Consider the following 56,523-nt stretch of genomic DNA (forward strand, 5'->3'; position numbering starts at 1 on the left):
GCCGGCCTGCCGGTCTCCACCGAGCCGCCGACCCCGGCGCCCGGCGACGTCACCGTCGCGCCCGGCGCGCTGCCCGTCCTCGACGCGGCCGCGGCCGCCCGGCTCGCCGCCGCCGACACCGGCACGCTGCTCGACGTCCGGGCGGCACCCCGCTACCGCGGCGAGACCGAGCCGATCGACCCGGTCGCCGGGCACCTGCCGGGCGCGGTGAACCTGCCCGCGCCGGAGTACGTCACCGACGGCCGCTTCCCCGCCGCCGAGGTGCTGCGCGAGCGGTTCGCCGCCGCCGGCGTCGCGCCGGCCGCGCCGGTCGGGGCGTACTGCGGCTCCGGGGTGACCGCCGCGCAGGCCGTGCTCGCCCTGCACCTGGCCGGCCGGCCGGACGCCGCGCTCTACGTCGGATCGTGGAGCGAGTGGGTGGCCGACCCGCGCCGCCCGGTGGCCACCGGCGAGACACCGGGCGGCTGAACCGCCGGTCAGCTGGGCGGCGGCCGGGTCGCGTGCGACGATGGCCGCATGTCCGACGACACGGTGGTGGTGTGGGACGAGTCCCTGCTGACCTACGACCTGGGTGACCATCCGCTCAACCCGGTCCGGGTGGAGCTGACCATGGCGCTCGCCCGCGAGCTGGGGGTCCTGCAACGCCCCGGGGTCCGGCTGGTCAAGCCGGAGCCGGCCGACGACGCGACGCTGATCCGGGTGCACCACCCCGGCTACCTGGCGGCCGTCCGGGCCGCGCCGCGCGACCCGCTCTTCGCCGGGTACGGCCTGGGCACCTCGGACAATCCCGTCTTCGACGGCATGCACGAGTCCAGCGCGCTGATCGCCGGGGCGAGCGTGGCCGCCGCCGAGGCGGTGTGGCGGGGCGAGGCCCGGCGGGCGGTCAACGTGGCCGGCGGCCTGCACCACGCGATGCCGGACCGGGCCGCCGGGTTCTGCGTCTACAACGACCCGGCGGTGGCCATCGCCCGCCTGCTCGACCTCGGCGCCGAGCGGATCGCGTACGTGGACGTCGACGTGCACCACGGCGACGGTGTGCAGCAGGTCTTCTGGAACGACCCGCGGGTGCTCACGGTCAGCCTGCACGAGACCCCGCTGGCGCTCTTCCCGGGCACCGGGTTCCCGGACGAGACGGGCGGGCCGGGCGCCGAGGGGACCGCCGTGAACGTGCCCCTGCCCCCCGGCGTCGGCGACCCGGGCTGGCAGCGCGCCTTCCACGCGATCGTGCCGTCGGTGCTGCGGGCGTTCCGGCCGCAGCTGCTGGTCACCCAGTGCGGGGCCGACGGGCACCGGCTCGACCCGCTGGCCGACCTGCACCTGTCGGTGGACGGGCAGCGGGCCACGTACCGCGCGCTGCGGGCGCTGGCCGACGAGCTGTGCGACGGCCGCTGGGTGGCCACCGGCGGGGGCGGGTACGCGCTGGTCGAGGTGGTGCCCCGGGCCTGGACGCACCTGCTGGCCGTGGCCACCGGCGACCCGGTCGACCCGGCCACGCTGACCCCGCCCGCCTGGCGTGAGCTGGCGCAGCGGCGGCTGCCCGGCCGGGAGGTCCCGCTGCGGATGACCGACGACGTCGACCCGGCGTACGAGCCGTGGCAGCCGACCGGCGAGCCGAACGCGGTGGACCGGGCCATCGCGGCCACCCGCAAGTCGGTCTTCCCGCTGCTCGGGCTCGACCCGCACGATCCACGCGACTGAGCCGGCGGTGGGGGAGGACCGACCGGTGACCATCGTCGACCAACCGGTGGACGTGTTGCTCAGTGACGGCACGACGGTCCAGCTGCGACCGATCCGCCCCGACGACGCCCCGGCCATCGTGGCCATGCACTCGCGTTTCTCGGAGCGCACCCGCTACCTGCGCTACTTCTCGCCGTACCCGCGCATTCCGGAACGGGACCTGCGCCGGTTCGTGCAGGTCGACCACCGCGACCGGGAGGCGTTCGTGGTGCTGGCCGGCGACCGGATCGTCGCCGTCGGCCGGTACGAGCGGCTCGGCCCGCAGTCGCCGGAGGCCGAGGTGGCCTTCGTGGTGGAGGACGCCTACCAGGGCCGGGGTATCGGCTCGGTGCTGCTGGAGCACCTGGCCGACGCGGCCCGCCGGTACGGCATCGTGCACTTCGTCGCGGAGGTGCTCCCGGCCAACGGGGCGATGCTGCGGGTCTTCGCCGACTTCGGCTACCAGGTCCAGCGCCAGTACGCCGACGGTGTGGTGCACCTGAGCTTCCCGATCGCCCCCACCGAGGCCACCCTGGAGGTGCAGCGCGGCCGGGAGCACCGCACCGAGGCGCGTTCGATCGCCCGGCTGCTCGCCCCGCGCGCCATCGTCGTGTACGGGGCCAGCGCCACCGGCCAGGGCGTCGGCGCGGCGGTCCTGGGTCACCTGCGGGACAGCGGCTTCACCGGGTCGATCGTGCCGGTGCACCCGACCGCCCCGGTGGTGGCCGGGCTGCCCGCGTACCCGTCGGCGGCGGCCGCCGGGATCGCCGTCGACCTGGCCGTGGTGGCGGTGGCACCGGAGGCGGTGACCGAGGTGGTGGCCGACGCGGCGACGGCCGGCGCGCACGGCCTGGTGGTCATCTCGGCCGGCTTCGCCGAGTCGGGCCCGGAGGGGGCGGCCGCCCAGCGTGCGCTGGTCCGGGCCGCGCACCGGGCCGGCATGCGGGTGGTCGGCCCGAACTGCCTCGGCGTCGCCAACACCGACCCGGCGGTACGCCTCAACGCGACCCTCGCCCCGGTGCTGCCGGCCCCCGGCCGGGTGGGGGTGTTCAGCCAGTCCGGCGCGTTCGGGGTGGCCCTGCTGGCCGAGGCGTCCCGGCGCGGGCTCGGCCTGTCCAGCTTCGTCTCGGCCGGCAACCGGGCCGACGTCTCCGGCAACGACCTGCTCCAGTACTGGCAGGACGACCCCGGCACCGACGTCATCACGCTCTACCTGGAGACCTTCGGCAACCCGCGCAAGTTCGCCCGGCTGGCCCGGCGGATCGGCCGGAGCAAGCCGGTGGTGGCGTTGGCGTCGCTGGCCCGGCCGGTGGGGGTGGGCGAGGGCCCGGCCCTGGACGCCGCCGCGGTCAGCGCGCTCTTCGCGCAGTCCGGCGTGATCCGGGTGGACACCGTCGCCGAGCTGCTCGACGTCGGGGTGCTGCTGGCCGGTCAGCCGTTGCCGGCGGGCCGCCGGGTCGCCGTGGTGGGCAACTCCTCGGCGCTGACCGGGCTGGCCGCCACCGCCTGCGCCGCCAACGAGCTGACCGTGGCGGTCGGGTACCCGCGCGACGTCGGCCCGCGCGCCGGCGCCGCGGAGTTCGCCGCCGCGCTCGCCGGGGCGGCCAATGACGACGAGGTGGACGCGGTGGTGGCGGTGTTCGCGCCGCCGCTGCCCGGCCAGCTGACCGACTCCGAGGGCGACTTCACCGCCGCGCTGCCCGACGCGGCGACCGCGGGCAAGCCGGTGGTGGCGACGTTCCTGGCCGGGCGGGTGCCGGCGGGCGTGCCCGCGTACCCGAGCGTGGAGGAGGCGGTGCGGGCGCTGGGCCGGGTCGCCACGTACGCCGACTGGCTGCGCCGCCCGCCGGGTGGGCTGCCCGCGCTGGACCGGGTCGACGCGGCGGCCGGGCAGGCGGCGTTGCGCGCCGACGGCGGCGACGTGGCGGCGCTGCTGCGGGCGTACGGGATCGACGTGGTGGCGTCGGTGCCGGCGGGCTCGGCCGACGAGGCGGTGGCCGCCGCGCAGCGGCTCGGCTGGCCGGTGGCGGTCAAGGCCGCCGCCCCGGGCCTGCGGCACCGCCTCGACCTGGGCGCGGTCCGCCTCGACCTGGCCGACCCGCCCGCCCTGCGCCGCGCGTACGCCGAGATGGCCCCGGTGTTCGGCGCGGACTTCCTGGTCCAGCCGATGGTCCCGCCCGGGGTGGCCTGCGTGGTGGAGGTGCGGGAGGATCCGGCGTTCGGGCCGGTGGTCGGGTTCGGGCTGGGCGGTGTGGCCACCGAGCTGCTCGGCGATCGGGCCTGGCGGGCGGTGCCGCTGACCGACCGGGACGCCGCCGAGCTGGTCGACGAGCCGCGGGCGGCGCCGCTGCTGCGCGGGCACCGGGGCGCCGCGCCGGTGGACCGGGCGGCCCTGGCCGACCTGCTGGTACGGGTCGGCCGGCTCGCCGACGAGCAGCCCCGGGTGCGCGCGCTGACGTTGAACCCGGTGCTGGCCCGCCCGAACGGCCTCGCCGTCCTGCACGCCACCCTCAACACCGGTGTCGAGGCGTCCCGCCCCGACACCGGCCCCCGCCGCCTGTAAGGCGGGGCCCCCGCTCAACGCTTTCTGCATAGGCGGGGCCCCGCTTACCACCCGCCCCGCGGAACGGGCCGACGGGCGTCAGGGCCGGCTGGAGATCTGCTGGACCGCCCAGCCGTTGCCGTCCGGGTCGGTGAAGAAGACGAAGCCGACGTTGTCCAGCGGGTGCGGCACCGGGCGCGGATTCTGGCCGACCACCTGGATCTCGCTGACCGTCACGCCCCGTTCGACCAGTTCGGCGCGGGCCTTCTCCAGGTCGGGCACCACCAGTTGCAGCCCCTTGAGCGAGCCGGGCGGCATCTCCGGCACCGCACCCCGGCCGATCACCACGGAGCAGCCGGAGCCCGGCGGGGTGAGCTGCACGATGCGTACGTCGTCGCCGATGCGGGTGTCGTGGTCGACGGCGAAGCCGAGCCGGTCGGCGTAGAACTCCTTGGCCCGGTCCACGTCGGAGACCGGCACCACCACCACTTCCAGGGTCCAGTTCACGGGCTTCCTCCTATGTCGTCGGTGTGGCGAGCAGCTCGGCGAGCCGCGTGAAGCTTTCCGAGACGCCGCGGGCCATCGGGTACCGCAGCACCCGGTCGCGCCCCTGCGCCGTGGCGTACCGCAGGGTGGTGGTCACCGTGGTCTGCCCGACCAGCTCGGTGAAGTCGTGGCTGACCAGCGTCTCGCCCGGGTACGACTGGTCGTCGAAGACCTCCGTGCAGACCAGCCGCCGCGGCGGGTCGACCTCGCGGTAGACGCCGCCCTGGCCCATCCGGGCGCCGTCCGGCCCCGCCGACACGAACCGCCAGCGCCCGCCCACCCGCAGGTCCACCTGGCAGTCGACCAGTTGCCAGCCGCGCGCGCCGTACCAGCGCGGCAGCAGGTCGGGGCGGGTGAACGCGGCGAAGACCAGGTGCGCGGGGGCGTCGAAGATCCGGCTGAGCACGATCTCCCGGTCGCCGGGGGTGTGCACCACGAGTGGGTCGTCCCGGCCGGTCACCCGGTCGTCCCGTCGCCGGTGCGCTGGAGGTCGTCGAGCAGTGCGTCGAGGCGCTGGTAGCTCTCCGCCCAGTAGTCGCGGTAGTCGACCAGCCAGGCCAGCGCGTCGCGCAGCGGCCGGGCCTCCAGCCGGCACGGCCGGCGCGGGCCGTGCCGGCGGCGGCTGACCAGGCCCGCGTCCTCGAGCACGCGCAGGTGCTTGGAGACGGCGGGCTGGCTGATGGGGAAGGGCGCCGCCAGTTCGGTCACCGTCGCCTCGCCGGCCGCCAGCCGGGCGAGGATGGCCCGCCGGGTCGGATCGGCCAGCGCCGCGAAGGTCGCGTCCAGCGCCTCGGTGCCCACCATTCATAACCTCCTGGTTTCATAACCAGTTGGTTCCTATCGTGCCGCGCTGTCGTGGTCAAGGCCGACATGGCGTGGGGCCCCGGCGAATCGCCGGGGCCCCGCACGCGAACCACCCCTTTAACAGGCGTACGCCTCCAGGCGCTGCGCGTGCTCCGGGGTGCGCAGCTTGAGCAGCGTCCCCTTCTCGATCTGCCGGATCCGCTCCCGGGACAGGCCGAACTCCTTGCCCACCTCGTCCAGGGTGCGCTGGCGGCCGTCGTCGAGCCCGAACCGGAGCCGGATCACCGCCTGCTCCCGCTGGGACAGGGTGGCCAGCACGATCCGTACCTCGTTGCGCAGCTCGCCGCCGTCCCCCGCCTCCTGCCGCGGGTCCGCCGCGGCGACGAAGTCACCGAGTGCGCTCTCGCCGTCCTCGCCGACCGCCTGGTCCAGGCTGACCGGCTCCCGGTCGTACGAGATCAGCTCGATGACCTGGAACTCGGGCACCTCCAGCGCCTTGGCCACCTCGGCGACGGTGGGCTCCCGGCCCAGCGTGACCGCCAGGTCGCGGCGGGCCCGCACCATCCGGTTGACCTGCTCGACCATGTGCACCGGGATGCGGATGGTGCGGGCCTGGTCGGCCATGGCGCGGGTGATGGCCTGGCGGATCCACCAGGTGGCGTAGGTGGAGAACTTGTAGCCCTTGGTGTAGTCGAACTTCTCCACCGCGCGGATCAGGCCCAGGTTGCCCTCCTGGATCAGGTCCAGGAAGGCCATGCCCCGGCCGGTGTACCGCTTCGCGATGCTGACCACCAGCCGCAGGTTCGCCTCCAGCAGGTGGTTCTTGGCGGCCCGGCCCTCGGCGGCGATCAGTTCCAGGTCGGCGCCCAGTTGGGCGGAGACCGGGGTGCAGGTGCTCAGCTTCTCCTCGGCGAAGAGGCCGGCCTCGATCCGCTTGCTCAGCTCCACCTCCTGGGCGGCGGTGAGCAGCTTGGTGCGGCCGATTCCGTTCAGGTACGCGCGGACCAGGTCGGTGGAGACGCCGCGCTCGTCAATGGCGTCCAGATCGGTCAGGGCCTCGGTTGCGGTGTGGCCGTCGACGGCGACGCTCGGGCCCGACTGGTGCTCGATCATCTGCAGGACCATCTCAGTTTCTCCCCGTGTCCACGTTCGGTGGCGCTCACCGGGTCCGCGTCGCGTGCCGACGTGGGTGCGCCCGATGAGAACAGCTTCCCGTGCCGGGCGTGAGACGGGAGTGAGGCGATCGGGGAACCGACAGCAATCCGGGCGGAAAAGCGGGAGAAGTCTCGCCCGCCGTGGTTACGGTGCCAGCGGTGGGCCCGCCGATCGGCGTACCGCTAGGCGACGGAGGACGTGGTGGTGTTCAAGCGGCTCAGGCAGGCGATGGGGGTGGGTGGCCCGTCGGTCGAGACCGTGCTGGCCGACCCGAGCTGCCGGCCGGGCGGCCAGTTGGCGGGCCGGGTGCGGGTGACCGGCGGGGATCATCCGGTCGACGTGTCGTACCTGGCGCTGGGTCTGGTCACCCGGGTCGAGGTGGAGAGCTCCGAGGCCGAGTACGACACCGACCAGGAGTTCGGCCGCCAGCAGGTGACCGGGCCGTTCCGGCTGGCGCCGGGGCAGCGCCACGACGTGCCGTTCCGCTTCGCCGTGCCGTGGGAGACGCCGCTGACCGAGATGTACGGGCGGCACCTGCCCGGCATGACCATGGGGCTGCGTACCGAGCTGGAGGTGGCCCGCGCCGTCGACCAGGGCGACCTGGACCCGGTGGCGGTGCATCCGCTGCCGGCGCAGGAGCTGCTGCTGGACGCGCTGCTGCGGCTGGGCTTCCGGCTCGCCGGGGCCGACGTCGAGCGGGGCCACCTCTACGGCGTACGGCAGGGCCTGCCGTTCTACCAGGAGATCGAGTTCCACCCGGCGCCGCGGTACGCCCGCACGCTGAACCAGCTGGAGGTCACCTTCGTCACGGATCCGCAGCAGGTGCAGGTGGTGCTGGAGATCGACAAGCGTGGCGGTCTCTTCACCGAGGGCCGGGACACCTTCGGCCGGTTCACCGTCGACCACGCCACCGCCCACACCCAGGACTGGACCACCCACCTGGACACCTGGATCCGCCAGTCCCTCTCCCGCCGCGGCCTCCTCTCCTGACCGCCGGCCCGGATGGCCGCGTTGATCAAGGAGTTTGCGTCAGGAATCCGGCGTGAGCCGACGCAAACTCCTTGATCAACGCTCAGGGAACGGGAACGGGAACGGGGGTGGGTGGTCAAAGGTCCAGGAGGAGGGTGCGGGGGCCTATGTTGACGCTCTCGACGAGCATGTGGGTGCGGAAGCGGCCGGTCTCGACCTTGGCGCCTCGGGCGCGCAGCGCCTCGACGACCGCGGTGAACAGGGGTTCGGCCAGCTCGGCGGGGGCCGCCTGGGTCCAGCTCGGGCGGCGGCCCTTGCGGGCGTCGCCGTAGAGGGTGAACTGGCTGACCACCAGAACGGGCGCCCCGGTGTCGGCGGCGCTGCGCTCGCCGTCCAGGATGCGCAGCTCGTGGATCTTGCGGGCCATGGTCTCCGCGACCTGCGGGGTGTCCGCGTGGGTCACCCCGAGCAGCACCAGCAGGCCGTCGCTGATCTCGCCGACCACCTCGCCGTCGACGGTGACGGCGGCCCGGCCGACCGTCTGCACCACCGCCCGCATCAGCCGCGCACCGGCTCGATGAAGCCGCGCTCGACCAGGTGCGCCACGATCGGGCCGGCCGCCTCGGCCAGTTCCTCCGGGGCCACGTCGTGGGCGGCGGCGAGCAGCGCCAACTGGTCCCGCAGGGCCAGCCGGCCGTCCGCCCCGCCGACCAGGGAGAGCACCAGCGGGTCGATCTCCTCGGTCCAGCGCAGCCCGTGCGGCATGGCGAGCACCTGCCGGTCCACCGCCCAGCCCTCGTCGCCCATGGTGGCCTCCTGCCGCAGCTGGAGCCCGTCGGCCGCCCGGTAGCGCGCGGCGAGCAGCGCGTCGGTGTCGCGTACCCGGAGGAAGTCCTGGCGGTCGAACCAGGCGGCGATCCGGTCGCCCATCGGCGGCTCGACCCGCTGGCGCAGGTCCTCCACCCGGACCACCGGGTCGGCGTGCCCGCCGCGGCGCAGCGAGACGATGCCGAACCCGATCGCCTCGACCTTGTGCGCGTCGAACCAGTCCAGCCAGGCCGCCATCCGGTGCGGGTCGGGCGCCTCGCCGACGTCGGTGAGCCAGAGGTTGACGTACGCCATCGGGTCCGCGACCTCGCGCTGGACCACCCAGGCGTCCAGCCCGGTGCCGGCGAACCAGCCGGCCACCCGCTCGCCCCAGTCCTCGCCGGCCACGTGCACCCAGTTGGCCAGGTACTGCATGGTGCCGCCCTCGGTGAGCAGGCCCGGCGCGGCGGCGGCCAGCTCGGCGCCGATCGCGTCGCCGACCCGGCCGGAGTCCCGGTAGACGTGGGTGGTGGTGCCCGGGCCGACCACGAACGGCGGGTTACTCACCACCAGGTCGAAGCGGCGCCCGGCGACCGGGGCGACCAGGTCCCCGCGCAGCAGCTCCCAGTCCTGGCCGTTGAGGGCGGCGGTGGTGGCGGCGAAGCGCAGCGCCCGCTCGGAGACGTCGGTGGCGGTCACCCGCCGCGCGTGCGTGGCCAGGTGCAGCGCCTGCACGCCGGAGCCGGTGCCCAGGTCGAGCGCGGTCTCCACCGGGCGGCGGACGGTCGCGCCGATCAGCGTCTGGGTGGCGCCGCCGATGCCGAGCACGTGCTCGGCGTGCAGCGGGCGACCGGGGCGGGCGCTGGCTGGCACGTCGGCGAGCACCCACCAGTCGTCCGCGTACGGCTCCAGGTCCAGGCCCATCCGCAGCCCGTCGCCGTGCCGCTCGACCAGCCCCGCGGCGAGCGCCTCGTCCAGCGGCAGCGGGGCCAGCGCGGCGGCCACCGCCGCCGCCGGTTCGGTCTGCTCGCAGATGAAGACCCGGATCAGCGTGCCGAGCGGGTCCCGGTCCTCGGTGGCCCGCAGTGCGGCCCGGAAGTCGTTGCGGGCCACCCCGCCGGTGGCCTGCGCGCCGAGCCGGCCGGCGATGCCGTTCGACGTGTAGCCCGCCTCGGTCAGCGCGGTGCGCAGCGCGTCGACGCCGGCGGGGGAGAGCAGCATGTCGTGTCGGTCCACGTCGCCATCCTGCCTGCCGGACCGCCTCCGCCGACCGGCACCCGCGACATCTGCCCTCTCAGCTAAGGAAATTGAGGCTCATCCCTTTCATGTATGTCGATGGCTAGCTAGAGTCTCCGGCAATGTTCGTGACAGGGGCATCCGGCGGCCCCCAGTCCGTCCGGGTGTGCCGGTAGGGAGTCTGACGATGTCCGTTGTGCCCGTACCCCGACGTCGCGTGATCCGCGCACTCGCGGTGGCGGCTGCCGCCGCAGCCGTCTCCGCCGCCGCCTCCACCCCCGCCCTGGCGGCACCCACCGGGGAGATCCGGGGAGCCGCGGCCCCCAACGCCATCAGCGGAAGCTACCTGGTCGTCCTGCGCAGCGACGCGGTCGGCACGGTGAACAGCCGCGCCGCGCGCGACGGCGTGCCGACCCGGGCCGCCGGCCTCACCAAGCGGTACGGCGGCACCGTCGCCGCGACCTACAGCGCCGCGCTCACCGGCTTCGCGGCGAAGATGTCGGAGCAGCAGGCCCGCCGGCTCGCCGCCGACCCGGCTGTGGCGTACGTCGAGCAGGACCAGGTGCTCACCGTCCAGGCCACCCAGACCAACCCGCCGTCCTGGGGGCTGGACCGGATCGACCAGCGCAACCGGCCGTTGAACAACTCCTACACCTACCCGAACACCGCCTCGAACGTGCGGGCGTACATCATCGACACCGGCATCCGGACCACCCACAACGACTTCGGCGGCCGGGCGACCTGGGGCACCAACACCGTCGACGGCAACAACACCGACTGCAACGGCCACGGCACCCACGTCGCGGGCACCGTCGGCGGCTCGGCGTACGGCGTTGCCAAGGGTGTCCGGCTGATCGCGGTGAAGGTGCTCAACTGCTCCGGCAGCGGCAGCACCACCGGCGTGATCAACGGCGTCAACTGGGTGACCGCCAACGCGGTGAAGCCGGCCGTGGCCAACATGAGCCTCGGCGGCGGGGCCAGCACCACGCTGGACAACGCGGTGACCAACTCGATCAACTCCGGCGTGACGTACGCGGTGGCGGCGGGCAACTCCAACGCCAACGCCTGCAACTCGTCGCCGGCCCGGGCCGCCGCCGCGCTCACCGTCGGCGCCACCACCAGCACCGACGCCCGCGCGTCCTACTCCAACTACGGCACCTGCCTGGACATCTTCGCGCCCGGCTCGTCGATCACCTCGGCGTGGTACAACAGCAACACCGCGACCAACACCATCAGCGGCACCTCGATGGCCAGCCCGCACGTGGCCGGCGCCGCCGCCCTGGTGCTCGGCGCCAACCCCTCCTACAGCCCGTCCCAGGTGGCCAGTGCCCTGACCGGCAACGCCACCACCGGCGTGGTGACCAGCCCCGGCACCGGCTCGCCGAACCGGCTGCTCTTCGTCAGCTGACGCGACACACCCCGGGCGCGGCCCGGTGGGCGGCACTGCCGTCCGCCGGGCCGCCTCCCGGGGTCAGTCGATCGATCGACAGATGGCGAGGGTGTCCAGTCGCCGCGTGTAGTGCTCCGCCAGGGCCTCGAAGCAGCCCCGCGTGTCGGCTGACGTCGCCGTCCATGCCTCGCGGAGCCGGTCGACCGCCTCGGCGACGACCTCCGCCGTACCGTCGGGGTCGGCACCTGCGCGCTCCGCCAGCCTGCGGAAGTGATCTGCGGTGATGGCGGACGGGACGGTTTCGCTGGCCAGGCTGAGCGCCAGCGGTGACCAGCGGTAGGACGAGTAGAACGACAGCGAATGAAAGTCGTAGACGGGGGTCAGCCGGGGAGTGCGGCCGTCCGACGTCGGCGATCTGGGCGAAGTCCTCCACATGGACCCGACCCTCGGCCGTGCGGTCGAATCGATCCGGCATTTTTACGATCCACCAGCCACCGTTACCGCTCACCGGGATGGCGAGCCGGTCCGCGGCAACCGAGAACTTGAGTTGCACACCGCCCAGTGAGTGTTGGAGCGGATGGTCGAGGTCCTGATCGTGGTCGGGAGGGGCTCGCGGCCTCTCCAGACTCGGCACGGCCCACCTCTCTCCGACGACCATCCGAGACTAGCGAACTCCGACCCGAGGGTGGGCCAGGCGCGTCCCGGGCGGCCCGGCTCGGGCCGGCGGGCGGTCACCCGACCGGGATGGCCGGCAGGTCGATCGGGCTCGGCGGCGCCGGCCAGGCCCGCGCCGCCCCGTCCACCTCGACGGCGACCTCGGCGCCGACCGGGACCGGTTCCCGCTCGGCCCAGACCCGGGCGGTGATCCGGGTGCCGTCGGCCAGCCGGAGGGCGACCAGCGCGTCGTGGCCGTGGAAGTCGTGCCGCAGCACCGTGGCGGCCACCGCGCCCGGCTGCGCGACGGGCACGATGCGTACCTGCTCGGGGCGGACCAGCACGGTCACCGGCCCGTCCGGCGCGGCGCCGGTGATCGGCAGCGAGCCCAGCGGGGTGGCGGCCCGGCCGGCGTCGGCCGTCGCCGGCAGCAGCACCGCCTCGCCGACGAACCCGGCCACCCACTGGTCGGCCGGCTCGCGGTAGACCGCGGTCGGCGTGCCGGCCTGCACCACCCGGCCGGTGCGCAGCACCACCACCCGGTCGGCCACCGAGAGCGCCTCGCCCTGGTCGTGGGTGACCAGCACCGCGGTCGCCCCGTCGGCGCGCAGCGCCTCCCGGATGTCGTGCCGCAGCCCGGCGCGCAGCCCGGCGTCGAGCGCGCTGAACGGCTCGTCCAGCAGCACCAGCGACGGCCGGGGCGCCAGCGCCCGGGCCACCGCGACCCGCTGCTGCTGGCCGCCGGAGAGCTGGTGCGGCATCCGGTTGCCGTACCCGGCGAGGCCCACCAGGGCCAGCACCTCGTCCACCCGGTCGCCGCGCCGCGCCGACCGGTCCAGCCCGTAGCCGACGTTCGCGGCGACGCTCAGGTGCGGGAACAGCGCGCCCTCCTGCGGCACCACGGCGATCCGCCGCCGGTGCGCCGGCACGTGCCGCCCGCCTCCGGCGACCGGGCGGCCGTCCAGCCGGATCTCCCCGGCGTCCAGCCGTTCGAAGCCGGCCAGGCAGCGCAGCAGGGTGGTCTTGCCGCAGCCGGACGGGCCCAGCACGGCGGTCAGCTCGCCGGCCGGGACGGTCAGGTCCACCCCGTCCAGGGCGGCGACCCGGCCGTACCGCTTGACCACGCCGGTGAGCACGACCTCGCTCATCACCGATCCTCCTTGTCCAGCAGGCCGCTGCGGGCCACCAGCAGCCAGGTCGGCACCGCCGAGATGGCCACCAGCAGGGCGGCGTACGGGGCCGCCGCCGCGTACGCGCCGACCCCGGTGTGCGTCCACAGCTCGGTGGCCAGGGTGTCGGTGCCGGTCGGGCGCAGCAGCAGGGTGGCGGGAAGTTCCTTCATGCAGCTGAGGAAGACCAGCGCCGCGCCCGCGCCGACGGCGGGCAGGGTCAGCGGCAGGGTGACCGTGCGCAGCACCGTCCACGGTCCACGGCCCAGCGAGCGGGCCACCTCCTCCAGCCCGGGCGGGGCCTGGGCGGCGGCACCGGCCACCGCGCCGACCGCCAGCGGCAGGAAGAGCGTGCCGTACGCCAGCGCCAGCAGCCACGGCTTCTGGTACAGCGGGTACGCCACGGTGATGCCGAAGAAGATCAGCGACAGCCCGATCACCACGCCGGGCAGCGCGTGGGCGAGGTACGCCAGCCGGTCCAGGGCGGTGGCCAGCGGACCCGGCGCGCGGGCGGTGAGCAGCCCCAGCGGCAGTGCGAGCAGCATGGTCAGCGCGGCGCCGGCCAGCGAGAAGCCCAGCGAGTTGCCGGTCGCGGCGAGCACCTCGGTGAGCGCGCCGGGGCGGGACACCCCGCTGGCCAGCCGCCGGCCCAGGCTGACCGCCGGCACGCCCAGCGCCAGCGCGGCGACGCCGAGCAGCCCGGCCAGGGCCGGCCAGCGGGCCGCGCCGAGGCGCAGCCGGGCCGGTGGCCGGCGGGTGCCCCCGAGGCGGGCGTACCGGGCGCCGCGGCGGCGGGTGAGCGTCTCGCCGGTCAGCAGCAGCACGGTCAGCGCCACCAGCACGCAGGAGAGCACCAGCGCGCCGGTGCGGTCGAACCCCAGGTCGAAGGCGATGAAGATGGCCCGGGTGAAGGTGTCCGCACGCAGGATCGACACCGCGCCGAAGTCGGAGAGCACGTAGAGCGCCACGAGCAGGGCGCCGGCCGCGGTGGCCGGCCGGATCTGGCGCAGCGTCACGTCGGTGAAGGTGCGCCAGCCGCCCCGGCCGAGCGAGCGGGAGACCTCCTCCTGGGCGGCGTCCGCGCCGCGCAGCGCCGCGGCGACCGGCAGGAAGACGTACGGGTAGGAGCAGAGGGTGAGCACCAGCGCGGCCGGCCAGAAGCCTTCCAGGCGGTCCACGGTGGAGACCCAGGCGAACGCGGCGATGTAGGTGGGCACGGCCAGCGGCAGCGCGGCGAGCACCGCGAAGGCCCGGCGGCCGGGCAGGTCGGTGCGGGTGACCAGCCACGCGGCGGCCACCCCGAGCAGGACGCAGGCGACGGTCACCACGGCGGCCAGGCCGAGGCTGCGCAGGGCGAGCAGGCCGACCCGCTCGGTCCACAGCTCGTCGACGATCCGGCCGGCGCCCGCCTCGGCGGTGCGTACCCCGAGGTAGACCAGCGGGACCAGGGCCACGGCGACCGCGGCGGCCGACGCCGCGAGCAGCGCCGGGCGGGGCGCCAGCCGCCGCCACCCCCCGCGTACGCGGAAGCGGGCCGGCCCGGTCCGGGCCGGCCCTGCGCCGATACGGGTGGTGGTCATGCTCAGGGCACCAGGCCGGAGTCCTTGATCAGCGCGATCGTGGCGTCCAGGGTGTCCAGGTCGTTCAGGTCGATGTCCGGGCTGTCCAGGTCGGCCAGCGGCGGCACGCCGGCGGGCCCGGCGACCCCGTCGACGACCGGGTACTCGAAGGTCTGCTCGGCGAAGTACTTCTGCGATTCGGCGCTGAGCAGGAAGTCCACGAAGGCCCGGGTGTCCGGGTCCTCGGCGGAGCGCTTCAGCACGCCCACGCCGGCGACGTTGACCAGGGCGCCGGTGTCGCCGCCCGGAAAGAAGTGCAGCTTGGCCTTGAGCGCGTCCGGCGTGGTGCCCTGCTCCTTGGCGACCTCGCCCAGGTAGTAGTGGTTGACCAGGCCGACCGGGACGGTGCCGGCGTGCACGTCCTCGACGATCTTGATGTTGTTCTCCCGGATCTGCGGCTCGTTCGCGGCGAGGCCGGCCAGGAACTCCTTCGCCTTCGCCTCGCCGTGCTGCACCTTGATCGCGGTGACGAACGCCTGGAAGGAGGCGTTGGTCGGGGCGACGCCGATCTTGCCCTTCCACTTCGGGTCGGTCAGCTCGAAGACGGACTTGGGCAGCTCGGCGGCGGGCACGCTGTCCGCGTGGTACGCCAGCACCCGGGACCGGGCGCTCACGCCCACCCACTCGCCGCCGCGCGAGCGGTAGGTCTGCGGCACCTTCTCCACCGAGGCGGCGGGCAGGGTGGCGAACATCTTCCGCTTGGTCACCGCGCCGAGCGCGCCGGCGTCCTGGGCGAAGAACGCGTCGGCGGGGGAGCGGTCGCCCTCCTCGACCAGCTGGGCGGCGAGTTGGGCGGTGGTGGCGTACCGGGTCTTGACGGTGATGCCGGTCTCCTTCGAGAACCGGTCCAGCAGCGGCTTGACCAGCTGCTCGTTGCGACCGCTGTAGACGGTGATGGTCTTGTCGCCGGGCTTGCCGGGGTCGGCGTTCTCCGTCCCGCCGGAGCCGCAGGCGGCCAGGCCGAACGAGAGCAGTCCGGCGGCGACCAGCGTCGCGGTGGACCTGCGGGCGGAGACGGGCACGGCGGCACTCCCTCGGCGGCGGCGGGCGGTCCCGGTCGACCACCTCCGGGAGAAGTTAGCACAGCCTAACCTCACCCATAAACGCGAGGTCGGCGCCGGGGCGCCGACGCGGTACGGCGGGCGGCGCCGGGCAGGATGGAGCCATGACGCTCTCGCTGCCCATCGACCCCGAGGCCAACCGGCTGCTGGAGCGCAGCCCGCTGGCCCTGCTCACCGGCATGCTCCTCGACCAGCAGATCCCGATGGAGAAGGCGTTCTCCTCGCCGTACGTGCTCGCCCAGCGGCTGGGGCACGACCCGGACGCCCGCGAGCTGGCCGGGTACGATCCGGAGGCGCTGGTCGCGGTCTTCGCCCGGCCACCCGCCCTGCACCGGTTCCCCAAGGCGATGGCGGCCCGGGTGCAGGAGATGTGCCGGGTGCTGGTCGACCGGTACGACGGCGACGCCGCCGCGCTCTGGGCCGGGGTGAGCGACGGCCGGGAACTGCTGCGCCGGATCGGGGAGTTGCCCGGATTCGGCCGGCAGAAGGCGCAGATCTTCGTCGCCCTGCTCGGCAAGCGCTACGACGTGCGGCCGGAGGGCTGGCGGGAGGCCGCCGGCGGGTACGGCGAGGAGGGCGCCCACCGGTCGGTCGCGGACATCACCGACGCGGACTCGCTGCGCCGGGTGCGCGAGTTCAAGCAGGCGGCCAAGGCGGCGGCGAAGGCCGGCAAGGGCTGACCGCGCGCGGTCGGGACGGCCGCGCTCAGGCGGCGGTCGGGCGGGGCCGGGCGGGCCGGCTCCCGGGCCCGGGGGCAGGCCGGCTCAGGCGGCCGTCGGGCGGGACAACGCCGCCAGCGCCCGGCGCACGTCGGCCAGGGAGACGGTGGCCGAGTCGTCCAGGTCGGCCAGGCCGGCCTCGATCCACTGCCGCATCAGGGTGGTGACGCCGATGCCCCGCGCGTCGGCCGCGGCGCGGACCCGCTCGTACGTCTCCAGCGGCAGGCGCACCGAGCGGCTGACCATCGGCACGTCGGTGTCGGGCGTCGGCAGCTCCGCCGGCTGGCTCTCGTCGATCAGCTCGGCGAGCGCGTCGCCGCCGTGGAACCGCTTGGTCGCCTCGGCCCGGTTCATCGTGACCGCCTCCTCATCGGCGTGCTCTCCGCACGGCCTCGTCGTAGCGCTTGGCCTCGACCTCGGTCAGCTCCCGGGCGGAGAGGACGTCCCAGTCGTTGTCGATGCCGTCGGCCTCGGCGAGCAGCACGGCCAGCCGCCGGCCGCGGCGGGCGGCGGCGTAGACCACCATCACGTCGTCGCCCAGGTGCCGGATCACCCGTCGCGTGCTGTGCAGCGCCTCCCAGACCTCACCCGGTGTGACGTCGTAGACCCGAAGGTTGCCCAACGCCTCGTCGGTGAAGCTGAACCGGCTGCCCACGAGCGGAGCGTACCACGCACGTAACACGGACGAATGTCGCCGATCAACCGCCTTGAGTGACAGGATAGGGCTGATCCCTAAAGGAGGCCCGTGGTGAAGCGTCAGGAGTACCAGCCGATCCTGATCACCGATGCCGCGCGCAGCCAGGACGATCAGCTCACCAGCCGGCAGAAGCGGTACGTGCTGATGATGGGCGTCCGGGTCGGCTGCATCGTGGTCGGCGCCGTCCTGGTCGGCCTGCGGCCGCCGCTGCTCTGGCTCTGGCTCACCCTGTGCGCCCTGGGCATGGTGCTGATTCCCTGGCTGGCGGTGCTGCTGGCCAACGATCGCCCGCCCAAGGAGGAGCACCGCCTGGCCGGCCGGTTCCAGCCGCGCCGGCGCGACGACAGCCCGCCGATGTCGCTCACCGCGGAGGAACGCCCGCACAAGGTCATCGACGCCGAGCCCTGACCGGCCCCCGCCCGAGGGGGACGGGGGCTCAGGCCGCCGGCCGGGCGCCGACCGTGGTGACGGCGAGGGCGCCCAGGTCACCGGCGCGGTCCAGGGCGGTGCGCCGGTCCGCCCCGGCGAGCCAGGCGGTGAGCAGGCCGGCGGCGAAGGCGTCCCCGGCGCCGGTCACGTCGACGGCCACCACCCGGCGGGCCTCGGCCGTGACGACCGGCCCCGACCGGTCCACCCAGAGCGCGCCCGCCGCGCCCCGCTTGACCACCACCGCCCGGGCCGTCGCCGACAACGCCCGCGCCTGCGCCGCCGGGTCCAGCCCGCCGGCCAGCACCGTCGCCTCGTCGGTGTTGACCAGCAGCAGGTCGACGTCGCGTACCCAGGTCAGGAAGGCCGCCCCGACCCGCCGCAGCGGCGCCGCGGACGCCGCGTCGACGCTGGTGGTCAGGCCGCGCTCGCGGGCCGCGGCCAGGGCCCGCAGGCCCGCGCCGCGCGACGCGGCGTCCAGCAGGGTGTACGCGGACAGGTGCAGGTGGGCGGCGTCCGGCGCCGCCGCGAGGGCGCCGTCGACGTGCGCGGCGCTCAGCCGCAGGTTCGCGCCCCGTTGGCTGGCCATGGTCCGCTCGCCGTCGGTGGTCAGCACGATCACCGTGCCGGTCGGATAACCCTCGTGCCGGTCCACCGCGCAGCGCACGCCGGCCCGTTCCAGCTCGGCCACCCGGTCGCGGCCCGCCTCGTCGTCGCCGATCGCGCCGACCAGGGTGACGTCGGAGCCCTGCGCGGCGATCCAGGCGGCGGTGTTGGCCGCCTGCCCGCCGCCGCTGAACCGGATCCGGGCCGGGGTGTCCGATCCGGTCACCAGCGGCCCGGAGAGCATCGCCACCACGTCGGTGATGACGTCGCCGACGACGATGATGCGGCCGGGGTGGTTCATGCCGCGGTGGCGGTGCGCCGGGCCGCGGCTACCGCGATCCGGGCGGCCAGGTCGGCGTTGCGCAGGATGATCCGGACGTTCACCGCCAGGCTCGCCCCCTGCGTCGCGGCGTGGAAGTGGGCAAGCAGGAACGGGGTCACCGCCTTGCCGGTCACCCCGTCGCGTCCCAGCCGGGCCAACCCGTCGGCCAGGGTGCGGTCGTGCAGCGCCGGGTCGAGCTGCTCGTCGACGGGGAGCGGGTTGGCCACGATCAGCCCGCCGCGATGCACGCCCTGCTGGTCGCGGGCGGCCAGGACGTCGGCGACCTGCTCGGGCGAGTCGACCGACCAGTCCAGGTCGAAGCCGGCATCGGTGAGATAGAAGCCGGGGAAGCGCCGGGTCCGGTAGCCGAGCACGGCCACGCCGAGGGTCTCCAGCCGCTCCAGGGTGGCGCCCACGTCGAGGATCGACTTCACCCCGGCGCAGACCACCGCGATCGGCGTCCGGGCCAGGGTGACCAGGTCGGCCGACTCGTCGAAGGTCTGCGCCGCCTCCCGGTGCACCCCGCCGAGGCCGCCGGTGGCGAAGACCCCGATCCCGGCGGCGGCGGCCACCGCGCTGGTGGCGGCCACCGTGGTGGCGCCGTCCGCGCCGGTCGCGGCGGCCACCGCCAGATCGCGTACGGAAAGCTTGGCCACCCCGTCGGCGGTGGCCAGCCGGGTCAACTGGGCGTCGTCGAGGCCGACCACCAGCTCGCCGGCGACCATCCCGATGGTGGCCGGGACCGCGCCGGCGGCGCGTACCGCCTGCTCGATCTCGCGGGCGACCCGGAGATTGTCGGGACGGGGCAGGCCGTGCGAGACGATGGTGCTCTCCAGGGCCACGACGGGGCGGCCGTCGCGCAGGGCGGCGGCCACCTCGGCGCCGGGGCGGATGTGAAATCTGGTCATCTCCGTTACCGTACGGCCCGCCGTCGGTGGGTGCCTCCGGTGGACCCCGTCCGGACCGGCCTGTCAGACTGGAGAGTTGAAGAAGGTGGGAGGTGTGGCGGTGAGCACAGAGGTTCTCGAGCGTCCCGAGGTGAAGGACGCCGACACCGGTCCGGAGATGTTCCACTACGTCCGCAAGGAGAAGATCGCGGAGAGCGCCGTGATGGGCACCTACGTGGTCGCGCTCTGCGGCGAGACCTTCCCGGTCACCAAGGCGGCCAAGCCCGGCTCGCCGGTGTGCCCGAAGTGCAAGGAGATCTACGACTCCTGGACCGAATGATCGGGGGCGGCCCCGCCGGCCGCCCGCGTACCCTTCCTCGGTGACCACCTCGACCGCCCTGCTCGTCGCCGATCTGACCGGGGTGGCCGTGTTCGCCGCGTCCGGCGCCTCCGCGGCGGTGGCCAAGCGGCTGGACATCTTCGGCGTCGTCTTCGTCGGCGTGGTGGCCGCCCTCGGCGGCGGGATCTTCCGGGACCTGGCGATCGACGAGGTGCCCCCGCTCGCCTTCGGCGACTGGCGGTACGCGCTCACCGCGGCGCTCACCGCCGCCGCCGTCTTCTGGCTGCACCCCCAGTTCGCCCGGCTGCGCACCACCGTGCTGGTGCTCGACGCCGCCGGTCTCGCCCTGTTCACCGTCACCGGCACGCTCAAGGCGCTCGACGCCCACGTGCCGGCCGTCGGCGCCTGCATGATCGGCATGCTCACCGCGATCGGCGGCGGCCTCGGCCGCGACCTGCTCACCGGGGAGATCCCGGTGGTGCTGCGGCGGGAGATCTACGCGTTGGCCGCGCTGGTGGGCGCGATCGCCGTCGCCCTGCTGGACCAGGCCGGCCGGGCGACCACCGTTCCGCTCACCGCCGCCGCGGTGGGCGTCTTCCTGCTGCGCCTGGTCTCGCTGCGCCGCCGCTGGTCGGCCCCGGTGGCGACGCTGCGCCCGCCGCACACCGGGACGCCCGGCCCGCAGCCCTGACCCGTCGACCCGGTTCACCGCAAGTCGGGAGTGACGGATGTGACCAGCGTGGCGTCGCCTGGGCCGGACGGGCTCCGCTGGTTATGCTGAGTCGGCCTTCGCGGCAGCTTCTGCGCGGAGGCGTTTTCATGGGCGGCGGCACCCGTGGCCCTCGGCCCGGGTCCGCCAGGTGCGGTCGGAGAGGAGCCTTCGCGTGGCAGCCCGGACGCCGGTGCTCGAGACGTTTCCGGCCCTACGCGCCTGGCAGCGCCGGGCGCTGGTGGAATACCTGCGCCGCCGGACGGAGGACTTCACCGCCGTCGCCACCCCAGGCGCGGGCAAGACCACCTTCGCGCTGCGCATCGCCGCCGAGCTGCTCGCCGACGGCACCGTCGAGGCGGTCACCGTGGTCGCCCCCACCGAGCACCTGAAGTCCCAGTGGGCCGAGTCGGCCGCGCGGGTCGGCATCCAGTTGGACGCCGCGTTCCGCAACGCCGACCTGCACTCCGCCGCCGACTTCCACGGCGCCGTGGTGACGTACGCGCAGGTCGGGATGGCGCCGCAGGTGCACCGCCGGCGCACGATGACCCGGCGCACCCTGGTCGTCCTCGACGAGATCCACCACGCCGGCGACTCGCGTACCTGGGGGGACGGGGTCAAGGCGGCCTTCGAGCCCGCCGTACGCCGGCTGATGCTCACCGGTACGCCGTTCCGCTCCGACGACAACCCGATCCCGTTCGTCAGCTACGAGCGGGGCGGGGACGGGCTGCTGCGCTCCCGCGCCGACGCCGTCTACGGCTACGCCGACGCGCTGCGCGACGGGGTGGTGCGGCCGGTGCTGTTCCTGGCGTACTCCGGGGAGACCCGGTGGCGCACCAACGCCGGTGACGAGCTGGCGGCCCGGCTCGGCGAGCCGATGACCCAGGACCTGGTCGCCCAGGCCTGGCGGACGGCGCTCGACCCGGCCGGCGACTGGATGCCGCAGGTCCTGCGGGCGGCCGACGCCCGGCTGACCGTGCTGCGCAACGCCGGCATGCCCGACGCGGGTGGCCTGGTGATCGCCAGCGACCAGCAGAACGCCCGCGCGTACGCGAAGCTGATCGAGCAGGTGACCGGCGAGCGGGCCACGGTGGTGCTCTCCGACGACCAGGGCGCCTCCGCGCGGATCGCGACGTTCGCGGCGTCCGGGCAGCGCTGGCTGGTCGCGGTGCGGATGGTCTCCGAGGGCGTGGACATCCCCCGCCTGGCGGTCGGCGTGTACGCCACCAGCGCCAGCACGCCGCTCTACTTCGCGCAGGCCATCGGCCGGTTCGTCCGGGCCCGCCGGCCGGGGGAGACCGCCTCGGTGTTCCTGCCCAGCGTGCCGCACCTGCTCGGGCTGGCCAGCGAGATGGAGGCCGAGCGGGACCACGTGCTCGGCAAGCCCAAGGACCGCGAGGGCTTCGACGACGAGCTGTTGGCGCGTGCCCAGCGCGACGACCAGGCCAGTGGGGAACTGGAGAAGCGCTTCGCCGCGCTCTCCGCCACGGCCGAGCTGGACCAGGTGATCTTCGACGGAGCGTCCTTCGGCACCGCCGCGCAGGCGGGCACCCCGGAGGAGGAGGAATACCTCGGCCTGCCCGGGCTGCTCACCGCCGACCAGGTTTCCCTGCTGCTCAGCAAGCGTCAGGCCGAGCAGATCGCCGCCCAGCGCCGCCGGTCGGCCGCGCGGGCCGCTGAGCCGGCCGCTGCGGCCCCGACCCCGCCGCCCGCGCCGATGAGTGCCGCCCAGCGGCGGGTGGCCCTCAGGCGCCAGTTGAACGCGCTGGTGGCCGCCCAGCACCACCGCACCGGGCAGCCGCACGGCAAGATCCACGCGGAGTTGCGGCGGCTGTGCGGCGGTCCGCCGAGCGCCCAGGCCACCATCGAGCAGCTGGAGGAACGGATCGCCACCGTCCAGACGCTCTGACCCGCCTCGGGCTCTCGGTCGACGGGCGCGGGGCCGACCCTCGAACGTCGGAGCCGGGCGCGGGGCCGACCCTCGATGTTTGGGCCGGATTGCGGCGTGAGGGCTTTTTCAGCGGCCTTGATGGGCCACTCGCGCTGTGGGGATCGGCGGGATGGGCCGGGGTGCGGCAGGTGGGCCTGGTCGGGTGCGGGGATGGGCCCGAGACGCGGCAGGTGGTCTTCCCGGGTGCCGCGATGGGACGGCGGGCGCCACGTGGATCTTCGAGGGGTGGCGCTGCTGGACAAGGCCGAGTCGACCACTTCCCGGCGGAGACGGGACGAGTGCGAAAAGCCGACCGGAGGGGCCTGGGCCCCTCCGGTCGGCTATGTCGGTTTTGCGGTGTTTCTGGAATCAGTTCGCCATCAGATCCGCGCCTCGCCAGCTGAACTCCGGGTCCGTCGCGTACCGCACGGTGATCTTCACCAGATCCTCCGCGTACTTGTTCGCGTGGTGCCCACAGAACACCAACTCGCTACCACCAGCCAGAGTGATGCGGAGCTTGCCGGCAGCATTGCAGCGGTCGCACCGTTCATCGGCGGCCGGGGGGGCCACCGTCTCGGGCGGCGGCGTGAGGGTCGGGGTCATCGCCTTCCTCCTCTGGTCGTCACCGATGAACAATCTCTTCGGTCGTTGCTCACCTATCCTGCAACACCCTTGTGGGGCGCTGCCTTCCCTGAGTGCCCGCGGGGGACCGAGGTCACACATGGCAGGCACAGTGTGCCGTGCACCCAGGGTGCCACGTCAACGATCACATTCGTGCAACCGACCGGTCACCATGTGGTGTTGCACGCCACGTGATCAAAGCGACACGGCCGGTTGACGAAAGTCGGTCAGTCCAGGTAGTCGCGCAGCACCTGCGAGCGGGACGGGTGCCGCAGCTTCGACATGGTCTTCGACTCGATCTGCCGGATCCGCTCCCGGGTCACCCCGTAGACCTGGCCGATCTCGTCCAGGGTGCGCGGCTGGCCGTCGGTCAGGCCGAAGCGCAGCCGGACCACGCCCGCCTCCCGCTCGGAGAGCGTCTGCAGCACCTGCTGGAGCTGGTCCTGCAGCAGCGAGAAGGAGACCGCGTCGACCGCGACCACGGCCTCCGAGTCCTCGATGAAGTCGCCGAGCTGGCTGTCGCCCTCGTCGCCGATGGTCTGGTCGAGCGAGATGGGCTCCCGGGCGTACTGCTGGATCTCCAGCACCTTCTCCGGGGTGATGTCCATCTCCTTGGCCAACTCCTCCGGGGTGGGCTCGCGGCCCAGATCCTGGAGCAACTCGCGCTGTATGCGGCCGAGCTTGTTGATCACCTCGACCATGTGCACCGGGATGCGGATGGTGCGGGCCTGGTCGGCCATGGCGCGGGTGATGGCCTGGCGGATCCACCAGGTGGCGTAGGTGGAGAACTTGTAGCCCTTGGTGTAGTCGAACTTCTCCACCGCGCGGATCAGGCCCAGGTTGCCCTCCTGGATCAGGTCCAGGAAGGCCATGCCCCGGCCGGTGTACCGCTTGGCCAGCGAGACGACCAGCCGCAGGTTGGCCTCCAGCAGGTGGTTCTTGGCCCGCTCCCCGTCCCGGGAGATCCAGAGCAGGTCGCGCTGCATCTCGCGGGTGAGCTTCTCCTCGCCCTCGTCGGCGGCGCGCAGCCGCTCGGCGGCGTACAGGCCGGCCTCGATCCGCTTGGCGAGCTCGACCTCCTGCTCGGCGTTGAGCAGCGGCACCTTGCCGATCTGCTTGAGGTACGCCCGGACGGAGTCGGCGGACGCGGTCAGCTCGGCGTCGCGACGCGCCTGCTTGAGCGCCTCGGACTCCTCGTCGTCCCACTCGAAGTCGTTGTCGGTGGCCGAGGCGGCCGCGTCGGTCGCGGCGGCCCGGGCCAGCTCCGCCGGCTCCTCGACCACCACGTCCTCGATCTCGGCGGCCAGCTCCTCCGGGTCGATCTCGCCCTCGGCGCCCTCGCCCTTGCCGCCGGCCTTGGTCGGCTTCGCCGCGGCCTTCGCCGCCACGGTGGCCTTGGTGGCCCGGGTGGCCTTCGTCGCCTTGGCCGGCGCGGCGGCCTTGGCGACGCCCCCCTCGCCGGTGGCGTCGGCGGCCTTGCGCGGCGCGGCCTTGCGGGCCGGCGCGACCGGCGCCTCCTCGGCGGCCGGCGCCTGCTTCGGGGCCGGCGCGGCCTTCTTGGTGGTCTTGGCGGTGGTGGCCCGGGACGCCGGAGTGGCGGAGCGGGCCGCCGCGACCCGGCGGCGGGTGCTCGCCGAACCGTCGACGACCACGGTGACGCCCGCTTCCGAGAGCGCCCGCAGGATCTTCTTGGCCTGGGCCGGAGTCACCTCGGCGGACTCGACGGTGCGCGCGAGCTGAGCCGACGTCAGCTGGCCGCCCGCGCTCTGCGCGTGGGCGATCAGGGTGTCGGTGAGCGAGCGAACGTCGGCGCCGTTCTGGCGGGGTTCTGTCACGAATGACCTTCCGGAGGCGAAGAGCGAGCACGGCCGGGTCGTCCGGTGCAGCGTGGAGCACCGCCCGGGCGAGTGGTTGAGGGACCCCCGTGCCGCGGGGCCGGCCGGTCGTTGGCGGTCCGTGGCGCGTGGGTAGGGGTGAATTGTAACGCCGTCCGTCGCGATCATCCTGCGCAGCACGGCGTACCGGCGGCCGAGGCCGCCGATTCGGCGCGGATATGGACTTTGTAAGGATGATACTCGCGCGCGACGGTGGAGGTCCCAGTCGTGCGGGGAAGGGGACGACCATGGATCGTTCGGCACCATCACCATCGCCACGGGAATTGTTGGAGATCGCCGTCGACGTCGCCCGGGACGCGGCGGCCACCGCGTACCGGATGCGGGCCGAGGGGGTCTCGGTGGCCGCGACCAAGAGCACGGCGACCGACGTGGTCACCGCGGCGGACCGGGCGGTGGAGCGCCAGGTGCTGGACGCCCTGGGCCGGCTCCGCCCCGGGGACGCGGTGCTGGGGGAGGAGTACGGCGAGGGCGACACCGGCCCCGCCGACCCGGACGGCGTACGGTGGATCGTCGACCCGATCGACGGCACCGTGAACTACCTGTACGGCCTGCCGAACTCGGCCGTTTCGCTGGCCGCTGAGGTGGCCGGCGAGGTGGTCGCCGGGGTGGTCCGCAACATCAACACCGGCGAGGAGTGGACCGCCACCCGCGGCGGCGGGGCGTACCGGGACGGCGTGTCGCTGCGCTGCTCCACCGAGACCGACCTGGAGCAGGCGCTGGTCGCCACCGGGTTCGGCTACGACGCGAAGCGCCGGCTGCACCAGGCCCGGGTGGTGACCGGCCTGATCGAGCAGGTGCGGGACATTCGCCGGTTCGGCGCCGCGGCGATCGACCTCTGCCTGGCCGCCGAGGGGCGGGTGGACGCGTACTACGAGAAGGGGCTCAACGCCTGGGACCTGGCGGCCGGCGGGCTGGTGGCCACCGAGGCGGGGCTGCGGGTCGGCGGGCTGGCCGGCCGGGCGGCCGGACCGGACCTGGTGGTGGCCGCGCCGCCGGCGCTGTTCGGGCCGCTGCACGACCGGCTCGTCGAGCTGGACGCAGCGGGCGGCCCCTGAGCGGCGGGGGCGGTGGGCGGCCCCTGAGCGGCCCGGATGGCCCGCGGCGGGCCGCAGCCGCGCCGGAAGCGGCGGGCGGCCCACCGGCCGCCCGCCGGGCCGGTCACTTGTCGACCGGCATCGGGCAGGTGCCCGTGGGCAGGTCCGGCGCGCCCAGGTCGCCCAGGGCCTGGTTCACCTCGGTGGTGGTGGCCAGCTGCTGGAAGCGGCTGCCCAGCACCACGTCGACGGTGTCGTCCTTGCGCTTCGCGTCGTACGCGGGCGTGGCGTTGCTGAGGAAGTAGGCCTGCAGCAGTTGCGCCGAGCCGACCCCCTTCGGGCCGTACCGCAGCACCGCCACGTCGTCGACGGCCTTCGGGGCGTTGCCGACCTTCTTCACCTGGAACTTGCGGTTGCGGAAGTCGTCCGCGACGTCCCCGGCCCGGCCCGGTTGGTCGGTCGCGTTGTAGACGTTGATCTTGACGTCCTTCTGCTCGCGGAGCCGCAGGTCCGCCAGCGGCCAGCCGTCGGGGCAGCTCTTCGCGTCGACCGCGTTGCCCTGGCTGTCACGGACCACCGCCACCACCACGAACACCAGGGCGACGACCGCCAGCAGACCGACGACAACGAGTGCTCGCACTCGCGCAAAGCTCATCTGGGCGCTCCCCGGGCGATGGTGGGTGGCGGCCGGGGCGGAGCCGGCCCCGGCGTCGATTACGCCGCTGAGGTTAACGGGTGTCCGGCCGTCGCGTGGAAACAGCCGGACATGCCGGCGCGCCACCCGGGAACCAGGTAGTACTACCCCTATCTTCGTGTCGCCTGAGTCACATTGGGAACAACTTCCGGCGTAGGGGCGTACATCCCTGCCACGAGGGCGGTATACATGCCTCGCCCGAGGGGAGGGTAAGGTACCGCGCTCGCTGGGGCGTTTCTCTGGCGGCCTCGATCCGGCCGGTCGGCGGGTCGGGAGACCGACACAAATGGTGGCCGGCCAGCGGAACCGAAACAACGTCGTCCGGCGTTACAACCGGGAAGCGACAATATCGATATGGGAGAGTGAAACCGATGGCCACCGACTACGACGCTCCGCGTCGCGATGAGGTCGACCTCGGCGAGGACAGCCTGGAGGAGCTCAAGGCCCGCCGGGTCGACTCGCAGTCCGGTGCCGTGGACGTCGACGAGGCAGAGGTGGCGGAGAGCTTCGAGCTGCCCGGCGCCGACCTCGCTGACGAGGAGCTGACGGTCAAGGTGCTACCGATGCAGCAGGACGAGTTCCGGTGCGCCCGCTGCTTCCTCGTGCACCACCGCAGCCAGCTGGCGGCCGAGCGCAACGGCGAGCTGATCTGTCGCGAGTGCGTCTGACCACGATGCCAGTCACCGGCGGCGGCCTCCCGGTCGGGGCCGCCGCTGTTCGAGCCGCCCGGCGCCGCGGCCGGTGGGCCGCCTGACCCGTGCCGGGTGGTTTCCGGAGCACCGGAACCGGGGAGTTCGAACGCCATGAGCGGACGGATGGGCACCGCCGGCGCGGCGGGTGCCGGCGCCGGGTGGAACGGGGTGGCGGCGTGAAGTGGCGCGGCGGACGGACCGGTCCGGACGACTCCTCGATGGGTTCCGGCCGCGACGACCCGGCCGCCGGCTCCGAGCCGGCTTCCGGCCCGGACGAGGCCGCCCTGACCGCCGACGCTCGGCACGACGCCGTGCCGCGCCCGGAGCACGGCGGGCGGGCGTCCGGGTCCACGCCGCGACCCACCGGGGACGAACCCCGCCCGGCGTTCACGGCGGTCCGATCCACCGGGGACGAACCCCGCCCGGGATCCACAGCGGTCCGACCCACCGGGGACGAATCCCGGCCGGGGTCCGCGGTGGCCCGGCGGGACCCCGACGACCTCGGCGCGACGGTCGCCGCACTGACCGCCGACGACCTGCCGGCGGCCCGCCGGCGTCAGCTGCTGACCCGGCTGGTCGGCCAGGTCCGCGGTCGCGGCGTGGCAGACCTGTTCAAGCCGCGGGCCGCGCTGCGCTGGATGGCCGACACCGTCGCCGAGATCGCGCCGCACGTGCCGGTCCGGGACCTGGCGACGCTGCGCCGCCACTTTCCCGGGCTGGACGACGAGGAGCTGGCCGAGCGACTGGTCCGCAACGCCGCCCGGGCCACCGCCGGGGTGGGCGCCGCCGGCGGCGGCGTCGCGGCGGTGGAATGGACGGTCGCCCCCACCCTGCTCTCCGCGCCGGTGCTGCTGGCCGCCGAGACGGTGGTCGTGGTGGCCATCGAGCTGAAGCTGATCGGCGAGCTGCATGAGGTCTACCGGGTGCCAGTGCCCGTCGGCGGCACCCAGCGAGCGGTCGCCCTGGTCCAGTCCTGGGCCGGCCAGCGCGGGATCAACCCGATGACGCCGGGGGTCGGGGTCAGCGCGGTGCTCGGCACCGCCGCCCGCAAGGAACTGCGGGACAGCCTGCTCAAGCGCTTCGGCCGCAACCTCACCACGCTCGGACCGTTCCTGACCGGCGCCGCGGTCGCCGGCTACCTCAACCGCCGGTCCACCCGCGCGCTCGCCGACCAGCTCCGCAGCGACCTGAAGCGGGGCCGCGCCCACCGGCCGTTGAAGCCGTGAACCCGCTCGGGTCGCCGGAGCCCGGGCCAGCTGACCCCGGCGGGTCGCCGGGGCCCGGGCGGGCGGTCAGCCGGCGTCGCGGGCCCGCAGGATCGCGTCGGCCAGCTCGACCGGGTGCCGGGAGCTGACCACCCAGAACGGCGTCGGGTCGGCCGGGTCGGCGAGCACCACCTGCACGGCCCCGCCGATCCACGGCCGCTGGACCACGAAGGCCAGCGGATCCGCGCCGACCCCCAGCACCTCACGCCGCCCGGCGGCGTCCAGCGGGACGGCGTCGGCCACGAACCGCACCGGCAGCCGGGCGTCGTCGACCAGCAGCTCGCCGTCGCGGACCGCCACCCGGATCCGGCCCAGCCACCACAGGGCGGCGGCGGTCACCGGCAGCAGCACCACGAACGGCAGCCAGGCGCGCACGCCGGCGCCGCCCAGCCACACCTCCATGGCCAGCAGCGCCGCGATGGCGAGCCCGGCCAGCGCGTACCACCACGGCAGGCCGAGGCGTTCGGCGTACGGGACGGCCGCGGCGGCGGGCGGGGACGACGGGGACACGCTCACCCGTGCCAGGGTACGGCGCACGTCGGCCGGCGGATTCGGCAGGATGGGCAGGGTCAGAGGGAACCGGAGGAAGAGGGAGACCGTGACGGACGTGGTACCCGTACCTGTGCGGCAGCTCGATCCCGAGCTGCCGCTGCCGACGTACGCCCACCCGGGTGACGCCGGGGCCGACCTGGTGGCCGCCGCCGACGTCGAGCTGCCACCCGGCGGGCGCGCGCTGGTGCCCACCGGCGTCGCGGTGGCCCTGCCGGAGGGGTACGTCGGCCTGGTGCATCCCCGTTCGGGGCTGGCCGCCAGGCTCGGCGTGACCGTGCTCAACGCGCCCGGTACGGTCGACGCCGGCTACCGGGGTGAGATCCTGGTCAACCTGATCAACCATGATCGGGCCACCCCGGCGCGGATCTCCCGTGGCGACCGGATCGCTCAGCTCGTCGTCCAGCCGGTGGCGCGGGCGGAGTTCCGGCCGGTGGCGGAGCTGCCCGGGTCCCGGCGCGGCGCCGGTGGGCACGGCTCCACCGGCGGGCACGCCGGGCTGGCGCCGGCCCCGACGCCGGCCGGCCCCCAGGCGCGCGGCGTCGAGCCGGGTCGGGTCGGCGGGCGGACCGAAGAGGTGGCAGGGTGAGTGTGAACAGCGGAGGGTGGGCGCAGTGATCTTCTCCCGTAAGCGGGACAACGCCGGACGACACGGCGGGGACGAGTCCCTGGGGTCGTACGGGTCCGACGAGGCGGCGACCCCGGCACGTGGCCCGTACGACGTCTCCGAGGCGCCGGCCGACGTGCCCCGACTCGACCTGGGCAGCCTGCAGATCCCGGCGGTGCCCGACGTCGAGGTCCGGGTGCAGGCCGATCCGCAGGGCGTGATCCAGCAGGTGGTGCTGGTGCACGGCGAGAACGCGCTGCAGCTCGGCGTCTTCGCCGCGCCCCGCAGTGAGGGCATCTGGGACGAGGTGCGGGAGGAGATCCGCCAGTCCCTGCGCAACGACGGCGCCGTGGCCCAGGAACTGCCGGGGGAGTACGGCACCGAGCTGAGGGCCCGGGTGCGTACCCCGGACGGCCCGACCGACCTCCGGTTCGTCGGCGTCGACGGTCCCCGCTGGATGGTCCGCGGCGTCTACCAGGGCCAGGCCGCGACCGACCCGGGCGCCGCCGGCCCGCTCGCCGAGTGCCTGGACGGCCTGGTGGTCGACCGGGGGCAGGAGGCGAAGCCGGTCCGCGAGCCGCTGCCGCTGCGGCTGCCCCGCGAGATGGCCGACCAGGCCGCCCCGGACGAGGCGCCCCGCGAGGTCTGAGGCCCACCCGGCCGTTCCGCCGGGACCGTCCCCTCGGCGTACGCTGGCGGGGCGGTCCCGGCGCACCGGGGCCGGCCCAGTGCCGGCGGCGCCGGTCAGCGTGGAGAGGGTGACGCGGAGGTCATGACGACCGACCAGAGCCGAGGGTCGCTGCGGCGGCTGCTGCATCGGCTCACCGCGAGCGAGGCCGAGATCGAGGCGGACGAGCTGCGCCGGGAGAGCGCCGACTCCGGCGGCACGCCGGCCGAGCAGTGCCGGCGGGGCCAGGTGGTGTGCGTCACCGGCCGGCTGCGTACCGTGGTCTACACGCCGCGGACGAACCTGCCGACCCTGGAGGCCGACCTGTACGACGGCAGCGACGTGGTCACCCTGGTCTGGCTGGGCCGGCGGCACATCGCGGGGATCGAGCCGGGCCGGCACGTGACCGCGCGGGGCCGGATGGCCGTCCGCGACGACCGCAAGGTCATCTACAACCCGCACTACGAGCTGGAGCCGCCGAAGTGACGCCACGGACGCGGCCGACGGAGGCCCCACGATGACCACCGGACAGCAGCGCCCCGCCCCGCCGCCGACCGACGCGGACGCCGAGCGGCTGCCCACCGTCGCCGAGCAGATGGCCGACCAGCTCGGCGGCTGGCGGGGGCTGGTGGAGTCCAGCATCCCGGTGGTGGTGTTCGTGCTCGCCAACATCGTCGGCGAGCTGCGCCCCGCGGTGATCGCCTCGGTCGGGGTGGCGGTGCTGATCGCCGTGGTCCGGCTGGCCCAGCGCCGGCCGATCCGGCACGCGGTCAACGGGCTGTTCGGCATCGCGATCGGCGCGGCCATCGCCTGGCGCACCGGCAACGAGCGGGACTTCTACCTGCCCGGCATCCTGTACGGCATCGGTTACGGCCTGGCGCTGCTGCTGTCGGCCGTGATCCGGCAGCCGCTGGTCGGGTGGATCTGGTCGGTGCTGGTGGCCAAGGGCCGGTCGGAGTGGCGGGACGATCCAAAGCTGGTGCGCACGTTCACCCAGCTCACCGTGCTCTGGGGGGTGGTCTGGCTGGCCAAGGTGGGGGTGCAGGCCACGCTCTACCTGGCCCACCAGGACACCGCGCTGGGCGTGGCCCGGCTGGCCCTGGGCTACCCGCCGTACGCCCTGCTGCTGCTGATCACGGTCTGGGTGGTCCGTCGGGTGACCCGCGAACCGGGCGTCACGCCGCTGCCGGGCGCCGGCGCCTGAGCCCGACCGGCCGCGGCGGTCCGGCTCAGCCGGCCGCCCCGCGGGTCCGTTCGACGCTGTCCGGGCCGAGGATGACCGCCCGGACCTCGTCCTCCACCTCGGCCGTGCAGACGAAGATCAGCTCGTCGCCCGCCTCGATCGGGTCGTCCGGGCTGGGCACCAGCACCCGCTTGCCGCGCAGGATGGCCACCAGGGCGGCGTCGCGGGGGAGCGGCACCTGATGGATCGGGTGCCCCACGTGCGGCGCGCTCGGTGGCAGGGTGATCTCGACGAGGTTCGCCTCGCCCTGCCGGAAGGTCATCAGACGGACCAGGTCGCCGACGGTGACCGCCTCCTCGACCAGGGCGGCCATCACCCGCGGCTTGCTCACCGCGACGTCGACGCCCCACTGCTCGGTGAAGAGCCACTCGTTCTCCGCCCGGTTCACCCGGGCCACCACCCGCGGCACCGCGAACTCGGTCTTGGCCAGCAGCGACACCACCAGGTTGACCTTGTCGTCGCCGGTGGCGGCGACCACCACGTCGCAGCCGGCCAGGTTGGCCTCGTCCAGGCTGGCCAGCTCGCAGGCGTCGGCCAGCACCCACTCGGCGGCCGGCACCCGCTCCGGCCGGAGCATCTTCGGCTGGCGCTCGATCAGCATCACCTGATGGCCGTTGTCGATCAGTTCCTGGGCGATCGAGCGGCCCACGTTGCCGGCGCCGGCGATGGCGATGCGCATGCTCAGTGCACTCCTTCCGGCGGCGCCGCCGCCACCGACGAGACCGTCGCGGTGATGTCGTCGGTGACCAGCATGAAGATCTGGTCACCCTCCTGCACGACGGTGGAGGCGGCGGCCAGGGTGCCGATGCCGAAACGGATCAGGTACGCCACCCGGGCACCCGCGGCCTCCTCCAGCGCCCGCAGCGGCCGGCCGATCCAGTCCTTGTGCACCGGCACCTCGATGATCGACACGGTGCTGGTCGGGTCGCGGAAGATCTCGACGTTGCCCTCGGCCACCAGGTGCCGCAGCATCCGCTCGGCCGTCCACCGCACGGTGGCCACGGTGGGGATGCCGAGGCGCTCGTAGACCTGGGCGCGGCGCTGGTCGTAGATGCGGGCGGCGACCCGGGACACGCCGAACGTCTCGCGGGCCAGCCGGGCCGAGATGATGTTGGAGTTGTCGCCGCTGGAGACCGCGGCGAACGCGTCGGCCCGCTCGATGCCGGCCTCGCGCAGCACCTCGCCGTCGAAGCCCGCCCCGGTGACCGTGATCCCGGCGAAGTCGGGACCCAGCCGCCGGAACGCGTCGGCGTCCTGGTCGATCACGGCCACCGAGTGCCCCCGGGACTCCAGGCTGTGGGCGAGGGTCGACCCGACCCGGCCACAGCCCATGATCACCACATGCACGGTGTCCCTCCCAAGTGCCGGCCCGCCGCGGTACGCCCCGCATCTGCGAGCCTGCCACGTCGCCGGTGCGGACGGGGGACCGACCGTACCGCGTCCGCCGGGACCGCGGCGATCAGGCACCCCCACCACCCGGCGCCGGGTCGCCGTACCCTTGGCGCTTGTGGCCAGACCCACCTCGCTGCTGAAGCGCCTGCTCGTCGGTCGACCGTTCCGGTCCGACCGGCTCCAGCACACCCTCCTGCCGAAGCGCATCGCGCTGCCGGTCTTCGCTTCCGACGCGCTCTCCAGCGTGGCGTACGCCCCGGACGAGATCCTGCTGACGCTCTCCATCGCCGGGGCGTCGGCGTACCTCTTCTCGCCGTGGATCGCGCTCGCCGTGGTCGTGGTGATGCTGACCGTGGTGGCCAGCTACCGGCAGAACGTGCACGCCTACCCCTCCGGCGGCGGCGACTACGAGGTGGCCACGGTCAACCTCGGGCCGCGGGCCGGGCTCGGGGTGGCCAGCGCGCTGCTGGTGGACTACGTGCTCACGGTGGCCGTGTCGGTCTCCTCCGGGGTGGCCAACCTGGGTTCGGTGGTGCCGTACGTCGCCACCCACAAGGTGCTGGTCGCGGTCGTCGCGGTGGTGCTGCTCACCGCGATGAACCTGCGCGGCCTGCGCGAGTCGGGCACCGCGTTCGCCATCCCCACCTACGGCTTCCTGATCGTCATCGTCGGCATGATCCTGACCGGCCTGTTCCGGATCTTCGTGCTCGGTGACGAGCTGCTCGCCCCGAGCGCCGGGCTGGAGATCCAGGCGGAGCACAGCGTGACCGGCTTCGCGCTCGCCTTCCTCCTGCTGCGCACGTTCTCCTCGGGGTGTGCCGCGCTCACCGGCGTGGAGGCGATCTCCAACGGGGTGCCGGCGTTCAAGGCGCCGAAGTCGAGGAACGCGGCCACCACGCTGCTGCTGCTCGGCACCGTCGCGGTGACGATGCTGGTGGGCATCATCTGGCTGTCCCGGCTGACCCACCTCCAGTTCGTCGAGGACCCGGCGGTGCAGATCCTCTCCGGCCCCGAGGGGTACGTGCAGAAGACCGTCACCACCCAGCTCGGCCAGACGGTCTTCGGCTCCGGCTCGATCCTGCTCTACGTGGTGGCCGGGGTGACCGCGCTGATCCTGTTCCTGGCCGCGAACACCGCGTTCAACGGCTTCCCGGTGCTCGGCTCGATCCTCGCCCAGGACCGCTACCTGCCCCGCCAGCTGCACACCCGGGGCGACCGGCTGGCGTTCTCCAACGGCATCGTCTTCCTGGCCGTCTCCGCGATCGTGCTGATCGTGGGCTTCCAGGCCGAGGTCACCCGGCTCATCCAGCTCTACATCGTCGGGGTGTTCGTCTCGTTCACCCTCTCCCAGGCCGGCATGATCCGGCACTGGAACCGGCACCTGCGTACCGAGCGGGACCCGGGCGCCCGGAAGCGGATGATCCGATCCCGGGCGATCAACAGCTTCGGCATGGCGCTGACCGGCACGGTGCTGGTCATCGTGCTGGTCACCAAGTTCCTGCTGGGCGCCTGGATCGCGATCGTCGCGATGGCGGTGATGTACCTGCTCATGCTGGCCATCCGCCGGCATTACGACCGGGTCGCCGCCGAGCTGGAACCGACCGAGCAGCGCGCCGTGCTGCCCGCCCGCAACCACGCCGTGGTGCTGGTCAGCAAGCTGCACCAGCCGACGCTGCGGGCCATCGCGTACGCTCGGGCCACCCGGCCGGACACGCTGACCGCGGTCACGGTGAACGTGGACGAGAAGGACACCCGGGACCTCCAGGACGACTGGGAGCGCCGGGAGCTGCCGGTGCCGCTGACCGTGATCGACTCGCCGTACCGGGAGATCACCCGGCCGATCCTCAACTACGTCGCCTCCGTCCGCCGGGAGTCGCCGCGCGACGTGGTCACGGTCTTCATTCCCGAGTACGTGGTGGGCCGCTGGTGGGAGAACCTGCTGCACAATCAGAGCGCGCTGCGGCTCAAGGGGCGGCTGCTCTTCGAGCCGGGCGTCATGGTGACCAGCGTGCCGTGGCAGCTCGCCTCGACGGCCAGCAAGAACCTGGACCGGCTGGACGCCACGCTGAGCCGGGGACCGGCCCGTGGGCCCCGGGTCGCGCCCCGCAGCACCCTGCCGCCGAGCGTGCCGCCGGTGGTCTCCGCGCCGCCCGGCGAGAGCGGCCCGAGCACGGGGGAACGCCCGTGACCGCGCGCCCCGACTCCCCGGCGACCGGCCCGGACGGCGTCGCTGGCTCGCCGGCGGCCCGCGCCGACGACGCGGCCGGCTCGCCAGCGGCCGGCCTGGCCGGCCCGGACGGCGTCGCTGGTGAGCGGCCTGGGCCGGTGGGCGGCGTCGCCGGTGAGCGGCGGGGCCTGGCGGAGGCCGAGCGGGTCGAGTTGACCGTGGCCGCGGTCGCGCCGGGCGGGCACTGCGTGGCCCGGGTCGACGGGCAGGTCGTCTTCGTCCGGCACGCGCTGCCCGGGGAGCGGGTGGTCGTCGAGGTCACCGAGGTGCACCGCGGGTTCGCCCGGGCGGACGCGGTCGAGGTGCTCGACGCCTCCCCGGACCGGGTCGAGCCGCCCTGCCCGTACGCGAAACCGGGTCGCTGCGGCGGCTGCGACCTGCAGCACGTCGCGCCCGCCGCCCAGCTGGCCTGGAAGGTCGCGGTGGTCCGCGAGCAGCTCACCCGGCTGGCCGGCCTGACCCCCGCCGAGGTGGACGCGTTGGGCGTGGCCGTCGAGGCGCTGCCCGGCGGTCCGCTGGGCTGGCGTTCCCGGGTCCGCTACGCGGTCGACGCGGCCGACCGGGCCGGCCTGCTCAAACACCGCTCGCACGAGGTGGTGCCGATCGACCGTTGCCGGATCGCCCACCCGGCCATCCAGCGGTTGCCGGTGCTGGCCGACCGCTGGCCGGACGCGGACGCCGTCGAGACGGTCGCCTCCACCGGCGGTGACGTGAGCGTGAGCGCGGTCACCGGCGGGGTGGCCACCCCGATCAGCGGGCCGGAGACGGTCCGTGAGCGGGCCGCCGGGCGGGACTGGGCGCTGCCCGCGTCCGGCTTCTGGCAGGTTCACCCGGCCGCCGCGGACACCCTGGTCGGCGCGGTGCTCGACCTGCTCGACCCGCGGCCTGGGGAGAGCGCCTGGGACCTGTACGGCGGTGCCGGGCTGTTCGCCGCCGCGCTCGCCACCCGGGTCGGCGACGCCCGGATCACCCTGGTCGAGTCGTCCGAGCCGGGCGTGGCGGCGGCCCGGACGAACCTGGCCGACCTGCGGGTGGAGGTGGTCGCCGCCCGGGTGGAGGCCGCCCTGGCCCGCCGGCGGGTCACCGGCCCGGTCGACCTGGTCGTGCTCGACCCGCCACGCTCCGGCGCCGGCGCCCGGGTGGTGCGGCACGTGATCACCGCCGGGCCCCGCGCGGTGGCGTACGTGGCGTGCGACCCGGCCGCCTTCGCCCGCGACGTGCGCACGTTCACCGGCGCGGGCTGGCGGCTGGCCGCGCTGCGCGGCTTCGACCTGTTCCCGATGACCCAGCACGTGGAGCTGGTCGGCCTCCTGCTGCCCCCGGCCTGAGGCCGGTGGGTGTCAAGCGGGGGTCCTTCCTCTACCGAGAGCGTCAAGAAGGGACCCTTCCTTGCGGATCGTCGGTTTGATGTCGGGGACGTCGTACGACGGGGTGGACGTCGTTGCGGCGGAGTTCACCAGGGAGGGGGAGACGCTGCGGCTGCGCCCGCTGGGGCACCGCGAGCTGGGCTACGACGACGAGCTGCGGGACGCGATCCGCGCGCTGCTGCCGCCGGCGGCGACCACGGTCGAGGCGGTCTGCCGGCTGGACAACCGGCTCGGCGCGGTCTTCGCCGAGGCGGCGGCGGTCGGCGTCGAGCTGGCCGGTGGGCGGGCCGACGCGGTGGTCTCGCCCGGGCAGACCGTCTTCCACTGGGTCGACGGCGGCGTGACCCGGGGCACGCTCCAGCTCGGGGCGCCGGCCCGGGTGGCGGAGCGGGTGGGCGTACCGGTGCTGAGCGACCTGCGCTCGGCGGACGTGGCGGCCGGCGGGCAGGGCGCCCCGCTGGTGCCGGCCTTCGACGCGCTGCTGCTGGACCCGGCCGGCGGGGCGCGGGCCGCGCTGAACCTGGGCGGTATCGCCAACCTCACCGTGGTCGCGCCGGACGCGCCGGTGCTCGGGTACGACGTGGGCCCGGCCAACGCGCTGCTGGACGCCGCCGCCCGGCGGCTGCTGGGCCGGCCCCGCGACACCGACGGGGCCCGGGCCGCCGCCGGGCGGGTGCACCCCGGCCTGCTCGAACTGCTGCTCGCCGAGCCGTACTACGCCGCGCCGGCGCCCAAGTCCACCGGCAAGGAGCTGTTCCACGCCGGCTACCTCGACGACCGGCTGGCCGCGCTGGCCGCGCCGGTGGCGGCGGACGACGTGCTCGCCACGCTGACCGAGCTGACCGCCCGGACGGTGGCCGCCGAGTGCGACCGGCACCGGGTGGTCGAGGTGGTCGCCGCCGGCGGCGGGGTGCGCAACCGCACCCTGATGTCCCGGCTGGCCGCCCTCGGCGCCGGGCGCCGACGGCTGCGCACCACCGACGAACTGGGCATCCCGGCCCAGGCCAAGGAGGCGTACGCGTTCGCCCTGCTCGGCTGGCTGTCCTGGCACGGGCTGCCCGGGGCGCTGCCCTCGGTGACCGGCGCCCGCCGGGCCGCCGTGCTGGGCTCGTGGGCCCCGTCCGGACCCGCCCGGACCGCCGCGCCCCCCGTCCCGCCGCGCCGGCTGGTGATCGATGGGTGTTGAGCGGGGGCCCTTCCTCTAGCGAGAGCGTTAAGAAGCGGCCCTTCCTTGCCGCGACATGGGGGAATGGCCGGCCGAGCTGCGGAGTGTGGGGCGGCCGATAGACTCTGCCCTCATGAGCGTTGAAGAGGACACGGTAAACCAGGGCCGGCTGCTGGCCACGGTGCGCGGTCCGCAGGACGTCAAGCGGATGTCCGGCGAGCAGTTGGACATCCTCGCGGCCGAGATCCGGGACTTCCTGATCGCGAAGGTCTCCCGCACCGGCGGGCACGTGGGTCCGAACCTGGGCGTGGTGGAGCTGACCCTGGCCATGCACCGGGTCTTCGACTCTCCCCGGGACCGGCTCCTGTTCGACACCGGCCACCAGGCGTACGTGCACAAGATCGTCACCGGCCGGCAGGACGGCTTCGACAAGCTGCGCCAGCGCGGCGGCATCTCGGGCTACCCGAACCAGGCCGAGAGCGAGCACGACCTGATCGAGAACTCGCACGCCTCCACCGCGCTCTCCTACGCCGACGGCCTGGCCAAGGCGTACGCGCTGCGCGGCGAGAAGCGCAGCGTGGTGGCCGTGGTCGGCGACGGCGCGCTCACCGGCGGCATGTGCTGGGAGGCGTTGAACAACATCGCCACCAGCGGCAACCCGCTGGTCATCGTGGTCAACGACAACGGCCGGTCGTACTCGCCGACCATCGGCGGCCTCGCCGACCACCTCTCCTCGCTGCGGCTCAACCCCGGCTACGAGAAGGTGCTGGACACCGTCAAGGACGCCCTCGGCAACACCCCGTTCGTCGGCAAGCCGATGTACGAGGTGCTGCACGCCGTCAAGAAGGGCATCAAGGACGCGGTCGCGCCGCAGGCGATGTTCGAGGACCTCGGCATCAAGTACGTGGGCCCGGTCGACGGGCACGACGTCGCCGCCGTCGAGTCGGCGCTGCGCGCGGCGAAGAACTTCGGCGGGCCGGTGATCGTGCACGCGGTCACCCGCAAGGGCTACGGCTACCGCCCGGCCGAGGAGGACGAGGCGGACTGCCTGCACGGGCCGGGCAGCGCGTTCGACATCGAGACCGGCAAGCTGCTCGCCGCCCCGTCGGTGAAGTGGACCCACGTCTTCGCCGACGAGCTGGTCGCCATCGCCGACGAGCGGCCGGACGTGGTGGGCATCACCGCCGCGATGGCCGAGCCGACCGGCATCGCCAAGCTGGCCCGCAAGTACCCGGAGCGGGTGTACGACGTCGGCATCGCCGAGCAGCACGCCGCCACCTCGGCGGCCGGCCTGGCCCTCGGCGGCCTGCACCCGGTGGTCGCGGTCTACGCCACCTTCCTCAACCGGGCGTTCGACCAGGTCCTGCTGGACGTGGCGATGCACAGGCTGCCGGTCACCTTCGTGCTGGACCGCGCCGGCATCACCGGCCCCGACGGCCCCAGCCACTACGGCATGTGGGACATGTCGGTGTTCGGGGTGGTGCCCGGGCTGCGGATCGCCGCGCCCCGGGACGCGGTCACCCTGCGCGAGGAGCTGCGCGAGGCGGTGGCCGTCGACGACGCCCCGACCATCGTCCGGTTCCCCACCGGCACCGTCGCCGTCGACCTGCCCGCGCTGCGCCGGGTCGGCCCGGTCGACGTGCTGGCCGAGTCGGCGCGTACCGACGTGCTGCTGGTCGCGGTCGGCGCCTTCGGGCAGCTCGGCATGGAGGTCGCCGTCCGGCTCGCCGAGCACGGCTACGGGGTGACCGTGGTCGACCCGCGCTGGGTCCGCCCGGTCCCGGCCGAGCTGGTCGAGCTGGCCGCCGGGCACCGGCTGGTGGTCACCGTGGAGGACGGCGTACGCGTCGGCGGGGTGGGCGACGCCCTCGCCCAGGCGATGCGGGACGCCGACGTCCGGGTGCCGCTGAAGGACCTGGGCGTGCCCGCCGACTGGCATCCGCACGGCACCCGCGCCCAGATCCTGGCCGACCTGGGGCTGACCGCGCAGGACGTGGCCCGCGACGTCACCGGCTGGATCTCCGGTCTGGACGCCCAGCCGGTCGAGCCGGCCCGCCCGGACGAGGCCGCGGCCAAGAACTGACCCGCGACGGCACCGAAAGGGGCGGCCCTGGACACCGGGCCGCCCCTTTCGTCGTACCTGATCCGGGCGTCCGGCTCAGCGACCACCGACCGACCGCTGGTACGTCCTGTCCGGGCTGGTCAGGCTGAACGTCTGCTTGCTGGCCGACTGGGGCACCACGACCAGCCCCGGCCGGTCCACCAGTCGGGGGGTGCCCGGCGGCACGGCGAGCGGGGCGTCCGCGCCGGCCCGCCAGGTCAGCACCACCAGCGGGTGCTCCGGCACCGGCAGCACGTACGCCTGGAGCGGGTTGGACCGGTCAGCCCGGGAGAACACCGCTGCGCCACCGCCGGCCGGCCGGTAGAGCACGGCGGTCATCTCGCCGTGCTCGGACTTCCAGCTGAGCTGGCTGAGCTGGCCCGGCTTGCGCCCGTCGGGGCCGACCGGGCCGAGGGGCCGGACGGTCAGCGCCTCCATCGGCCAGGACTCGGGCACCGACTTCGGCGCGTCCCGGTCGCCGATCCGGCGCGGGATGCTGCCGAACGGCCCGTCCTCTCCGGCCAGCAGGCAGGTGTCCAGCCCGGCGAGGGCGCGCTGGCCGGCGCCGGTCTCATCGCGGACCAGCGGGTAGCGCGGATCGGTGGTGGCGGTGCCGAGGTCGAGCAGCCGGTCGGCGGCCCGGCCGCGGGGCAGCGACTCGGTGGGCCGCAGCGTGGCGGTCACGGTGACCGCCCGGCAGGCCGGCACCCGGACGGGGGCGGAGAGGCCGTCGGTGACGGCCAGGTCCTTGCCGTCCGGCCCGCGCAGCCGCTCGACGCGGCCGGAGGTGAGGTAGCGCCGGCCCTCGGCGGACTGCACCGGCAGCACGTCGGAGTAGACGAGGTAGCCGGGGTCGGTGTACTCGCTGGCCCGGTGCACGGCGTACCGGTCGCCGTCGCGGGTGAGTTGCAGCAGCCAGGAGGCGCCCTCGCCGGGCACGTCGGCGGCGACCAGGGCCACCCGCCCGCCGTCCACCTCGCCGGACCAGAGGAGGCCGGAGGAGGGCAGGTGCGCCCGGTCGTCCTCTGGGGACCGCCAGGCCCGGACCGCCTCGGCCACGGCCGCGGTGGCGGCCGCGTCGTCGGCGAGCGTGCCGCGCGGGGGCCACACCTTCAGCTTGCCGTCCAGGCTGTCGTATCCCACCGGCAGGCTGTCGGCCTTCAGATCCGCGACGGGCCCGCAGCCGGCGGCGGCGAGCAGCAGGGCGAGCAGTGCCGTGGCCGTCGTGCCGTGCCGGCGGGCTCGAGCCACCTGTACGCCCCCATCAGGTCGCGGTCGGTTGTCGACCGCCCATGGTACGAGAGATCCGTCTCGGCCGACCCGGCCGCGGGTAGGTATCGTTCGTAACACAAGTGACACCCCGCGGCATTCGCGAGTTATTTCCGTCCCGGTAGACTCCCCAAACTGTGACGTCTGCCGACCTTCGTGGCAAAACTCCGCGGGCCGCCGACGCCCGACACGCCGAGTCCCACGCCACCCACGCCACCCTGGTCGACGCGCCCGCACCGCTGGGCGACCTGGGCCCGGCAGCCCAGACCCGCCCCGACCCGGCCGCCGAACCGCTGGCCCCGGCGCCCCGCCCCCGCCGCTGGCGGCCCCAACGCCGGGACGTGGCGGTGTACGGCGCCTTCCTGCTCACCGCGCTCTGGGTGACCAGCCGGATCTGGGCCGACCCGGCCGGCCGGGTGGCGTCGCTCTACAGTAGCGACCCGGCCCAGGTGCAGTTCTTCCTCGCGCACTCGGTGCGGGTGGTGCTGCACGGCGAGTTCCCGTTCTACACCGACCAGTTCAACTATCCGGACGGCGTGAACCTGATGGCCAACACGGCCATCCTGGCGCTCGGCATTCCGATGGTCCCGGTCACCCTCCTCTTCGGACCGGCGGTCTCGTTCGTGACCCTGGTCACGCTCGGCCTGGCCGGCACCGCCGCCGCCTGGTACCACGTGCTCTCCCGGCGCGTCCTGCGTACCCGGTCCGCCGCCGTGGTGGCCGGCTGGTTCTGCGGCTTCTCGCCGGCGATGCTCTCGCACGCGAGTTGGCACCCGAACATCATCTCCCAGTTCCTGCTGCCGTTCGTGGTCTGGCGGGTGCTGGTGCTCACCCGGTCCCGCCGGCCGCTGCGCGACGGCGCGCTGCTGGCCCTGCTGGTCACCGCGCAGGCCTTCATCAACGAGGAGATCCTGCTCTTCGCCGCCCTGGGCTGCGCGGTGTTCCTGCTCGCTGTGGTCGTCCAGCGCCCCGCCCTGTGGGCCCAGGCCTGGCGCCCGCTCGGCATCGGCCTGGCGGTCTGCACCGTGCTGGCCGGGGCGCTGCTGGCGTACCCGCTCTACGTCCAGTTCGCCGGCCCGATGGCGTACCACGGGCTGAGCGACGCGGTGCGGGACTACGGCAACGACATCGCCGCCTTCGTCACCCCGGGCTCGGCCACCCTCGGCGGCAACGCCCGGGCCAACGCCAACCTGGCCCCGAACTACTCGGAGGAGAACGCCTTCTTCGGCTGGAGCCTGAGCCTGATCGCGGTCGGCATCGTGGTCTGGCTGCGGCGGGAGCGGCTGGTCCGGGCGCTCGCGGCGACCGGGCTGTTCTTCGCCGTGCTCTCCCTCGGCGAGCGGGTCTCCTGGTGGCACCAGGACCTGGTCGCCGGCCCGTGGGAGCTGCTGGTCCGGCTGCCGCTGCTGGACGCCGTGGTGCCCACCCGGTTCGGCCTGATCACCGGTGTGGTGGTGGCGGTCCTGCTGGCGCTCGCCGTGGACCGCGTCGCCGCGCTGCGGGTGCCCGACCGGCGCACGAGGCGTACGCTCACCGGCGCGGTGCTGGCCCTGGCGCTGCTGCCGATCGCGCCGACGCCGTTGCCGGTGGTCCCCCGGCCGCCGGTCCCCGAGTTCATCACCGCCGACCGCTGGCGGGAGTACGTCGGGCCGGACCAGACCCTGGTGCCGGTGCCGGTGCCGAGCATGGGCAACACGCACGGGATGCGCTGGGCCGCCGCCACCAACCTCGACTTCAAGATCCCCGGTGGCTACTTCCTCGCCCCGCGCAACGCCAACACCGGCGATCCGGGCAAGTTCGGTGGCCGGCCGAGCGGCCTCGGCGGCCTCCTCCAGCAGGCGTCCCGGACCGGCCGGGCGGTACGCCTCGACGACCGCGAGCGGCGTCGTTCGCTGGACGAGCTGCGGCACTGGCGGGCCGCGATCATGGTGCTCCCGGTGGGCCAGCCGAACGCCGAACCGCTGCGGCGCACCGTCGAGCAGGTGGCCGGGCCGGGCCAGCGCGAGCTGGACGTCTGGGTGTGGGACGTCCGCGCCCTGACCGACGTGCCCGACCCTGACGCGCCCCGGCCCTGACGCGCCCCGGCCCTGACCGTCCGGGCCGCCCCTCGGGTGGGTCGGGCGGGCCGGGCGACCGTCACGGCACCAGCGGTCGGACGTCCCAGAGCCACACGTCGTCCACCCGCCGGCCCGGGCCGAGCAGCCCGGTGAGCAGCTCCCGGAGCGCCGCCTCGCGGCGGTGCGCGCCGAGCACCACCACGGAGGCCCGCCAGTAGCGCAGGTCCGCCACGGCCCGGCGGCGGTCCTCGTCGGTCAGCGCCGCCACCCGGCCGGTCCGCACGGTCTCGTAGATCAGCGTGCTGGTCGGCCGGTTCGGCGCGCCGAAGACGCCCGCCCCGTCGTGATTCGGGCCGATGAAATAGCCGCCCGGCACCGGGAACTCGTGCCCGGTCAGGGCACTCCAGCGCAGGGTCTCCAGCCCGTAGCCGTTGTTCGGCACCGGCACCGGCACCAGAGTGCGGCCGGCCGGGACGTACGGGCGCCAGTTGCCGGAGGTGATGAAGCGCGGCGGCGGGTCCACGTGCTGCGCCGGCAGCGGCCGGGGCACCAGGGGCAGCACGGCCAGCGCGATGGCCGCGTACCCGATCGGGCGGACCCACCGCGGCCGGGACCGCGCGGCGGTGCCGACCGGCGCGGGGTCGGCCCCCACCCCGGTGTCGTCGCCGGCCGGGCGGGGCCTCGGCACGACGGCCTCCGCCGGGCCGGCGCCGGGCGACACGGCCGGCCGGGGCGGGGTCAACGCGTCCCAGGCCAGGGCGAGCAGCACGCCCAGCGCGCCGGCCACCACCAGCGTCAGCCGGGTCGGCATCATCATCTCGACCAGCGGCAGATCGTCCGGGATGTACGCCCAGGGCCCGTCGATGCCGGTCTGCACCCCGTCGAAGCGCACCTTCGGGCCGATCGAGGCGACGCCGAAGACCACCACCAGCAGGGCCACCATCCGGGCGGCGGGGCGGCGGCGCCACAGCAGCACCAGGGCGGCCAGCGCGAGCAGCACCAGCGGCCAGCCGAACCAGGTGTTCTGCTCGGTCACCCCGATGGTCTTCTCCACCGCCTCGTCGCCGGCCAGGGTGTCCCGGGCGAAGGTGACGAAGGCCATCAGGTCCTCGCCCCAGCTGTGGAAGACCCCGCCCTGCAGGCCCCGGTAGGACTGCGGGCCGTTGAACTGGAACCAGATCGGATAGGCGGTCAGCAGCACGGCCAGCCCGCCACCGAGGCCCAGGGCGGACAGGAACGCGCCGGCCCGCGCCCGGACCGCCCGCGCCCGGGTCACCGCGTACGCGGCCACCATCACCAGGCAGGCCAGCGCGGTGAGCAGCAGCATCTCCTCGTTGACGAAGACCTGGTACGCCACCAGCAGCCCCAGCGCCACCCCGTCCCGCCGCCACCGCCGGTCGGGGCGGCCGAGCAGCAGCACCCGGGTCACGATCAGCGGCAGCAGGAAGTTCGAGGCGAAGTTCGGCTGCCCGTTGGCGTGGTGCATCACGCCCGGCGCGAAGCCGAGGAACGCGCCGCCGACGAACGACCCGGCCCGGGAGCGCACCAGATGCCGGGAGAGCATCCAGTACGCCGTCCCGGCGGTGGCCGCCAGCGCGCCGCCCAGGTAGAGGGCGTAGGTGACCTGCGGGCCGAGCAGCAGGGTGAGCGGCGCCAGCGGCAGGGTCACCCCGAGCAGCGAGGTGTTGGCCATCATGTTCACCCCGTCCGGGGCGTTCTGCCGGGTGCTGAACAGCGGGTTCTCCAGGTGCCGCACCGAGTACGCGCCGTGCGAGAAGAGCCACTCGAACCAGCTGTGGTCGGTCGGCAGGTGGGACGAGACCCGGTGCTCGACGTCGACCCAGTACCGGAGGCAGACGAAAACCCCGAGGAGCACATAGGCTCCGATGGCCAACACGTCGGCGCGGGTCGGCCGCCGCTGTCGCCACCCGGTCGCCGGGGGCGGGACGGGGCCGCGCGCGACGGTCGGGGTCGGGGAGTTCAGCGAGGGGTCCACCACCGGCACAGCCACGACGCGCCATCGTACAGGCGGGATGCGTCGCATTTGTCGGCCCGGGCGACGCCCGGCCGATTCGCCCGGCTCCGGGGTGGCCGGGCCGGTGCGGCCGGCCCCGGTCCCGGGTGGAGAGGATGCCGTGACGGTCATCGAACTGGGTGAGCGGCGGGAAGCGGCGCCCGCCGCCCCGCCCCGCCCGCCGCGGGTACCCGGGCGCCCGGCGCGGCTGCTGCTCGTGCTGGCTCTCGCCCTGGTCACGCTGGGCGGCGCGGCCCCGGTCCGGGCCCGCGTGCCCGGCATGGTGCCGGCGCCCCCCGGCGCCACCCCCTTCCAGGTCGGCGACCGGCTCTACGTCACCGCGCCGGTCGCCGACGCCAGCGACAGTCACGAACTGATCGCGTACCCGCTGGCCGCCGTGGCCGACGGCGGTGGGCGACCCGCCGCGCTGTGGCAGGCCCCGCTGCCCGGGCGGGGCGAGGTCTTCTGGCTGACCGAGCTGGCCGGGGTGGTGCTGGTGACCGGTCCGACCAGCGGCGACGACACCTTCCTGACGGTGGCGTTCGACCGGGCCACCGGAGAGCGGCGGTGGCAACAGCCCGGGGCCGCGGTGGGCGGGGGTGGAAAGCTGTACGTGCACCTCGGCGTCAGCACCGGTGGGTCCGGTGCCTTCCGCCGGCTCGACCCGGCGACGGGGCGGGCGTTGTGGTCGGTGCCGACCCCGCCCGACTCGCTGCGCTTCGACTTCACGGCGGGGCGGACCGGCCGTCTCGTGCTGGTGCCCGCCGAGGGCCCGACCCAGGTGTGGGACGCCGACTCCGGCCGCCGGCTGCGCGCCGCCGACCTGACCCCCGGCCGGCCGTCGCGGCACCAGCGCGCCCAGGTGGTCGGCGACCTGCTGGTGATCGTGCGGGGCGAGACGGTCACCGGGTACGGGCTGGACGAGCTGGACCGGCGCTGGCAGGTCCAGCTCGCCCAGGTGGCCTTCGTGACCCGGTGCGCCGCGCTGATCTGCGCGGAAGGCCCGACCGGTGGCCTGCGCGCGCTCGACCCGGCCACCGGCCGTACCGTGTGGAGCGACCCCCGGTGGACGCTGCTCGCCGAACGCGACGGCCGGTTGCTGGTCACCGCGGCGGGTCCGGTCGCGTCCTGGCCGATGCGGGTGCTCGACCCGGCCACCGGCCGTGGCGTCGCGGACCTCGGCGACTGGCAACTGGCCGGCGGCAGCCACCGCGACGCGCCACTGATCGGCGTGCGCTGGGTGGACGGGCGCCGGCTGGCCGTGGCCCGGCTGGACCCGACCGCCGGCCGGGCATGGATCTGGGACGTGCTGCCCGGCGTCCAGGGCGGCTGCCAGGCCGGCACGGTGCTGCTCTGTCCGCGCCAGGACGGTACCTTTGCGCTGTGGCGGCTGGACCGGTGACGCGGTGTCGATGATCGAGCTGGGTGAGCTGCGGCACGGCGACGAGCACGAGCCGGAGCCGGTCCCGCGCCGGGGCGCGCCACCGGCCCGCACCGGCCGGGCGGTGCTGCTGGCGGTCCTGGCGCTGCTCACCCTCGCCGCGTCGGCGCCGCCGCCCGCCGGGCAGCGGTACGTGACGATCGCCGGCCCGCCGGAGGGCACCTTCCGGATCGCCGACGGGCGGCTGTTCGTCATCGACGACCCGACCGGCCGGGGCGGCACGCCGGAGGTGGCCGCGTACCCGCTGCCGGTCGGCGACCGGCTGTGGCGGCTGCGGCTGCCGCGCGGGCAGCAGCCGGTGGACCTCCACCTCGCCGCCGGGTCGCTGCTGGTCCTGACCCGTACCCCCGAATCCGGCGAGTCCACCGCCACCGCCGTCGACCCGGCCACCGGGCGGGTGCGCTGGCGCCAGCCCGGCTACCCGCTGTCGGCGCGCCACGGCCTCCTGCTGTTCGAGGTCCAGTCCCCGGCCGGCGGTCCCGCCGTGCTCCGCGGGGTCGACGCCGCCTCCGGAGCGCAGCGCTGGTCGCGACCGGTCCCCGCGGGCGGGGTGGGCTACGAGTTCGGCCCCGACGGGATCGGCCACGTCGTGCTGCTGGGTCCCTCCGGGCGGGTGCAGGTGCTCGACGGCGGCAGCGGTGCGGTGCTGCGGGTCGGCCGGATGCCGGCGACGGCGACCACGGCGGACGGCCAGCAACCGGGCGTCTTCCTGGTGGACGGCCTGCTGATGGTCGACGATCGCGCCGGGACGCTGACCGCATACGGGCTGGACCGGCTCGACCGGCGGTGGAGCATCCCGGTGGAGTCGGGCCTGGGCCAAATCCTGGAGCGTTGCGGGGACGGGCTGTGCCTGCGGACCGGCCGGCCCGGTCTGGGGCTGGTCGACCGGGCGACCGGGCGGGTCCGGTGGCGGGTCGAGGCGTCGGGGACGGTGTGGCCGCTCGGCGACCGGCTGCTGGTCGCCGCCGACGGGGAGCAGCGGGAGGTGGACCTCGTCCTCCTCGACCAGCGCACCGGGCGGCAGCTCGGCGCGCTCGGCCAGTGGCAGCTCTCCTGGGCCGATCCCACCCGGGACCCGATGATCGGGCTGCGCCGGCTGGACGGGGGCGGAAGGCTGGTGGCCCGGCTGGACGTGACCACCGGCCGGAGCGAGGCGCTCGACGTGCTGTCCGGCGAGTGGGACGGCTGCGCGAACGACCGGCGGGTGCTGGTCTGCCGGCAGCCGGACGGGACCCTGGGTGTCTGGCGGCTCGACCGCTGAGCGTTGGTGCGGTGCCACTAGGTTGTCGGGCAGGTCAGCCGGGTGGCCGGCCGTGGGGAGGGGTGGGATGCGGGTACTGGTGGTCGAGGACGAGCGCAACCTCGCCGACGCGATCGCGCGCGGCCTGCGCAAGCGCGGCATGGCGGTGGACGTCGCGTACGACGGCGACAGCGGGCACGAGGCCGCTTTCGTCACCCGGTACGACGTGGTCGTCCTCGACCGTGACCTGCCCGGCATGCACGGCGACCGGATCTGCGCCGAGCTGGTCTCCTCCGGCACCCTCACCCGGGTGCTGATGCTCACCGCCAGCGGCACCGTCGCGGACCGGGTGGAAGGGCTGCAACTCGGCGCGGACGACTACCTGCCCAAGCCGTTCGCCTTCGACGAGCTGGTCGCCCGGGTGCAGGCGCTGGGCCGGCGGGCCACCCCGGCCGCCCCACCGGTGCTGGAGTTCGCCGACCTGTCGCTGGACCCGGCCCGCCGGGTCGCCACCCGGGACGGCGTACCGGTCGACCTGACCAACAAGGAGTTCGGCGTGCTCTGCGAGCTGCTCAAGGCGCGCGGCGCGGTGGTCTCCAGCGAGGAACTGCTGGAACGGGTCTGGGACGCCAACACCGACCCGTTCACCACCATCGTCCGGGTGACCGTGATGACGCTGCGCAAGAAGCTGGGCGACCCGCCGCTGATCGAGACGGTCGTCGGCGCGGGCTACCGGGTGGGGGAGGCATGAGCGTGAGGAGCGAGCCGGGTTTGCGAGCCCCGCAGTCGCGAACAGAGGGCTCGTCATGAGTCTCCGGCCGACGCTGCGGCTGCGGCTCACCCTGCTCAACGGGGTGCTGCTGGTCGGCGCCGGGGCGATCCTGCTGCTGCTGGCCTGGCTGCTGGTCCGCGACGCGCTGCACCCCACCGACGAGCTGCTGCCGGGCACCACCGTGACGCTCGCCGACGGGCGCACCCTGGACGCCGCGCAGTGGCAGCGGCGGCTGGTCGACACCACCTCGTGGGAGCTGCTGGCCGAGGGGCTCGGCGCGCTGCTGGCGGTGAGCCTGGTCGGCGTCGCCGGGGCGTACGCGGTCGCCGGCCGGGCCCTGCGCCCGCTGCACCAGGTCACCGCCACCGCACAGCGGCTCGGCGAGGCCACGCTGGACCAGCGGATCCGCTGGTCCGGCGCGGACGACGAGGTGGCCGAGCTGGCCAAGACCTTCGACGCGATGCTGGACCGGCTCGCCGACTCGTTCGAGGCGCAGAAGCGGTTCGTCGCCAACGCCTCGCACGAGCTGCGCACCCCGCTGGCGGTGATGCGTACCGAGATCGACGTGACGCTCAGCGACGACGAGGCCGACCTCGCCGAGTACCGCCGGATGGCCACCGTGGTCCGGGACGCCTCGGAACGGGCCAACGGCCTGGTCGACGCGCTGCTGCTGCTGGCCCGCAGCGAGGCGCAGGCCGGTCGGGCGCTCGGCCGGCGTACCGAGTGCGACCTGGCCGCCGGGGTGGCGAACGCGCTGTCCGCGGTGCGCCGCGAGGTGGACCGGATCGGCCTGCGGGTGCGGACCTCGCTGGAGCCGGCCCCGGTGCTCGGCGACCCGGGGCTGCTGGACCGGCTGGCCGGCAACCTGGTGGAGAACGCGGTCCGCTACAACCACCTCCAGGGCCGGATGTGGGTGCGGACCGGGTCGGACGGCCGGCGCTCCTGGCTGGTGGTCGGCAACACCGGCTTCGAGGTGCACCAGGCCGACGTACCCGGGCTGTTCGAGCCGTTCCGGCGGGGCGGGCAGGAACGCACCGGCGCGCGCGGCTCCGGGCTGGGGCTGTCCATCGTCCGGGCGGTCTGCACCGCGCACGGCGGGCGGGTGACCGCGGTCGCCCAGCCGGGCGGCGGTCTGGAGGTCACCGTCACGCTGCCCGCGCCGGGCGCCGCCCCGGTCGAGGCCCCGACCGTACGCACCGGCGCGGCCGACGGATCCCCGGGATCACCGCACTGACCCGACCCGTACGCTGCCCGGGTGCTCGCCGCCTTCGTGCCGATCTGGGTGCTCACCGGCCTGGGGTGGCTCGCCGGGCGGTACCGGCTGCTCGGCCCGGACGCGGAGCGGGTGCTGGCCGGCTTCGTCTTCCGGCTGGCGATGCCCGCGGCGCTGTTCACCGCGCTGTCCCGCGGCCGGCTGGCGTTCCACCCCGGCGCGTTGGGCGCCTTCGCGGCCGGCACCGTGCTCACCATGGCCCTCGGCTTCGTCCTCTGCGCGGTGCTGCTGCGCCGCGGGCTCGGTGCGGCCACCATCGGAGCGATGGCCGCCGGCTACGTCAACTCGGCCAACCTCGGCATACCGGTCGCGCTGCACGTGCTGGGCAACGCCACCTTCCTCACCGAGGTGCTGCTCTTCCAGGTGCTGGTGGTGACGCCGGTGATCCTGGTGGCGCTGGACCGGGCGGCCGGCCGCCCGCTGCGCCCGGCGACCCTGGCCGGCATGCCGCTGCGTAACCCGGTGATCGCCGGGCTGGCGCTCGGCGCGCTCTGCTCCGCGCTGCACTGGCGCCCGCCGGAGGTGGTGGGTGCGCCGCTGGCGTTGCTCGGCGCGGCGGCGGTGCCCACCGCGTTGGTCGCGCTCGGCCTGTCGCTGACCTCGGGTGGCCCCCGGCAGCCGGGGGAGCGGGCCGAGGTGGCCGCCCTGGCCGGGCTGAAGCTGCTGGTCCAGCCGGTGCTGGCCGGCCTGGCCGGGTGGGCCGCCGGCCTCGGCCGGGTCGACCTGCTCGCGCTGGTGGTCTGTGCCGCGCTGCCCACCGCGCAGAACACCTGGACCTACGCCGCCGAGTACGGCCAGGGCGAGTCGGTGGCCCGCCGGACGGTGCTGGTGAGCACCGCGCTGTCGATGGCCACCCTGGCGGTTGCCGGCTGGCTGCTGGGCTGAGGTGGGGGAGGCGCGGTAACCCGGTTGCGCGGAGCGGCGGGCCGTGGCAGCTTCTCCCGGTCAGCCCGACCGGAAGGAACGACCGTGACCGCACGGATCTACAACGTCAGCGTCGACTGCCGGGACACGTACGCCCTGGCCGGCTTCTGGTCCGAGGTCTGGGGCTGCCCCCGGCACCCGGACGACTTTCCCGGTGACCCGGAGGCCCGGCTGGACCCGCCGGGCGGCCCGGTGGTGCTCTTCCTCGCCGTGCCGGAGGGCAAGGCGGTGAAGAACCGGCTGCACTTCGACCTGGAGCCGACCGACCGCACCCGGGCCGAGGAGGTCGAGCGGCTGCTCGGCCTCGGCGCCACCCTGGTCGCCGACCACACCCGCCTGGACGGCGCCGGCTGGGTGGTGCTCGCCGACCCCGAGGGCAACGAGTTCTGCGTGCTGCGCAGCGCGCCCGAACGGGCCGCCACCTCGGGCTGAACGCGACGGGCCCCGGCCACCGCTGGAGGTGGCCGGGGCCCGGCGTACGAGGTACTACTTCTGCTCGATCTGGCCCCGGATGTCGGCCAGCTCGGCCTGCGCCTCGGCGCCGCTCTTGAAGTACATGATGACCATGCCGAGGCTGCCCTTGTCGCTCCACAGGCAGACGCCGAGCGGCACCTTCTGCGTCTCGGCGTCCCCGCACTTGGCCGACCCGCCCAGCGGCCCCGGCTCGACGTTCTTCATCTCACCGAGCTCGACGGCGCTGCTCCGCGCGCCCCGGATGCTCTCGTCGAGGGTCTTGTCCGGATCGGTGTTCAACCCGGACGCCGCGGCGACCATGACCAGGTTCCGCTCCTCCAGGCTGCCGTAGAACGCGCCGACGGTGCTGGTCGAACCCGGCAGCGACTCCTTCAGCCCGCTCTCGAGCTGCCCGGCGCCCTGCTCGAACCTCGGGTCGGTGGCGCGGGCCCGCCCGCCGAGGGTGTCCGGCGCGACCACCCGGACCTTGGTGGCGTCCACGGTCTCCTTGACGTCGTCCTTCACCAGGTACCAGACGGCCGCGCCGCCGCCGAGGCAGAGCAGCAGCACCGCGGCGAGGACGATCAGCAGGATCCGCCCCACCCGGGACTTCTTCGGCGGCGCTCCGGCCGGACCGCCGTACGCCGGGTCGCCGGGCGGGAAGCCGCCCGGCTGCGGCGGGCCGGGGTAGCCGCCGGGCCCGCCGGAGACCGGGTGGCCGGGCTGCGGCGGTGCCGGGTAACCGCCGGGGCCGTCGCCGTACCCGCCGGGGTGGCCGCCCGGCACGGGCGGGTAGCCGCCGGGTTGCTGCGGCGGCGGGTACGAGCCGTATGGCGCGCCGGAGCCCGGCTGCGGGGGGTACGGATTGGCCGGCGGCTGGGACATCGGGTCAGCTCCAGGTTCTTGAGCGAGAAAGACGTGAGGATAGCGGGATCGGCGAGGGCCCGAGGGGCCCACTGTGGACCGGCTCAGGACTGCTTCTCGATCTGCCCCCGGACCTTGACGAACTGCGCCTTCGCCTTGGCCGCCGAGGAGAAGAAGAACAGCAGGACGCCCACGCTGCCGGTGTCCGCCCAGACGCAGACCCCGATCGGGAGGCCGGACCCCTCACCGTCGCCGCAGCTGGCGCGCCCACCCAGCGGGCCGGGCGGCACGGGGGTCATCTTCTTGACCGACAGCTCGGTGCGGAACCCCTCGACCGCGTCGGCCAGCTCCGTCGCGGGATCGAGGATCAGGCCGGAGGCCGCCGCGACCATCACCAGGTCCCGCTTCTCAGGGCTGCCGTAGAAGGCGCTCACCGCGCCCGTCTCGTTCTGCACGGTGGACCGCATGTCGCCGACCATCTCGGCGGCGAGCGCCCGCAGCTCCGGGTCGGTGCTCTTCGGACGGCCGGAGAGCGTCTTGGGCGTGACCAGCCGGACCCGGGGGAACTTCGCGGTCGCCTCGGGCTCCTCGTCGTCCTCCGCCGACGGGCTGGGGGCGGCGGTCTCCGGCGAGGCCGTGCCGGTCGGGGTCGGGCGGGCCGACGGGGTGTCCTGGTCGCCGTTGGAGAGGGCCACATAGGCGAGAGCGCCGCCGCCCAGGCAGAGCACGAGCAGGCCGGCCAGGGAGAGGGAGAGGATCAACGGCAGCGAGGACTTCTTCGCCGGCGGCGCGGGCGGGAAGCCGCCGGCCGGCGGGCCCGGCGGGGCCATCCCGTACGGCATGGTCGGCTCCGGCCCGGCGGGCGGCGGACCCCACGCTCCGCCCTGTGGCGCGCCCGGCGGGGGACCCCAGGCTCCGCCCTGTGGCGCGCCCGCCGGTGGGTGGGCCGCCGGGACGGCACCCGAGGTCGGCGCGGCCGGGTAGGCGGTGGTCGGCTGCTCCCCGGGGCGGGGGGCGGGCACCCCGGGGTAGGCGGTGGTCGGCCAGTCGGCCGCCGACGTCGGGTCGGGGTGCTGCCCCGGGGTGGTGGGGTGTTCCGGCTGCCGGGACCAGGGGTCGACCGGGGGTGAGGACATCAGATCAGCTCCAGGCGGAAGGAAAGAACAGGTGATCGTACCCAGCGGTCGATCACCCGCCGCCGCCGGCCCGGAACGACGATCGCGGTGGCCGGGCCGTCCGGTGTGGACTGGTCGGGCCACCGCGATCGGCGGGGGAGCGGGAGTGGCTCGGGTCGGTGCCCCAGGCCGGAGCCGTCAGCGCAGGCTGGCGACTCCGCGCGGCAGGAACCGCCGGCCGGTGACCCGCTCGGCGGTGCCGGTCCGGTCCAGGTACGGCGTGACGCCGCCCAGGTGGAACGGCCAGCCCGCGCCGAGGATCATGCACAGGTCGATGTCCTGCGCCTCGGCGACGACGCCCTCGTCGAGCATCAGCCGGATCTCCTGGGCCAGCGCGTCCAGCGCGCTCTGCCGGACCTGCTCGGCGGTGAGCGGCTGGTCGCCGACCACGAGCAGCTTGGCCACCTCGTCGTTGATCTCGTCGTCGACCACGATCGGTTGCCCGGAGGCGGCGATCCGCTTCAGGTTCTCGCTGACCCCGAACCGGTCGGGGAACGCGGCGTGCAGGGTGCCGCCCACGTGGTACGCCACGGCCGGGCCGACCAGCTGGAGCAGGGCGAGCGGCCGCATCGGCAGGCCCAGCGGGTCCAGCGCGCTGTTCGCCACGTCCAGCGGGGTGCCCTGGTCGACGGCGGCGAAGACGGTGCCCAGGAAGCGGGTCAGCAGTCGGTTCACCACGAACGCCGGGGCGTCGGAGACCAGCACGCTGGACTTCTTCAGCTGCTTGCCGACGGCGAACGCGGTGGCCAGGGTGGCGTCGTCGGTCCGCTCGCCCCGAACGATCTCCAGCAGCGGCAGCACCGCGACCGGGTTGAAGAAGTGGAAGCCGACCACCCGCTCCGGGTGCGCCAGGTCGGCGGCCATTTCGGTGATCGACAGCGAGCTGGTGTTGGTGGCGAGCACCGCCTCCGGCTTGACGATCTGCTCCAGCTCGGCCCAGACCTGCTTCTTGACGTTCAGGTCCTCGAAGACGGCCTCGATGACGAAGTCGGCGTCGGCGAAGACGGCCTTGTCGACCGAGCCGGAGACCAGGCCGTACAGCTTGGCGGCGGTGCCCTTGTCCATCCGGCCCTTGCTGACGGCCTTCTCGATCTGGGTGTGCACGTACCCGACGCCCTTGTCCACGCGGGACTGGTCCAGGTCGGTCAGCACGACCGGCACCTGGAGGCGGCGGGCGAAGAGCAGGGCGAGCTGGCTGGCCATCAGGCCGGCGCCGACGATGCCCACCTTGGTCACCGGCCGGGCCAGGCCCTTGTCCGGCGCGCCGGCCGGCCGCTTGGCCCGCCGCTGCACCAGGTCGAAGGCGTACAGGCCGCTGCGCAGCTCCTCGGAGAAGACCAGGTCGGCCAGGGCCTCGTCCTCGGCGGCGGTGCCGGTGGCGAAGTCCGCATCCTTCGCGGTCTCCAGCAGGTCCAGGGCCTTGTACGCGGCCGGGACCGCGCCGTGCAGCCGCTGGTCGAGGGTCTGCCGGGCGAAGTAGAGCACGCCCGCCCACATGTCCTTGTCGACCTCGGGCCGGGTCACGGTGACCGCGCCCCGGACCACGCCAGCGGCCCATTCGAGGGACCGCTCCAGGAAGTCGGCCGGCTCCAGCAGCACGTCCGCGATGCCCATTTCCGCCGCCTGCTTCGGCTTGAGCATCTTGTTCTGCATGAGCGGGTTCTGGATGATCACCTGGGTGGCGGCCGGGATGCCGATCAGGTTTGGCAGCAGCTGGGTGCCGCCCCAGCCGGGCACCAGGCCGAGCGAGACCTCGGGCAGGGCGAGGGCCGCCGCGCCCGCCGACAGGGTCCGGTAGTGGCAGTGCAGGGCCAGCTCCAGGCCGCCGCCCATCGCCGCGCCGTTGACGAAGGCGAAGGTCGGGATCTCGCTGTCCTTGAGCCGGGCGAAGACCCGGTGGCCGAGCCGGCCGATCTCCAGCGCCTGCTCGCGGTCGGCCAGCGCCGGCAGGCCGACGATGTCCGCGCCCACGCAGAAGATGTACGGCTTGCCGGTGACCGCGATGAACGCCGGCTTCGCCGCCAGCGCCGCGGTGATCGCCTCGTCCAGGCTGGTCAGCCCGGCCGGGCCGAAGGTGTTCGGCTTGGTGTGGTCGAAGCCGTTGTCGAGGGTGATCAGGGCGGCGGGACGGTCCAGCCCCGGCACGTCCACCTGGCGCAGCAGCGCCTTCGTGACGACCTCGTTCGGTGCCGCGAGCGCGCTCACTTGTCTCCACCCTCCCGCTGAGCCGGCTTGCTGGACTCCGTCCAGTGTGGGTTCTCCCAGATGACCGTGCCGCCCATGCCGATGCCGATGCACATGGCGGTGAGGCCGTAGCGGACCTCGGGGTGCTCGGCGAACTGCCGGGCCAGCTGGGTCATCAGCCGTACGCCGGAGGAGGCGAGCGGGTGACCGATGGCGATCGCGCCGCCCCACGGGTTGACTCGCGGGTCGTCGTCGGCGATGCCGAAATGGTCGAGGAAGGCGAGCACCTGCACGGCGAACGCCTCGTTCAGCTCGAACAGGCCGATGTCGTCGATGGTCAGGCCGGCGATGCGCAGCGCCTTCTCCGTCGACGGGATCGGGCCGACGCCCATCACCTCCGGCTCGACGCCGACGAAGCCGTACGACACCAGCCGCATGCCGACCGGCAGGCCCAGCTCGCGGGCGGTCTCCTCGGCGACCAGCAGGGCCGCGGTGGCGCCGTCGTTCAGGCCGGCCGCGTTGCCCGCGGTGACCTTGCCGTGCGGGCGGAACGGCGTCTTCAGGGTGGCCAGCTTCTCCATCGAGGTCTCCCGGGGGGCCTCGTCGGTGGTGGCCAGACCCCAGCCGGTCTCCGGGTCGCGGACGGCGACGGACACCAGGTCGCCCTGGAGCTTGCCGTCGGCGTACGCCTTGGCGGTCCGCTCCTGGGAGGCCAGCGCGAACGCGTCCGTTCGCTCCTTGGTGATGTGCGGGACCCGGTCGTGCAGGTTTTCCGCGGTGGCGCCCATGACCAGGGCGGACGGGTCGACCAGCTTCTCCGCGACGATCCGCGGGTTGGGGTCGACGCCCTCGCCCATCGGGTGGCGGCCCATGTGCTCGACGCCGCCGGCGATGGCCACGTCGTAGGCGCCCATGGCGATGCCGCCGGCCACGGTGGTGACGGCGGTCATCGCGCCGGCGCACATCCGGTCGATGGCGAAGCCGGGCACGGTTTTGGGCAGGCCGGCCAGCAGGGCGGCGGTGCGGCCGATGGT

Annotated in this window: 54 protein-coding genes (2 of these 54 running past the window's edge); 28 read left to right on the forward strand and 26 right to left on the reverse strand. The window is 74.5% G+C overall.

Going from position 1 to position 56,523, the window contains the following annotated elements; all coding sequences use genetic code 11:
- The 3 genes in view from AB0H57_RS01305 to AB0H57_RS01315 are tightly spaced (at most 48 nt apart) and all read left to right on the forward strand, a layout consistent with a single transcriptional unit that may run on beyond the window.
- Positions 1-468 carry the 3' portion of a sulfurtransferase gene (locus AB0H57_RS01305; protein WP_357501469.1) on the forward strand. The gene continues 390 nt to the left of window position 1, outside the view, so only the last 468 of its 858 coding nucleotides appear in the window; the start codon falls outside the window, past its left edge; it ends in the stop codon at positions 466-468.
- 48 nt (positions 469-516) lie between these two features.
- Positions 517-1,698 (forward strand): acetoin utilization protein AcuC, encoded by a 1,182-nt coding sequence (locus AB0H57_RS01310; RefSeq protein WP_357501470.1) that lies wholly within the window; start codon positions 517-519, stop codon positions 1,696-1,698.
- 25 nt (positions 1,699-1,723) lie between these two features.
- Positions 1,724-4,279, forward strand: coding sequence for a GNAT family N-acetyltransferase (locus AB0H57_RS01315; RefSeq protein ID WP_357501471.1), 2,556 nt, complete (start codon positions 1,724-1,726; stop codon positions 4,277-4,279).
- Positions 4,280-4,357: 78 nt separating this feature from the next.
- Here AB0H57_RS01315 and AB0H57_RS01320 read toward each other — a convergent pair whose 3' ends face one another.
- The 4 genes from AB0H57_RS01320 to sigB form a co-directional block, all read right to left on the reverse strand.
- Complete coding sequence (locus AB0H57_RS01320; protein ID WP_357501472.1) at positions 4,358-4,765, reverse strand: VOC family protein; 408 nt, start codon at positions 4,763-4,765, stop codon at positions 4,358-4,360.
- Positions 4,766-4,775: 10 nt separating this feature from the next.
- Complete coding sequence (locus tag AB0H57_RS01325; protein ID WP_357501473.1) at positions 4,776-5,264, reverse strand: SRPBCC family protein; 489 nt, start codon at positions 5,262-5,264, stop codon at positions 4,776-4,778.
- Positions 5,261-5,608, reverse strand: coding sequence for a metalloregulator ArsR/SmtB family transcription factor (locus AB0H57_RS01330; protein ID WP_357501474.1), 348 nt, complete (start codon positions 5,606-5,608; stop codon positions 5,261-5,263). The genes AB0H57_RS01325 and AB0H57_RS01330 overlap by 4 nt, the downstream gene beginning before the upstream one ends.
- A 117-nt stretch (positions 5,609-5,725) precedes the next feature.
- Entirely contained in the window at positions 5,726-6,721 is a 996-nt protein-coding gene (gene sigB, locus AB0H57_RS01335; protein ID WP_357501699.1) for an RNA polymerase sigma factor SigB, read from the reverse strand.
- Positions 6,722-6,964: 243 nt separating this feature from the next.
- On the opposite strand from sigB, the gene AB0H57_RS01340 reads away from it, so the two are divergent.
- Positions 6,965-7,753, forward strand: a complete 789-nt coding sequence (locus tag AB0H57_RS01340) for a sporulation protein (RefSeq protein WP_357501475.1) — start codon at positions 6,965-6,967, stop codon at positions 7,751-7,753.
- Between the two features lie 115 nt (positions 7,754-7,868).
- Here AB0H57_RS01340 and dtd read toward each other — a convergent pair whose 3' ends face one another.
- Positions 7,869-8,291 (reverse strand): D-aminoacyl-tRNA deacylase, encoded by a 423-nt coding sequence (gene dtd / locus AB0H57_RS01345; RefSeq protein ID WP_357501476.1) that lies wholly within the window; start codon positions 8,289-8,291, stop codon positions 7,869-7,871.
- Entirely contained in the window at positions 8,291-9,775 is a 1,485-nt protein-coding gene (locus tag AB0H57_RS01350) for a methyltransferase (RefSeq protein WP_357501477.1), read from the reverse strand. Before AB0H57_RS01350 ends, dtd begins: the two co-directional genes overlap by 1 nt.
- Before the next feature lie 217 nt (positions 9,776-9,992).
- Here AB0H57_RS01350 and AB0H57_RS01355 point away from each other — a divergent pair, with 217 nt between their 5' ends.
- A complete protein-coding gene (locus AB0H57_RS01355; protein WP_357501478.1) occupies positions 9,993-11,183 on the forward strand; it encodes a S8 family peptidase in 1,191 nt (396 codons plus the stop codon).
- A 63-nt stretch (positions 11,184-11,246) separates the two neighbouring features.
- Here AB0H57_RS01355 and AB0H57_RS01360 read toward each other — a convergent pair whose 3' ends face one another.
- The 4 genes from AB0H57_RS01360 to AB0H57_RS01375 form a co-directional block, all read right to left on the reverse strand.
- Entirely contained in the window at positions 11,247-11,600 is a 354-nt protein-coding gene (locus AB0H57_RS01360) for a hypothetical protein (protein ID WP_357501479.1), read from the reverse strand.
- 296 nt (positions 11,601-11,896) lie between these two features.
- Entirely contained in the window at positions 11,897-12,967 is a 1,071-nt protein-coding gene (locus AB0H57_RS01365; RefSeq protein WP_357501480.1) for an ABC transporter ATP-binding protein, read from the reverse strand.
- Positions 12,967-14,568 carry an iron ABC transporter permease gene (locus AB0H57_RS01370; protein WP_357501481.1) on the reverse strand — a complete coding sequence of 534 codons (1,602 nt, stop codon included), beginning with the start codon at positions 14,566-14,568 and terminating at the stop codon, positions 12,967-12,969. Before AB0H57_RS01370 ends, AB0H57_RS01365 begins: the two co-directional genes overlap by 1 nt.
- Positions 14,569-14,570: 2 nt before the next feature.
- A complete protein-coding gene (locus AB0H57_RS01375; RefSeq protein WP_357501482.1) occupies positions 14,571-15,629 on the reverse strand; it encodes an iron ABC transporter substrate-binding protein in 1,059 nt (352 codons plus the stop codon).
- Positions 15,630-15,772: 143 nt separating this feature from the next.
- On the opposite strand from AB0H57_RS01375, the gene AB0H57_RS01380 reads away from it, so the two are divergent.
- Positions 15,773-16,348 (forward strand): HhH-GPD-type base excision DNA repair protein, encoded by a 576-nt coding sequence (locus AB0H57_RS01380; RefSeq protein WP_357501483.1) that lies wholly within the window; start codon positions 15,773-15,775, stop codon positions 16,346-16,348.
- A gap of 84 nt (positions 16,349-16,432) precedes the next feature.
- On the opposite strand, the gene AB0H57_RS01385 is transcribed toward AB0H57_RS01380, so the two are convergent.
- The gene (locus tag AB0H57_RS01385) at positions 16,433-16,741 is read right to left on the reverse strand and encodes a hypothetical protein (protein WP_357501484.1); all 309 of its coding nucleotides are present in this window, start codon (positions 16,739-16,741) and stop codon (positions 16,433-16,435) included.
- A gap of 13 nt (positions 16,742-16,754) precedes the next feature.
- Positions 16,755-17,042, reverse strand: a complete 288-nt coding sequence (locus AB0H57_RS01390) for a hypothetical protein (RefSeq protein ID WP_357501485.1) — start codon at positions 17,040-17,042, stop codon at positions 16,755-16,757.
- Between the two features lie 93 nt (positions 17,043-17,135).
- Between AB0H57_RS01390 and AB0H57_RS01395 the strand changes: the two genes are divergently transcribed.
- Positions 17,136-17,492: a DUF3099 domain-containing protein gene (locus AB0H57_RS01395; RefSeq protein ID WP_357501486.1), complete on the forward strand. Its 357-nt coding sequence runs from the start codon at positions 17,136-17,138 to the stop codon at positions 17,490-17,492.
- Positions 17,493-17,520: 28 nt separating this feature from the next.
- On the opposite strand, the gene AB0H57_RS01400 is transcribed toward AB0H57_RS01395, so the two are convergent.
- Both AB0H57_RS01400 and AB0H57_RS01405 read right to left on the reverse strand, forming a co-directional pair.
- A complete protein-coding gene (locus AB0H57_RS01400; RefSeq protein ID WP_357501487.1) occupies positions 17,521-18,417 on the reverse strand; it encodes a carbohydrate kinase family protein in 897 nt (298 codons plus the stop codon).
- Positions 18,414-19,346, reverse strand: a complete 933-nt coding sequence (locus tag AB0H57_RS01405) for a pseudouridine-5'-phosphate glycosidase (RefSeq protein WP_357501488.1) — start codon at positions 19,344-19,346, stop codon at positions 18,414-18,416. Before AB0H57_RS01405 ends, AB0H57_RS01400 begins: the two co-directional genes overlap by 4 nt.
- A gap of 94 nt (positions 19,347-19,440) precedes the next feature.
- Between AB0H57_RS01405 and AB0H57_RS01410 the strand changes: the two genes are divergently transcribed.
- The 3 genes from AB0H57_RS01410 to AB0H57_RS01420 all read left to right on the forward strand — a co-directional run bounded on the left by AB0H57_RS01410 (position 19,441) and on the right by AB0H57_RS01420 (position 22,283).
- Positions 19,441-19,665 carry a DUF3039 domain-containing protein gene (locus AB0H57_RS01410; protein ID WP_357501489.1) on the forward strand — a complete coding sequence of 75 codons (225 nt, stop codon included), beginning with the start codon at positions 19,441-19,443 and terminating at the stop codon, positions 19,663-19,665.
- Positions 19,666-19,705: 40 nt separating this feature from the next.
- The gene (locus AB0H57_RS01415; RefSeq protein WP_357501490.1) at positions 19,706-20,356 is read left to right on the forward strand and encodes a TRIC cation channel family protein; all 651 of its coding nucleotides are present in this window, start codon (positions 19,706-19,708) and stop codon (positions 20,354-20,356) included.
- A 193-nt stretch (positions 20,357-20,549) separates the two neighbouring features.
- Positions 20,550-22,283, forward strand: coding sequence for a DEAD/DEAH box helicase (locus AB0H57_RS01420; protein WP_357501491.1), 1,734 nt, complete (start codon positions 20,550-20,552; stop codon positions 22,281-22,283).
- A 390-nt stretch (positions 22,284-22,673) separates the two neighbouring features.
- Here AB0H57_RS01420 and AB0H57_RS01425 read toward each other — a convergent pair whose 3' ends face one another.
- Both AB0H57_RS01425 and AB0H57_RS01430 read right to left on the reverse strand, forming a co-directional pair.
- On the reverse strand, positions 22,674-22,907 hold the full coding sequence (locus tag AB0H57_RS01425; protein WP_036374862.1) for a hypothetical protein: 234 nt from the start codon (positions 22,905-22,907) through the stop codon (positions 22,674-22,676).
- A gap of 245 nt (positions 22,908-23,152) precedes the next feature.
- Entirely contained in the window at positions 23,153-24,760 is a 1,608-nt protein-coding gene (locus AB0H57_RS01430) for an RNA polymerase sigma factor (RefSeq protein WP_357501492.1), read from the reverse strand.
- Between the two features lie 287 nt (positions 24,761-25,047).
- On the opposite strand from AB0H57_RS01430, the gene AB0H57_RS01435 reads away from it, so the two are divergent.
- Complete coding sequence (locus AB0H57_RS01435; RefSeq protein ID WP_357501493.1) at positions 25,048-25,875, forward strand: inositol monophosphatase family protein; 828 nt, start codon at positions 25,048-25,050, stop codon at positions 25,873-25,875.
- A gap of 103 nt (positions 25,876-25,978) precedes the next feature.
- On the opposite strand, the gene AB0H57_RS01440 is transcribed toward AB0H57_RS01435, so the two are convergent.
- Entirely contained in the window at positions 25,979-26,494 is a 516-nt protein-coding gene (locus AB0H57_RS01440; protein WP_357501701.1) for a LytR C-terminal domain-containing protein, read from the reverse strand.
- 425 nt (positions 26,495-26,919) lie between these two features.
- On the opposite strand from AB0H57_RS01440, the gene AB0H57_RS01445 reads away from it, so the two are divergent.
- Together AB0H57_RS01445 and AB0H57_RS01450 are read left to right on the forward strand one after the other, a co-directional pair.
- On the forward strand, positions 26,920-27,216 hold the full coding sequence (locus AB0H57_RS01445) for a DUF4193 domain-containing protein (protein WP_222953469.1): 297 nt from the start codon (positions 26,920-26,922) through the stop codon (positions 27,214-27,216).
- 500 nt (positions 27,217-27,716) lie between these two features.
- The gene (locus AB0H57_RS01450) at positions 27,717-28,466 is read left to right on the forward strand and encodes a hypothetical protein (RefSeq protein ID WP_357501703.1); all 750 of its coding nucleotides are present in this window, start codon (positions 27,717-27,719) and stop codon (positions 28,464-28,466) included.
- A 66-nt stretch (positions 28,467-28,532) separates the two neighbouring features.
- On the opposite strand, the gene AB0H57_RS01455 is transcribed toward AB0H57_RS01450, so the two are convergent.
- Positions 28,533-29,021: a DUF3093 domain-containing protein gene (locus AB0H57_RS01455; protein ID WP_357501494.1), complete on the reverse strand. Its 489-nt coding sequence runs from the start codon at positions 29,019-29,021 to the stop codon at positions 28,533-28,535.
- A gap of 82 nt (positions 29,022-29,103) precedes the next feature.
- Between AB0H57_RS01455 and dut the strand changes: the two genes are divergently transcribed.
- From dut to AB0H57_RS01475, 4 genes are all read left to right on the forward strand, one after another.
- Positions 29,104-29,643, forward strand: a complete 540-nt coding sequence (gene dut, locus AB0H57_RS01460; RefSeq protein WP_357501495.1) for a dUTP diphosphatase — start codon at positions 29,104-29,106, stop codon at positions 29,641-29,643.
- Between the two features lie 25 nt (positions 29,644-29,668).
- Positions 29,669-30,310 (forward strand): DUF3710 domain-containing protein, encoded by a 642-nt coding sequence (locus AB0H57_RS01465; protein ID WP_357501496.1) that lies wholly within the window; start codon positions 29,669-29,671, stop codon positions 30,308-30,310.
- 123 nt (positions 30,311-30,433) lie between these two features.
- Complete coding sequence (locus AB0H57_RS01470) at positions 30,434-30,814, forward strand: OB-fold nucleic acid binding domain-containing protein (protein ID WP_357501497.1); 381 nt, start codon at positions 30,434-30,436, stop codon at positions 30,812-30,814.
- A 31-nt stretch (positions 30,815-30,845) separates the two neighbouring features.
- On the forward strand, positions 30,846-31,532 hold the full coding sequence (locus tag AB0H57_RS01475) for a DUF3159 domain-containing protein (RefSeq protein WP_357501498.1): 687 nt from the start codon (positions 30,846-30,848) through the stop codon (positions 31,530-31,532).
- Positions 31,533-31,557: 25 nt separating this feature from the next.
- Here AB0H57_RS01475 and AB0H57_RS01480 read toward each other — a convergent pair whose 3' ends face one another.
- The gene (locus tag AB0H57_RS01480) at positions 31,558-32,256 is read right to left on the reverse strand and encodes a TrkA family potassium uptake protein (protein ID WP_357501705.1); all 699 of its coding nucleotides are present in this window, start codon (positions 32,254-32,256) and stop codon (positions 31,558-31,560) included.
- Positions 32,253-32,918 carry a TrkA family potassium uptake protein gene (locus tag AB0H57_RS01485; RefSeq protein ID WP_357501499.1) on the reverse strand — a complete coding sequence of 222 codons (666 nt, stop codon included), beginning with the start codon at positions 32,916-32,918 and terminating at the stop codon, positions 32,253-32,255. Before AB0H57_RS01485 ends, AB0H57_RS01480 begins: the two co-directional genes overlap by 4 nt.
- 160 nt (positions 32,919-33,078) lie before the next feature.
- Between AB0H57_RS01485 and AB0H57_RS01490 the strand changes: the two genes are divergently transcribed.
- The 4 genes from AB0H57_RS01490 to dxs all read left to right on the forward strand — a co-directional run bounded on the left by AB0H57_RS01490 (position 33,079) and on the right by dxs (position 39,805).
- The gene (locus AB0H57_RS01490) at positions 33,079-35,151 is read left to right on the forward strand and encodes an APC family permease (protein ID WP_357501500.1); all 2,073 of its coding nucleotides are present in this window, start codon (positions 33,079-33,081) and stop codon (positions 35,149-35,151) included.
- A gap of 137 nt (positions 35,152-35,288) precedes the next feature.
- Positions 35,289-36,518 (forward strand): TRAM domain-containing protein, encoded by a 1,230-nt coding sequence (locus AB0H57_RS01495; RefSeq protein WP_357501707.1) that lies wholly within the window; start codon positions 35,289-35,291, stop codon positions 36,516-36,518.
- 61 nt (positions 36,519-36,579) lie between these two features.
- Positions 36,580-37,743 (forward strand): anhydro-N-acetylmuramic acid kinase, encoded by a 1,164-nt coding sequence (locus AB0H57_RS01500; protein WP_357501501.1) that lies wholly within the window; start codon positions 36,580-36,582, stop codon positions 37,741-37,743.
- Positions 37,744-37,855: 112 nt separating this feature from the next.
- Positions 37,856-39,805, forward strand: coding sequence for a 1-deoxy-D-xylulose-5-phosphate synthase (gene dxs / locus AB0H57_RS01505; protein WP_357501502.1), 1,950 nt, complete (start codon positions 37,856-37,858; stop codon positions 39,803-39,805).
- 75 nt (positions 39,806-39,880) lie between these two features.
- On the opposite strand, the gene AB0H57_RS01510 is transcribed toward dxs, so the two are convergent.
- Complete coding sequence (locus tag AB0H57_RS01510; protein WP_357501503.1) at positions 39,881-41,074, reverse strand: hypothetical protein; 1,194 nt, start codon at positions 41,072-41,074, stop codon at positions 39,881-39,883.
- A 311-nt stretch (positions 41,075-41,385) separates the two neighbouring features.
- Here AB0H57_RS01510 and AB0H57_RS01515 point away from each other — a divergent pair, with 311 nt between their 5' ends.
- Positions 41,386-43,167, forward strand: a complete 1,782-nt coding sequence (locus tag AB0H57_RS01515) for a hypothetical protein (RefSeq protein ID WP_357501708.1) — start codon at positions 41,386-41,388, stop codon at positions 43,165-43,167.
- 61 nt (positions 43,168-43,228) lie between these two features.
- Here the strand turns inward: AB0H57_RS01515 and AB0H57_RS01520 are convergent, their stop codons facing one another.
- Positions 43,229-45,148 carry a hypothetical protein gene (locus tag AB0H57_RS01520; protein ID WP_357501710.1) on the reverse strand — a complete coding sequence of 640 codons (1,920 nt, stop codon included), beginning with the start codon at positions 45,146-45,148 and terminating at the stop codon, positions 43,229-43,231.
- 136 nt (positions 45,149-45,284) lie between these two features.
- Between AB0H57_RS01520 and AB0H57_RS01525 the strand changes: the two genes are divergently transcribed.
- The 6 genes from AB0H57_RS01525 to AB0H57_RS01550 all read left to right on the forward strand — a co-directional run bounded on the left by AB0H57_RS01525 (position 45,285) and on the right by AB0H57_RS01550 (position 51,245).
- On the forward strand, positions 45,285-46,565 hold the full coding sequence (locus tag AB0H57_RS01525; protein WP_357501504.1) for a PQQ-binding-like beta-propeller repeat protein: 1,281 nt from the start codon (positions 45,285-45,287) through the stop codon (positions 46,563-46,565).
- A gap of 10 nt (positions 46,566-46,575) precedes the next feature.
- Positions 46,576-47,865 carry a PQQ-binding-like beta-propeller repeat protein gene (locus AB0H57_RS01530; RefSeq protein ID WP_357501712.1) on the forward strand — a complete coding sequence of 430 codons (1,290 nt, stop codon included), beginning with the start codon at positions 46,576-46,578 and terminating at the stop codon, positions 47,863-47,865.
- 67 nt (positions 47,866-47,932) lie between these two features.
- The gene (locus AB0H57_RS01535) at positions 47,933-48,595 is read left to right on the forward strand and encodes a response regulator transcription factor (protein WP_357501505.1); all 663 of its coding nucleotides are present in this window, start codon (positions 47,933-47,935) and stop codon (positions 48,593-48,595) included.
- A 55-nt stretch (positions 48,596-48,650) separates the two neighbouring features.
- The gene (locus AB0H57_RS01540) at positions 48,651-49,850 is read left to right on the forward strand and encodes a HAMP domain-containing sensor histidine kinase (RefSeq protein WP_357501506.1); all 1,200 of its coding nucleotides are present in this window, start codon (positions 48,651-48,653) and stop codon (positions 49,848-49,850) included.
- Positions 49,851-49,871: 21 nt separating this feature from the next.
- Entirely contained in the window at positions 49,872-50,774 is a 903-nt protein-coding gene (locus AB0H57_RS01545) for an AEC family transporter (protein WP_357501507.1), read from the forward strand.
- Positions 50,775-50,858: 84 nt separating this feature from the next.
- The gene (locus AB0H57_RS01550; protein ID WP_357501508.1) at positions 50,859-51,245 is read left to right on the forward strand and encodes a VOC family protein; all 387 of its coding nucleotides are present in this window, start codon (positions 50,859-50,861) and stop codon (positions 51,243-51,245) included.
- 54 nt (positions 51,246-51,299) lie between these two features.
- Here the strand turns inward: AB0H57_RS01550 and AB0H57_RS01555 are convergent, their stop codons facing one another.
- The 4 genes from AB0H57_RS01555 to AB0H57_RS01570 form a co-directional block, all read right to left on the reverse strand.
- Positions 51,300-52,151: a hypothetical protein gene (locus tag AB0H57_RS01555; protein ID WP_357501509.1), complete on the reverse strand. Its 852-nt coding sequence runs from the start codon at positions 52,149-52,151 to the stop codon at positions 51,300-51,302.
- An 83-nt stretch (positions 52,152-52,234) separates the two neighbouring features.
- Positions 52,235-53,266, reverse strand: coding sequence for a hypothetical protein (locus tag AB0H57_RS01560; RefSeq protein ID WP_357501510.1), 1,032 nt, complete (start codon positions 53,264-53,266; stop codon positions 52,235-52,237).
- A gap of 177 nt (positions 53,267-53,443) precedes the next feature.
- Complete coding sequence (locus tag AB0H57_RS01565; protein WP_357501511.1) at positions 53,444-55,510, reverse strand: 3-hydroxyacyl-CoA dehydrogenase NAD-binding domain-containing protein; 2,067 nt, start codon at positions 55,508-55,510, stop codon at positions 53,444-53,446.
- Positions 55,507-56,523, reverse strand: partial view of a thiolase family protein gene (locus AB0H57_RS01570; protein WP_357501512.1) — the 3' portion only. 207 nt of this gene lie beyond the right edge of the window; the window shows 1,017 of its 1,224 coding nt (coding positions 208-1,224); its start codon lies beyond the right edge, outside the window; it ends in the stop codon at positions 55,507-55,509. The genes AB0H57_RS01565 and AB0H57_RS01570 overlap by 4 nt, the downstream gene beginning before the upstream one ends.

The organism is Micromonospora sp. NPDC050686 (genome assembly GCF_040654475.1).
In the GTDB taxonomy this organism is placed as follows: domain Bacteria; phylum Actinomycetota; class Actinomycetes; order Mycobacteriales; family Micromonosporaceae; genus Micromonospora.

Coding starts and splice junctions, on each gene's coding strand:
- AB0H57_RS01310 (WP_357501470.1), top strand. CDS start 517: ATGTCCGACGACACGGTGGTGGTGTGGGACGAGTCCCTGCTGACCTAC.
- AB0H57_RS01330 (WP_357501474.1), bottom strand. CDS start 5,608: ATGGTGGGCACCGAGGCGCTGGACGCGACCTTCGCGGCGCTGGCCGAT.
- sigB (WP_357501699.1), bottom strand. CDS start 6,721: ATGATCGAGCACCAGTCGGGCCCGAGCGTCGCCGTCGACGGCCACACC.
- dtd (WP_357501476.1), bottom strand. CDS start 8,291: ATGCGGGCGGTGGTGCAGACGGTCGGCCGGGCCGCCGTCACCGTCGAC.
- AB0H57_RS01360 (WP_357501479.1), bottom strand. CDS start 11,600: ATGTGGAGGACTTCGCCCAGATCGCCGACGTCGGACGGCCGCACTCCC.
- AB0H57_RS01365 (WP_357501480.1), bottom strand. CDS start 12,967: ATGAGCGAGGTCGTGCTCACCGGCGTGGTCAAGCGGTACGGCCGGGTC.
- AB0H57_RS01370 (WP_357501481.1), bottom strand. CDS start 14,568: ATGACCACCACCCGTATCGGCGCAGGGCCGGCCCGGACCGGGCCGGCC.
- AB0H57_RS01380 (WP_357501483.1), top strand. CDS start 15,773: ATGACGCTCTCGCTGCCCATCGACCCCGAGGCCAACCGGCTGCTGGAG.
- AB0H57_RS01385 (WP_357501484.1), bottom strand. CDS start 16,741: ATGAACCGGGCCGAGGCGACCAAGCGGTTCCACGGCGGCGACGCGCTC.
- AB0H57_RS01400 (WP_357501487.1), bottom strand. CDS start 18,417: ATGAACCACCCCGGCCGCATCATCGTCGTCGGCGACGTCATCACCGAC.
- AB0H57_RS01405 (WP_357501488.1), bottom strand. CDS start 19,346: ATGACCAGATTTCACATCCGCCCCGGCGCCGAGGTGGCCGCCGCCCTG.
- AB0H57_RS01425 (WP_036374862.1), bottom strand. CDS start 22,907: ATGACCCCGACCCTCACGCCGCCGCCCGAGACGGTGGCCCCCCCGGCC.
- AB0H57_RS01435 (WP_357501493.1), top strand. CDS start 25,048: ATGGATCGTTCGGCACCATCACCATCGCCACGGGAATTGTTGGAGATC.
- AB0H57_RS01445 (WP_222953469.1), top strand. CDS start 26,920: ATGGCCACCGACTACGACGCTCCGCGTCGCGATGAGGTCGACCTCGGC.
- AB0H57_RS01470 (WP_357501497.1), top strand. CDS start 30,434: ATGACGACCGACCAGAGCCGAGGGTCGCTGCGGCGGCTGCTGCATCGG.
- AB0H57_RS01475 (WP_357501498.1), top strand. CDS start 30,846: ATGACCACCGGACAGCAGCGCCCCGCCCCGCCGCCGACCGACGCGGAC.
- dxs (WP_357501502.1), top strand. CDS start 37,856: ATGAGCGTTGAAGAGGACACGGTAAACCAGGGCCGGCTGCTGGCCACG.
- AB0H57_RS01530 (WP_357501712.1), top strand. CDS start 46,576: ATGATCGAGCTGGGTGAGCTGCGGCACGGCGACGAGCACGAGCCGGAG.
- AB0H57_RS01535 (WP_357501505.1), top strand. CDS start 47,933: ATGCGGGTACTGGTGGTCGAGGACGAGCGCAACCTCGCCGACGCGATC.
- AB0H57_RS01540 (WP_357501506.1), top strand. CDS start 48,651: ATGAGTCTCCGGCCGACGCTGCGGCTGCGGCTCACCCTGCTCAACGGG.
- AB0H57_RS01555 (WP_357501509.1), bottom strand. CDS start 52,151: ATGTCCCAGCCGCCGGCCAATCCGTACCCCCCGCAGCCGGGCTCCGGC.
- AB0H57_RS01560 (WP_357501510.1), bottom strand. CDS start 53,266: ATGTCCTCACCCCCGGTCGACCCCTGGTCCCGGCAGCCGGAACACCCC.